This window comes from Idiomarina aquatica, from assembly GCF_003987185.1.
Taxonomy (GTDB): domain Bacteria; phylum Pseudomonadota; class Gammaproteobacteria; order Enterobacterales; family Alteromonadaceae; genus Idiomarina; species Idiomarina aquatica.
Genome location: NZ_PIPS01000001.1, coordinates 1,379,014 through 1,436,684 on the forward strand (window position 1 = coordinate 1,379,014; position 57,671 = coordinate 1,436,684).

At 50.0% G+C, this 57,671-nt stretch carries 53 protein-coding genes and 1 tRNA gene (2 of these 54 only partly in view); 28 read left to right on the plus strand and 26 right to left on the minus strand.

Features of this window, described 5'->3' with window-relative positions; all coding sequences use genetic code 11:
* From CWE23_RS06390 to CWE23_RS06400, 3 genes are all read right to left on the minus strand, one after another.
* A protein-coding gene (locus tag CWE23_RS06390) for a type IV toxin-antitoxin system AbiEi family antitoxin domain-containing protein (protein ID WP_241970551.1) crosses the window boundary here: on the minus strand, positions 1–221 show its 5' end (the start). The gene continues 574 nt to the left of window position 1, outside the view; only the first 221 of its 795 coding nucleotides appear in the window; it begins with the start codon at positions 219–221; its stop codon lies off the left edge, out of view.
* Positions 222–529: 308 nt separating this feature from the next.
* Positions 530–606, minus strand: a tRNA-Arg gene (locus CWE23_RS06395).
* 64 nt (positions 607–670) lie between these two features.
* Positions 671–2,230: a serine hydrolase gene (locus CWE23_RS06400; protein WP_126819785.1), complete on the minus strand. Its 1,560-nt coding sequence runs from the start codon at positions 2,228–2,230 to the stop codon at positions 671–673.
* Positions 2,231–2,392: 162 nt separating this feature from the next.
* Here CWE23_RS06400 and CWE23_RS06405 point away from each other — a divergent pair, with 162 nt between their 5' ends.
* The 3 genes from CWE23_RS06405 (at position 2,393) to CWE23_RS06415 (ending at position 7,167) form a co-directional block, all read left to right on the plus strand.
* Positions 2,393–4,498 carry a TonB-dependent receptor gene (locus CWE23_RS06405; RefSeq protein ID WP_126819786.1) on the plus strand — a complete coding sequence of 702 codons (2,106 nt, stop codon included), beginning with the start codon at positions 2,393–2,395 and terminating at the stop codon, positions 4,496–4,498.
* Positions 4,492–5,523: a PepSY-associated TM helix domain-containing protein gene (locus tag CWE23_RS06410; protein ID WP_241970552.1), complete on the plus strand. Its 1,032-nt coding sequence runs from the start codon at positions 4,492–4,494 to the stop codon at positions 5,521–5,523. Before CWE23_RS06405 ends, CWE23_RS06410 begins: the two co-directional genes overlap by 7 nt.
* A 108-nt stretch (positions 5,524–5,631) precedes the next feature.
* Positions 5,632–7,167 carry a leucyl aminopeptidase family protein gene (locus CWE23_RS06415; protein WP_105305334.1) on the plus strand — a complete coding sequence of 512 codons (1,536 nt, stop codon included), beginning with the start codon at positions 5,632–5,634 and terminating at the stop codon, positions 7,165–7,167.
* Between the two features lie 22 nt (positions 7,168–7,189).
* Here CWE23_RS06415 and CWE23_RS06420 read toward each other — a convergent pair whose 3' ends face one another.
* Complete coding sequence (locus CWE23_RS06420) at positions 7,190–8,536, minus strand: amidohydrolase family protein (protein ID WP_126819787.1); 1,347 nt, start codon at positions 8,534–8,536, stop codon at positions 7,190–7,192.
* A 111-nt stretch (positions 8,537–8,647) separates the two neighbouring features.
* On the opposite strand from CWE23_RS06420, the gene CWE23_RS06425 reads away from it, so the two are divergent.
* Positions 8,648–9,235 carry a hypothetical protein gene (locus tag CWE23_RS06425; protein ID WP_126819788.1) on the plus strand — a complete coding sequence of 196 codons (588 nt, stop codon included), beginning with the start codon at positions 8,648–8,650 and terminating at the stop codon, positions 9,233–9,235.
* Here CWE23_RS06425 and alr read toward each other — a convergent pair.
* Positions 9,191–10,285 carry an alanine racemase gene (gene alr, locus CWE23_RS06430; RefSeq protein ID WP_126819789.1) on the minus strand — a complete coding sequence of 365 codons (1,095 nt, stop codon included), beginning with the start codon at positions 10,283–10,285 and terminating at the stop codon, positions 9,191–9,193. The genes CWE23_RS06425 and alr overlap by 45 nt on opposite strands.
* Before the next feature lie 132 nt (positions 10,286–10,417).
* Here alr and CWE23_RS06435 point away from each other — a divergent pair, with 132 nt between their 5' ends.
* From CWE23_RS06435 to CWE23_RS06445, 3 genes are read left to right on the plus strand one after another with little or no spacing between them, the layout of a single operon-like run.
* The gene (locus CWE23_RS06435) at positions 10,418–12,451 is read left to right on the plus strand and encodes a S9 family peptidase (protein WP_105305330.1); all 2,034 of its coding nucleotides are present in this window, start codon (positions 10,418–10,420) and stop codon (positions 12,449–12,451) included.
* On the plus strand, positions 12,451–13,275 hold the full coding sequence (locus CWE23_RS06440; RefSeq protein ID WP_241970553.1) for a prephenate dehydratase: 825 nt from the start codon (positions 12,451–12,453) through the stop codon (positions 13,273–13,275). The genes CWE23_RS06435 and CWE23_RS06440 overlap by 1 nt, the downstream gene beginning before the upstream one ends.
* Positions 13,276–13,290: 15 nt before the next feature.
* The gene (locus tag CWE23_RS06445; RefSeq protein ID WP_126819790.1) at positions 13,291–13,944 is read left to right on the plus strand and encodes an alpha/beta hydrolase; all 654 of its coding nucleotides are present in this window, start codon (positions 13,291–13,293) and stop codon (positions 13,942–13,944) included.
* Here CWE23_RS06445 and CWE23_RS06450 read toward each other — a convergent pair.
* Positions 13,941–15,026 (minus strand): ATP-grasp domain-containing protein, encoded by a 1,086-nt coding sequence (locus CWE23_RS06450; protein WP_105305328.1) that lies wholly within the window; start codon positions 15,024–15,026, stop codon positions 13,941–13,943. The two genes, CWE23_RS06445 and CWE23_RS06450, sit on opposite strands and share 4 nt — an antisense overlap.
* Positions 15,023–15,514 carry a 5-(carboxyamino)imidazole ribonucleotide mutase gene (gene purE, locus CWE23_RS06455; protein WP_105305327.1) on the minus strand — a complete coding sequence of 164 codons (492 nt, stop codon included), beginning with the start codon at positions 15,512–15,514 and terminating at the stop codon, positions 15,023–15,025. Before purE ends, CWE23_RS06450 begins: the two co-directional genes overlap by 4 nt.
* Positions 15,515–15,703: 189 nt before the next feature.
* Here purE and CWE23_RS06460 point away from each other — a divergent pair, with 189 nt between their 5' ends.
* The 3 genes from CWE23_RS06460 to CWE23_RS06470 all read left to right on the plus strand — a co-directional run bounded on the left by CWE23_RS06460 (position 15,704) and on the right by CWE23_RS06470 (position 18,357).
* Positions 15,704–16,249, plus strand: a complete 546-nt coding sequence (locus tag CWE23_RS06460; protein WP_105305326.1) for a hydrolase — start codon at positions 15,704–15,706, stop codon at positions 16,247–16,249.
* A 182-nt stretch (positions 16,250–16,431) separates the two neighbouring features.
* Positions 16,432–16,638, plus strand: a complete 207-nt coding sequence (locus tag CWE23_RS06465; RefSeq protein WP_006954095.1) for a cold-shock protein — start codon at positions 16,432–16,434, stop codon at positions 16,636–16,638.
* A gap of 147 nt (positions 16,639–16,785) precedes the next feature.
* Positions 16,786–18,357, plus strand: coding sequence for a methyl-accepting chemotaxis protein (locus CWE23_RS06470; protein WP_105305325.1), 1,572 nt, complete (start codon positions 16,786–16,788; stop codon positions 18,355–18,357).
* Here the strand turns inward: CWE23_RS06470 and cysE are convergent.
* The 4 genes from cysE to CWE23_RS06490 form a co-directional block, all read right to left on the minus strand.
* Positions 18,354–19,163, minus strand: coding sequence for a serine O-acetyltransferase (cysE, locus tag CWE23_RS06475; RefSeq protein ID WP_105305324.1), 810 nt, complete (start codon positions 19,161–19,163; stop codon positions 18,354–18,356). The genes CWE23_RS06470 and cysE overlap by 4 nt on opposite strands.
* 11 nt (positions 19,164–19,174) lie before the next feature.
* Entirely contained in the window at positions 19,175–19,627 is a 453-nt protein-coding gene (locus CWE23_RS06480; protein ID WP_126819791.1) for a DUF2489 domain-containing protein, read from the minus strand.
* On the minus strand, positions 19,627–20,079 hold the full coding sequence (gene yihI, locus CWE23_RS06485) for a Der GTPase-activating protein YihI (protein ID WP_105305322.1): 453 nt from the start codon (positions 20,077–20,079) through the stop codon (positions 19,627–19,629). The genes CWE23_RS06480 and yihI overlap by 1 nt, the downstream gene beginning before the upstream one ends.
* 572 nt (positions 20,080–20,651) lie before the next feature.
* Positions 20,652–21,278, minus strand: a complete 627-nt coding sequence (locus CWE23_RS06490) for a c-type cytochrome (RefSeq protein ID WP_105305321.1) — start codon at positions 21,276–21,278, stop codon at positions 20,652–20,654.
* 217 nt (positions 21,279–21,495) lie between these two features.
* On the opposite strand from CWE23_RS06490, the gene yihA reads away from it, so the two are divergent.
* Both yihA and CWE23_RS06500 read left to right on the plus strand, forming a co-directional pair.
* Positions 21,496–22,098: a ribosome biogenesis GTP-binding protein YihA/YsxC gene (yihA, locus tag CWE23_RS06495; RefSeq protein ID WP_241970571.1), complete on the plus strand. Its 603-nt coding sequence runs from the start codon at positions 21,496–21,498 to the stop codon at positions 22,096–22,098.
* Entirely contained in the window at positions 22,082–23,014 is a 933-nt protein-coding gene (locus tag CWE23_RS06500; protein ID WP_105305319.1) for a DMT family transporter, read from the plus strand. Before yihA ends, CWE23_RS06500 begins: the two co-directional genes overlap by 17 nt.
* A 121-nt stretch (positions 23,015–23,135) precedes the next feature.
* On the opposite strand, the gene polA is transcribed toward CWE23_RS06500, so the two are convergent.
* Positions 23,136–25,907 (minus strand): DNA polymerase I, encoded by a 2,772-nt coding sequence (gene polA / locus CWE23_RS06505; RefSeq protein WP_126819792.1) that lies wholly within the window; start codon positions 25,905–25,907, stop codon positions 23,136–23,138.
* A 406-nt stretch (positions 25,908–26,313) separates the two neighbouring features.
* On the opposite strand from polA, the gene CWE23_RS06510 reads away from it, so the two are divergent.
* Positions 26,314–27,936 carry a VRR-NUC domain-containing protein gene (locus CWE23_RS06510; RefSeq protein WP_105305317.1) on the plus strand — a complete coding sequence of 541 codons (1,623 nt, stop codon included), beginning with the start codon at positions 26,314–26,316 and terminating at the stop codon, positions 27,934–27,936.
* Here the strand turns inward: CWE23_RS06510 and aroE are convergent.
* The 6 genes from aroE to dprA are packed head-to-tail and all read right to left on the minus strand — an operon-like array spanning position 27,896 to position 32,298.
* On the minus strand, positions 27,896–28,717 hold the full coding sequence (gene aroE, locus CWE23_RS06515; protein WP_105305316.1) for a shikimate dehydrogenase: 822 nt from the start codon (positions 28,715–28,717) through the stop codon (positions 27,896–27,898). The genes CWE23_RS06510 and aroE overlap by 41 nt on opposite strands.
* Positions 28,707–29,648 carry an oxygen-dependent coproporphyrinogen oxidase gene (hemF, locus tag CWE23_RS06520; protein ID WP_126819793.1) on the minus strand — a complete coding sequence of 314 codons (942 nt, stop codon included), beginning with the start codon at positions 29,646–29,648 and terminating at the stop codon, positions 28,707–28,709. Before hemF ends, aroE begins: the two co-directional genes overlap by 11 nt.
* Positions 29,645–30,199, minus strand: coding sequence for an L-threonylcarbamoyladenylate synthase type 1 TsaC (gene tsaC, locus CWE23_RS06525; RefSeq protein ID WP_105305314.1), 555 nt, complete (start codon positions 30,197–30,199; stop codon positions 29,645–29,647). The genes hemF and tsaC overlap by 4 nt, the downstream gene beginning before the upstream one ends.
* Positions 30,200–30,234: 35 nt before the next feature.
* The gene (locus tag CWE23_RS06530) at positions 30,235–30,753 is read right to left on the minus strand and encodes a DNA topoisomerase family protein (protein ID WP_105305313.1); all 519 of its coding nucleotides are present in this window, start codon (positions 30,751–30,753) and stop codon (positions 30,235–30,237) included.
* A gap of 28 nt (positions 30,754–30,781) precedes the next feature.
* Complete coding sequence (locus CWE23_RS06535; RefSeq protein ID WP_105305312.1) at positions 30,782–31,255, minus strand: DUF494 family protein; 474 nt, start codon at positions 31,253–31,255, stop codon at positions 30,782–30,784.
* A 2-nt stretch (positions 31,256–31,257) separates the two neighbouring features.
* A complete protein-coding gene (dprA, locus tag CWE23_RS06540) occupies positions 31,258–32,298 on the minus strand; it encodes a DNA-processing protein DprA (protein ID WP_241970554.1) in 1,041 nt (346 codons plus the stop codon).
* A gap of 64 nt (positions 32,299–32,362) precedes the next feature.
* Between dprA and def the strand changes: the two genes are divergently transcribed.
* The 4 genes from def to trkA are packed head-to-tail and all read left to right on the plus strand — an operon-like array spanning position 32,363 to position 36,544.
* Positions 32,363–32,884 carry a peptide deformylase gene (def, locus tag CWE23_RS06545; protein ID WP_105305311.1) on the plus strand — a complete coding sequence of 174 codons (522 nt, stop codon included), beginning with the start codon at positions 32,363–32,365 and terminating at the stop codon, positions 32,882–32,884.
* Between the two features lie 2 nt (positions 32,885–32,886).
* On the plus strand, positions 32,887–33,852 hold the full coding sequence (fmt, locus tag CWE23_RS06550) for a methionyl-tRNA formyltransferase (RefSeq protein ID WP_126819794.1): 966 nt from the start codon (positions 32,887–32,889) through the stop codon (positions 33,850–33,852).
* Positions 33,852–35,171, plus strand: a complete 1,320-nt coding sequence (rsmB, locus tag CWE23_RS06555) for a 16S rRNA (cytosine(967)-C(5))-methyltransferase RsmB (RefSeq protein ID WP_126819795.1) — start codon at positions 33,852–33,854, stop codon at positions 35,169–35,171. Before fmt ends, rsmB begins: the two co-directional genes overlap by 1 nt.
* Complete coding sequence (trkA, locus tag CWE23_RS06560) at positions 35,168–36,544, plus strand: Trk system potassium transporter TrkA (protein WP_105305308.1); 1,377 nt, start codon at positions 35,168–35,170, stop codon at positions 36,542–36,544. The genes rsmB and trkA overlap by 4 nt, the downstream gene beginning before the upstream one ends.
* Here trkA and CWE23_RS06565 read toward each other — a convergent pair.
* Together CWE23_RS06565 and CWE23_RS06570 are read right to left on the minus strand one after the other, a co-directional pair.
* On the minus strand, positions 36,541–37,149 hold the full coding sequence (locus CWE23_RS06565; RefSeq protein WP_126819796.1) for an IMPACT family protein: 609 nt from the start codon (positions 37,147–37,149) through the stop codon (positions 36,541–36,543). The genes trkA and CWE23_RS06565 overlap by 4 nt on opposite strands.
* A complete protein-coding gene (locus CWE23_RS06570; RefSeq protein WP_241970555.1) occupies positions 37,142–39,151 on the minus strand; it encodes a transglycosylase SLT domain-containing protein in 2,010 nt (669 codons plus the stop codon). The genes CWE23_RS06565 and CWE23_RS06570 overlap by 8 nt, the downstream gene beginning before the upstream one ends.
* Positions 39,152–39,238: 87 nt before the next feature.
* On the opposite strand from CWE23_RS06570, the gene fadB reads away from it, so the two are divergent.
* From fadB to tusA, 3 genes are all read left to right on the plus strand, one after another.
* Complete coding sequence (fadB, locus tag CWE23_RS06575) at positions 39,239–41,395, plus strand: fatty acid oxidation complex subunit alpha FadB (RefSeq protein WP_126819797.1); 2,157 nt, start codon at positions 39,239–39,241, stop codon at positions 41,393–41,395.
* 19 nt (positions 41,396–41,414) lie between these two features.
* On the plus strand, positions 41,415–42,578 hold the full coding sequence (gene fadA / locus CWE23_RS06580; RefSeq protein WP_126819798.1) for an acetyl-CoA C-acyltransferase FadA: 1,164 nt from the start codon (positions 41,415–41,417) through the stop codon (positions 42,576–42,578).
* A 128-nt stretch (positions 42,579–42,706) separates the two neighbouring features.
* Positions 42,707–42,949 carry a sulfurtransferase TusA gene (gene tusA / locus CWE23_RS06585; protein ID WP_105305305.1) on the plus strand — a complete coding sequence of 81 codons (243 nt, stop codon included), beginning with the start codon at positions 42,707–42,709 and terminating at the stop codon, positions 42,947–42,949.
* A 37-nt stretch (positions 42,950–42,986) separates the two neighbouring features.
* Here the strand turns inward: tusA and CWE23_RS06590 are convergent, their stop codons facing one another.
* Both CWE23_RS06590 and CWE23_RS06595 read right to left on the minus strand, forming a co-directional pair.
* On the minus strand, positions 42,987–43,463 hold the full coding sequence (locus tag CWE23_RS06590) for a GNAT family N-acetyltransferase (protein WP_105305304.1): 477 nt from the start codon (positions 43,461–43,463) through the stop codon (positions 42,987–42,989).
* A 10-nt stretch (positions 43,464–43,473) separates the two neighbouring features.
* Positions 43,474–44,079: a DNA-3-methyladenine glycosylase I gene (locus tag CWE23_RS06595; RefSeq protein WP_126819799.1), complete on the minus strand. Its 606-nt coding sequence runs from the start codon at positions 44,077–44,079 to the stop codon at positions 43,474–43,476.
* A gap of 93 nt (positions 44,080–44,172) precedes the next feature.
* On the opposite strand from CWE23_RS06595, the gene glyQ reads away from it, so the two are divergent.
* Positions 44,173–45,087 (plus strand): glycine--tRNA ligase subunit alpha, encoded by a 915-nt coding sequence (gene glyQ, locus CWE23_RS06600; RefSeq protein WP_105305302.1) that lies wholly within the window; start codon positions 44,173–44,175, stop codon positions 45,085–45,087.
* A gap of 3 nt (positions 45,088–45,090) precedes the next feature.
* Positions 45,091–47,157, plus strand: a complete 2,067-nt coding sequence (glyS, locus tag CWE23_RS06605; protein ID WP_126819800.1) for a glycine--tRNA ligase subunit beta — start codon at positions 45,091–45,093, stop codon at positions 47,155–47,157.
* A gap of 93 nt (positions 47,158–47,250) precedes the next feature.
* On the opposite strand, the gene gyrB is transcribed toward glyS, so the two are convergent.
* Genes gyrB through dnaA form a run of 4 tightly spaced genes read right to left on the minus strand, consistent with a single transcriptional unit; the run spans position 47,251 to position 53,290 of the window.
* Entirely contained in the window at positions 47,251–49,668 is a 2,418-nt protein-coding gene (gene gyrB / locus CWE23_RS06610) for a DNA topoisomerase (ATP-hydrolyzing) subunit B (RefSeq protein WP_126819801.1), read from the minus strand.
* 2 nt (positions 49,669–49,670) lie between these two features.
* Complete coding sequence (gene recF / locus CWE23_RS06615) at positions 49,671–50,774, minus strand: DNA replication/repair protein RecF (protein WP_126819802.1); 1,104 nt, start codon at positions 50,772–50,774, stop codon at positions 49,671–49,673.
* Between the two features lie 14 nt (positions 50,775–50,788).
* Entirely contained in the window at positions 50,789–51,892 is a 1,104-nt protein-coding gene (dnaN, locus tag CWE23_RS06620; RefSeq protein WP_105305298.1) for a DNA polymerase III subunit beta, read from the minus strand.
* 30 nt (positions 51,893–51,922) lie between these two features.
* Positions 51,923–53,290 carry a chromosomal replication initiator protein DnaA gene (gene dnaA, locus CWE23_RS06625; RefSeq protein WP_105305297.1) on the minus strand — a complete coding sequence of 456 codons (1,368 nt, stop codon included), beginning with the start codon at positions 53,288–53,290 and terminating at the stop codon, positions 51,923–51,925.
* A 292-nt stretch (positions 53,291–53,582) separates the two neighbouring features.
* Here dnaA and rpmH point away from each other — a divergent pair, with 292 nt between their 5' ends.
* The 6 genes from rpmH to CWE23_RS06655 form a co-directional block, all read left to right on the plus strand.
* A complete protein-coding gene (gene rpmH / locus CWE23_RS06630) occupies positions 53,583–53,717 on the plus strand; it encodes a 50S ribosomal protein L34 (protein WP_040487621.1) in 135 nt (44 codons plus the stop codon).
* Positions 53,710–54,084, plus strand: a complete 375-nt coding sequence (gene rnpA / locus CWE23_RS06635; RefSeq protein WP_105307643.1) for a ribonuclease P protein component — start codon at positions 53,710–53,712, stop codon at positions 54,082–54,084. The genes rpmH and rnpA overlap by 8 nt, the downstream gene beginning before the upstream one ends.
* Positions 54,039–54,314 (plus strand): membrane protein insertion efficiency factor YidD, encoded by a 276-nt coding sequence (gene yidD / locus CWE23_RS06640; protein WP_105307642.1) that lies wholly within the window; start codon positions 54,039–54,041, stop codon positions 54,312–54,314. The genes rnpA and yidD overlap by 46 nt, the downstream gene beginning before the upstream one ends.
* 21 nt (positions 54,315–54,335) lie before the next feature.
* The gene (gene yidC / locus CWE23_RS06645) at positions 54,336–55,997 is read left to right on the plus strand and encodes a membrane protein insertase YidC (RefSeq protein ID WP_126819803.1); all 1,662 of its coding nucleotides are present in this window, start codon (positions 54,336–54,338) and stop codon (positions 55,995–55,997) included.
* A gap of 81 nt (positions 55,998–56,078) precedes the next feature.
* Positions 56,079–57,455: a tRNA uridine-5-carboxymethylaminomethyl(34) synthesis GTPase MnmE gene (gene mnmE / locus CWE23_RS06650; protein ID WP_105307640.1), complete on the plus strand. Its 1,377-nt coding sequence runs from the start codon at positions 56,079–56,081 to the stop codon at positions 57,453–57,455.
* An 18-nt stretch (positions 57,456–57,473) separates the two neighbouring features.
* A protein-coding gene (locus CWE23_RS06655) for a dicarboxylate/amino acid:cation symporter (protein WP_126819804.1) crosses the window boundary here: on the plus strand, positions 57,474–57,671 show its 5' end (the start). The gene runs 948 nt beyond the window's last position; the window shows 198 of its 1,146 coding nt (coding positions 1–198); the start codon lies at positions 57,474–57,476; the stop codon falls past the right edge of the window.

Sequence of the window (57,671 nt, forward strand, 5' to 3'; positions counted from 1 at the left end):
GAAGCGACCACCCCCTGCCAAGTCGGACGGGCTTCATCTCGGTAATAAACACCGGGAACGGCTACGAGTAAGGCCCCTCTTCGAACGGAATTGTCGATGTAATGCAAACTTAACCCCTGCTCTTGTAGCCAGCGTTTCGTTGCGACCATACCAAGCGGGAGTTTTTGCTTCAGCGTTTTGCCTGCTTCGTGATTTAGTATGTGATGCTCTTTTAGGTTCACAATATTATCTATATACGTTAATTATTGACGTGTATTTCACATTAATCAAACTAACTTGGTTTGATAATAAAGCTAAACACGTCGATAAACAACGTATATTTGTTACTTTTCAACCTATTTGAGCTCAATGGCATCGCGCAGCCGACATAAATAGCACTCATTTAGCTGTATGATTTTTGTGCTTGTTGAGGTTAGCTAACTTTAGTTTGCCACTAAACACAACAGCTAACGGTCACGCCGAAAAAAACATCAAAGAGAAGAATTTAGAATAGATACTAAAGGAAGAAAATCGCTAAAGACAAAGGAAATGGCGCACCCGACAGGAGTCGAACCTGTGACCTCTGCCTCCGGAGGGCAGCGCTCTATCCAGCTGAGCTACGGGTGCGCATGCTTATGGAAAGCGAGGGCATTATAGGGATTTGCCCTCGCGCTGTCCAGAGTTAGCTTGCTTATTGCTTTTGCAATGTCAGGTTATGAAAGTCAAAACTGAAGTCGGTAAAATCGGCAACGGCTTCCATGGTAGCGGTTTTAATTTGATTATCGCGATTAACGTCGAAATCGATAAACGCATCGGCTTCCAGTAACGGTTCGTCCCAGCGCACAATAAAGGTATTGCCGTTGTAGTGTTCGAGTGTGCCTTTCAGCATATCGGTGTGAGTAAAATCAATGCGCAGAGCATTATCTTGCTCGCTAATCACCACGTCACCGTACCAGGCGTCGTTGTATCGGCCCGCGTAATGGCTGAGTGGCAACGCAGGTTGAGGGTCTTCCACGTCATCGACGGTGAACTCGGCTTTTTTCTGAATAAACTCATGATATTTTTTGCTCTCATTGGCTACCCAGTCTTTGTCCGGTGTCCCCAGCACTAATTCCAGCGATTCTTCGACAACAGCGGTGAGCGCGCCAAACGCCTGCTGATTGCTCATCACCGTAATGGCAAATTCTTTTTCGGGGATCACCGTGGTAAACGACAACATACCGAGGATGCCGCCGCTGTGGGATACGTGCTTAACACCGTAGTAGTCTTTAACGAACCAACCCAGCCCATAGCCGCGGAAGTAAGTGCCCTGCTCGGCAGCCTTTGCAGACACTGGCAACGGTGTTACCAGTTGCCACATATCATGCAATGAGTCTTCGCTGAACAACGTCTGACCGGTCGGTGTTTTCCCTTCGTTCAACAAGGTCAATAACCAACGGCTCATGTCATCAACACTGGCGGCCGTTGCACCCGCAGCGGCGAAATCTTCCAGAAAATCCAACGGAAAACGGTGCAGCTCACCGTTCATTTCTATGGTACCAACAGCGACGTTGTCGTTGCCGGCATCTATCCGCGAGAAGCCAATTGTGCTTTCGTCCATCTGCATTGGCTCAAACAAGGTTTGTTCAACGTACTGATGGTATGGCATACCACTGACTTCAGCGATGACCTTGCCGGCAGTTACAAACATCAGGTTATTGTAATCAAAGCGTTCTCGGAAACCGTGCTCGATGGGCACGTTCGCTAAGCCGGCGATGACCTCATCGGTGCTTTTATCGGTATTTGGCCAGATCATCAAATCGCCAGCGCCAAGCCCAAGGCCGGAGCGGTGACTAAGTAGGTCACGGATGGTCAGTTCGCGGGTTATGTAAGGGTCAGACAGTTTAAATTCTGGCAAATGTTGGATGACGTTATCATCCCAGTTCAGTTTACCCTGCTCGACCAATGTTGCCATCGCTGCGGCAGTCATCGCTTTGGTGTGCGAGGCAATGCCAAACAAGGTGGTTGGGGTGACCGGCTGCTGCGACTCAATATCGCGGATGCCAAAACCTTCCGCCAGGACAACTTCACCGTCTTTCACCGCAACAACGGCCAGACCGGGAATATTAAAAGCCTGCAGCGACTGTTCTGCGGTTTGGCGAATTTTCTGCTCGAGCGACGGCTGCGCGGTTTCCGGTGCCGGTTTTTCAGAACACCCGATCAGTGCGCTGACGGCAGCCGTTAGACAAAGAATTTTTGTTAACCCTTTCATTTTCGCTTTCCTTTTGGCGTTTTATTGTTCTATATCGAAGGTTACCATAGCGGCTGAGTTTTTTACGTCGATCAATACCATTAAAAATAGTATTAAGCATTTATTGACTCTTTAATGCGAATCGTTATCATTGTCGCACTTTTTTAAATGATAAGGATTCTCATGTTTAAGAAGACACTCTCTCTTGCAATCCTGACCGCATTATCAAGCTCGGCGATGGCGCAGCAGAATCAGACCGATAGCGTTGATATCGACGAAACCATCAAAATCACCGCAACACGTACCAGCATCCCACAAAGTGCGATTCCGGCAACGGTATCGGTTATTGATGGTGAAGACATTCGTCAGCAAATGACGGTCGCACAATCCTTATCGGACATCCTGGGCAACCTGATCCCGGCCTTTTCGCCCTCACGTCAGAAGCTAACCAGTGCCGGCGAGACCTTGCGTGGACGTGAACCGTTGTATTTGATTGACGGCGTGCCACAGTCAAACCCATTGCGGAATGGTTCTCGTGCTGCCATGACCATCGACCCGTTCATGATCGAGCGCGTTGAGGTCATTCACGGCGCCAGCGCCATTCAGGGCATGGGCGCCAGTGGCGGTATCATCAATATCGTCACGAAACAGGCCGAAGCCGGCACCTCACACGAAATGAATGCCGGTTTTATGGCACCGGATTCTGAAGTATCCGAAGGCCTCAGCTACCAGGCCGGTTACCTGCTGCGCCACGCGCAGGGGGATTGGCGCTTTGTCGGTGGTGTTCAGTACCGTGATACCGGTATGTACGTTGATGGTAACGGGATGCTTATCGGCGTCGACACCACACAGGGCGACACCATGGACTCCAAGAGTTACGACGTGTTTGCCAAATTGGGTTACCAAATCGACCAGCAGCAGTCGCTGGAGCTGATGCTGAACCGTTTTGATATGGCTGGCAACGGTGACTACGGTTCGCTGGGCGGTAACCGCCTTGAAGGCATTCCAACGGTTTCGGTAAAAGGTGAACAACCGGGTGATGCACCAGAGAACGAGGTCACCACCTCAAGCCTGACCTACAACAATACCGATTTTCTAAACGCCGAGCTGAACTGGCAATTGTTCTTACAGGACTTCTCTGCTCTATACGGCGGCGGTACCTACGGCGTGTTTCAGGATCCGGCCTATGGCGACAACCTGTTTGACCAGTCACGTAACGATTCGCGCAAGTACGGTTCCCGGGTAACGATGAACTGGAACAACATCAAACAATCGCCGTTCTCCGTCAGTGCCGGTTTGGATTACCTAAACGACACCACCTTCCAGGAGCTGGCTCAGACCGGTCGTAAATGGGTACCAGAGACAGAATTCAAGAACTGGGCACCTTATGCGCAACTTCGTTACCAGGCCAACGGCTTAACCCTTAGTGGTGGTCTGCGCTACGAGTACGGCAAACTTAACGTGGATGATTTCACCACCCTGGCCGGCTATAACTCGACCTTCGTTGAAGGCGGCGAGCCAAGCTTTAACGATCTGCTACCCAACCTGGGTGCCGTCTACGCACTGACCGATGAACTGCGCGTTTTTGCCAGCTACTCAGAAGGCTTTAGCATGCCGGACGTAGGTCGTGTGTTGCGCGGTATTTCGACACCGGGTCTTAGCATCAACAGTTTCTTAGACTTACAGCCGGTGATTGCGGATAACCAAGAGATCGGCGTTGAATATCGTGATAACGCGCTGAGCGCCTCATTGAGCTACTTCCGCTCTGATTCTGACCTGGGCGCACGCCTGCAAGCTGACGCAGATGGCATCTACAGCGTTATGCGTGAAAAAACCGAAATTGACGGTATTGAGTTCAGTGCCGAATACGCACTATCGAACGATACCGCGTTTGGCTTAAATTACGCGGATACTGACGGCGAATACGACAGCAACGATGATGGCTCTGTCGACACGCAACTGGGTGGCCGTAACATCGCGCCAAAACGCGCTAACCTATACTGGTCGCAACAATGGACCGGTATGGTAAGCTCGAAAGTACAGTGGAATAAACTGTTTGACCGCGATATTTACAGTGGTGAGCAAGCCATCAACAACTTTGACGGCTATAACACCGTTGATGCGTCTGTACTTATCGAAACGCGTGATTTGGGTAACTTCTCGGTGGGTGTCGAAAACTTACTGGATGAGTTTTACTTTACCTACTACGCACAAACCGTCGGCGGTGATACTCGTAACTTCGCTGGCCGTGGTCGAACTGTCAGCTTTAACTGGAATTACCGTTGGTAACACCCAACTTAACACAATGGCACCGCTGGCTGGGCTTAACGCTCAGCCTGTGGATGCTGTTAATGGCTATCAGCGGCTCGTTACTGTTGTACAAAAATGAGTTGCTGATGCTGCTTTATCCCCAACTTGCATTAGCTGAACCGGTTTCGGTATCCGCAGCGGGCACTATTGCCGATGGATTCTCCAGCGGCTACGCACTGATGCCAACCGCTGACCGCCCCTGGTTCGAAGTGGTTGATGCTGAAAAAACCCATTACTACTATGACGCCAATGGCACCCTCCTGTTAGAGCGCCATTACTTAGGCGATACCATGAGCTGGCTGGTCGAGTTGCACCATCACTTGGCGCTGAATGAGCTGGGTAAAGATATCTTAGGCATTCTCGGCTTACTCAGTATTGCGCTTATCACTACCGGCATTGTGCGCTGGTGGCCCAGACGCGGCAGTTTCAGTCGAGCTCTCTCGGTACGGTGGTTTAACCCCTTTAGCAAACGCGGTATGCAAACTCTTTGGCAGTTACATCGCTTTATCGGTGTGACGCTGTTTGTTCCGATTGTTATCGTGATCATTACCGGCACCGCAATTATGTACGCGGCTCCGGTGAAGTCCGTGTTGGTCAGTCTGTTCCCGCAAACGCAACAGCACTCCTTGCCGCCCCTACCGGACAAACAAGCCAGCAATTGGTCGCAGCGTTTAGCCTTGGTCGAGCAGGCATTGCCAACGGCTGAAGCGCGCCTACTGTATTTAGAAGAGCCGCAAATTCGGGCCAAACACCAAACTGAGTGGCATCCGAACGGACGCAATTACTTGCAGTTTACCCCTTCCGGCACCGTCGCTAAGGTCATTGACGAACGCAGTACCGCACTGGGTAACCGTGTGTCCAATATGATTTATCCCACCCATGTGGCTGCTATCGGCGGCAGTCTTTATCTAACCATCATCCTGCTGTCAGGGCTTGCACTCATTGTCTTGCCCATTTCTGGCGTTTGGTTTTACGTCAAACGCAGGGGACAACGTCTTAAATAACATGGACCGTATCGCTTTTTTTCAGCCTTTGGGCTTATCTACTTTGTCGGTTAGCTACAGATCGTTATAGTAACGTAAACAATCTGTCTTAAAACAAGAGGAAAATCTATGTCGATTCAACGAGCCATTTCGACACTGGCGATATCAACTGCGTTGGCGCTGCCTGCAATGGCCAGCGACTATCTGTCGACCCAGACACGGTTTACCGATGACAATGCAACAGCATCGACTCGGGTCGTGTTTGTTGCTGAAGATCAAACGATTGAGGTCGAGGGTTGGTCTAGTGAGCAAAACCAGGCGGTTGCCCGGGCTGCTGAAATTGAAGACTTTACCGGAGCCGCCTCACAACTGGTGACCTTGGTGGCTCCCGCCGGAACTCAAGCGAACCACCTGATGCTGGCGGGCGTCGGCAACCCGGCCGAACTGTCACGTTTTAAAGCTGAGAAACTGGGAGCGGCGATTGCGGCAGCTCTAAAACCGGAGCTCAGCGACGTTGTTTTTGACACACGCTTGATCACAAACCCCGGCGTTGCCGCAGAAATCAGCGCCCAGGTGGCACACGGTATCGACCTGCGTAATTACCGTTTTGACCGTTACCAGTCAGAGCCGAAAGCTCGCCCACAAACGACCTACCACTGGGTGACTCAGTCACCTAAAGTTGCCGAAAAACATTATCAGAACTTCCGTGCTATCGCCGAAGGTGTGTTTGTCGCGCGTGACATTACCGCTCTGCCGGGCAGCGATGGCTACCCTGAAGCGATTGTAAAATTAGCGCAGCAGGCGATGCAGGACCTGGACATTGACATCACGGTGATCACGCCGGAGCAGGTCAAAGAAATGGGCATGGGCTTACTGGAAAGTGTCAGTGCCGGCAGCCAACACGGTTCATACTTACTCGCAGCACACTACAAAGGCAGTGATGACGCTCCCATCGCGTTGGTCGGTAAGGGCAACACCTTTGACACTGGCGGCTATAACCTGAAAACCAGTTCGTCATCGATTCTGCGTATGCAAACCGATAAAGCCGGCGCGGGAGCGGTTATCGGTACTGTCATGGCACTGGCCAAGCAACAAGCTCCGGTGAATGTGGTCGCCATTGCCCCGTTGTCACACAACCTGATCTCAGGGTCTGCGACACTGCCCGGTGATGTGGTTAAGGCCGGTGACGGCACCTTGGTTGAAATTGCCAATACCGATGCCGAAGGCCGCCTGATCCTGGGCGACGGTAACTGGTACGCCAACGCAACCTTTAAGCCGCGAGCTATCGCCAATATCGCAACCCTTACCGGTTCTAAAGTCGGCGCTTTGGGTACCGGTTATGCGGCGATGTTTGCCTCCGCCGATGACTTGCGTCAAGCCATCATCGAAGCCGGTAACATTACCGATGAGAAAGTCTGGGAACTACCATTAGAAGGCTATCCCGGCATCATCGACAGTCCGCTGGCGGATATTCGTAACATTGGCTCTCCGGGCACTCAGGCCGGTGCCGCTTTCCTCAAGCACTTTGCCGGTGATACACCGTGGATTCACATTGACATGGCGGCCGACGCTATGGTCAGCAGTCCAACCGGCATTCATCCGGCTGGACCAACAGGTTTTGGTGTTCGCTTGCTGACGGAATGGGTTCATCAGCTAAATAAGTAAGCACTAACTGTGTTAGCGCGGCCTACTGATAGGCCGCGCGTATTTCCTGCAGTTTTTTATCAATATCATTACGTGACAGCCATTCTCCTCTAACCATCACCCCAAGTACTTGCCTTAAGGCTTCCGCGTCTTCCAGAGGATTTTCGGAGAGCACCATAAAGTCAGCCCTATGGCCGCCCTCAATACGACCAAAACGATCCTGTTCGGCAAAATAATCACCCGCGGCGACCGTGGCGTAATAATAAATGGCCTCCAATGGAATGCCGGCTTGCTGCATTATGCGAATTTCATGATGGATAGAAAATCCCGGCACACTGAACAGCTGCGGCGCATCGGTGCCAAAGATCAATTTCGCGTCAGCGTCATGCAGAGCCTTCAATAAGGCTTGCCGATTTTGTTGCTGTACATCGGCTTGGTCCTGATTAAAGTAACCCATGCTTGGCTGCTGATAGTAACCCAGCCAGCCCTCACGCACGGACGGCGGCACCAAATCGAGTTCTGGATAGTGCGCCAGCTGTTGTGGATCTTCAGCACCAATCAGCGTCGACCACAAGGCTTGCGTTGGCACCACCCCAACATCGTATTGCAAGGTTAGGTCAACCAGCTGAGCCAGCTCCTGCTCAGTAATGGGTCGGTCCAGAGCATCGACAAACTCTAAATAACCATCCATGTGATCAATGGTGCGCTGTCCTTCCTCCAACGCTACTTTCAGGCCAACATCCTTCGGTACATGCCCGGCAAAATCCATATCACTGTCGCGTGCGGTTCTAGCCAAAGCCCGGTACTCAGCTAACGTCAGCCCCGGGTGGATTTTTAATAAATCCCAACCCTGCTCGCGCTGTTCAATCACCCGTTGCGTTGCTTGCTCGACGGATTCGATGCTGTTGCCATTAAAGCTCGGCCCGGCAAGATACAGCGTCGGGCCCTGCCGGCGACCCTCGGCGATATCGGTCTTTAACTGCAGTTGGTGCGGATAGCCCAGCATGCCACGCACCGTGGTTACACCGTTGGCAACGTACAAGTACAACATATCGTCAGCATAACGTCTGGGCAGATCGCCAAAGTCGGTAGCCGGAGGCACATGGCCGTGCATTTCGGTAAAGCCTGCCAGCACATAACCGTCAGCGGCATCAATCAGCCGCGTGCTCTCCGGGAGATTCCGTGCTGCTGCCATGGGTACTACCGCCTGAATACGATCGTCCTCAATATAGACCGCGCGTTCACTGAGCAGTTGCGCCGCTTTGCCGTTAAAGGTGACCACGTTGGCATTGATAACCGCAATGTCCGGACTACTGACGTGTTCTGACTGCACCTGCTGGCAACCCGCCAGCAGAGCCATAGTGGTAAAAAGTCCTACGATTCGCTTCATTCGATTTCCTCGCCTTATTGTGCGCTATGACCGACAACTGAATACGCTGAGTGTTAACGACTGAAATCCGTTTGGCAACTAAACTGAACGCTTTATTTTAAGGAGCCAGTGATGAAAACCATTGTATTGATGATCACCCTGTTATTGTTCAGCTTCCCTACAGTGGCTGATGACGATTGGAGTCTTACCGATCAAGACATTGATAATCTGCTGTCTGCGTTGTATGAGGTGACGGCACTGACAAGTGGCATTGAAAGCCCCGACGTCAACCCGCCAAATTACGATTTCACCAACCCACAGGCAGCCATCGACTACATGGTAGCGATGTTTGAGCCCAAAACATACCAACGTAACATAGCCCAGGAACTTACGTTTTACGCGAATAAAATCGGGCAGGAAACGCTACTGAACGCTATCCGCCCTTATACTTACACAAAATTGGAATCGTTTGCGCGCGACTCGGCCTTACTTTTTAGCGTCAGCATGAGACTTTCTCTGGAGACGGCCCACAAACAAGCCGGGCAGCCCAACCACCCTATTCTCGGGCGTATCAGAGCAGTACAATCAGAGGTGCCCGACACAACGATAGAGGCCATACGTCGTAACTTCGATGCGATTGTCGAATTTGACGAGGCAACGGATTCTGGTCTGGAATTAAACACTCAGCCTTGGAACGCGTACACTGGTGCCCGTGAGTAAGTGCCATGAAATGGTATTGGCACAATCGGCAACCTCTCTGACATCGACCTGCTGCCCCCAAAGCTCGACATCATCACCGATGGTGGCTGACGGAATGTGAGTAATGTCGATGGTGATCATGTCCATCGAAACACGACCGACCAACGGCGCGATTTCACCACGTAGCGCCGTTGGTGTGCCATTAACACATTGGCGTGGATAACCGTCCGCATAACCAATGGCTACCGTCGCAATACGCGTGTCCTGCTGAGCGATCCAGGCACTACCGTAGCCCACCGAATCACCCTTTTTAAGGTCATGAATGGCGATAACCGGCGCCTTCAGCGACATCGCCGGCAGCAGTGCCGGTTGTATATCAGTTAACGTTGACGGGTTGACGCCATACATCAATAGCCCGGCTCTTACCCACTCATCGGCTCCGATTTGGCCACGCAATTGCGGGTTGAGAGTCGCCGCAGAGTTATGCAGGGAAACCTCAAAGCCTGGATGCTGCTGCTTTATTTTTTCAAACTGCTGACGTTGATAATGATTCAGCGGCATGCCGGTATCGGCATTGGCGAGATGTGACATCAATACCACCTTAGCCACATTACCAGTTGCCTTTAATCGTGTAATAAACCGACCGGTATCGCTTAGTTCAATACCTAATCGGTGCATTCCGGTATCGATTTTTAGCCAAACCTCTAACGGTCGCGGCAACCGCGCGCGTTCAAGCCGTTCGAGCTGGTGCAACGAATGAACCACGGTACTGAAATTGTGTTGTGCACAGAGGGCGAGTTCGTTGTCAGTTTGGCAGCCTTCCAGGATCAGCACCGTTTTATCCGACTGCGGATACGCGTCTCGTAATGCCAGTGCCTCATCGGTAAAACCGACGCCAAAAGCATCCACCCTAGTGTCGATCGCTTCACAGACTAACCCCACACCGTGGCCGTAGCCATCGGCTTTGACGATGCCCAACAGTCGTCCGGCATCAATGTGCTGACGAATCCAGTCAAGGTTGTGTTGAAGCGCTTTGGTGCTGATTTCTGCGCGCGTAGCTCTGTAGTTCATGGTTGTCCGTCTTCGACTTATTCTTATGAGCGAGTTTACCGCAATTTTCTGCGAGTTTAACGGAAGTCTTTGCACTTCGTCAGCGGCTTCAGTAACGTTAACAAAACTTTTACCGTTCATGAGGGTATTACTATGTGGCTGAAAGCATCTGCTATCGCACTCAGCCTGGGCGTCGTTGCTCCGCAACTGTCCGCCGAGGTGTTTAAATCCGAAGATATTTTCCAGTTGGAATACGCCAATCAAGTTTCAGTGTCACCGGATGGTCGCTACGTTGCCTATATCCGCAACAGTTTTGACGATATGAAAGACTCAACCCGTCGTTCTTTATGGCTGGTTGAAACGGAAACCGGCAAGGCATTACCCATCTTTGATGATGGTCATAGCTACGGTGCCCTAAGCTGGTCAAATGACAGTAGCCGACTGGCTTTTACCTCCAACCGCAACGAGCAAAATCAAATCCATGTGTACTGGATAAATGAACAAAAGGTTGCCAAGGTCACCAACGTGCATGAATCGCCGTCCAGTCTGGCATGGTCTAACGACGATCAACAGATCGCCTTTATGATGTCCGTGAAAGCCGGGCCGACGGAGTTTGAGAAATCGGTAAAAATGCCTGCAAAACCTCAAGGGGCGAAATGGGCAGACAGTACCATTGTGGTAGAAGAGACCTACTATCAGCGCGATGGCGCCGGCATTCTTGAGCCATCTCACAATCAGGTGTTTGTCGTACCTGCTTTGGGAGGCACGGCGCGGCAATTAACCGAAGGTGAATTCAGTCACCGCGGACCGCTAACCTGGTCTGAGAATGACGAGCACATTGTTTTTTCCGGCAACCGCCACGAGGACTGGGCTTATCAAGTGAACGAAAGCGACCTGTTCGCGGTATCGGTAAGCGATAAAACGCTGACTCAAATCACCGATCTACCCGGTCAGGAAGGTTCTGCTCAATTTTCCCCGGATGGTGAACACCTGCTGTATCTGCACAGCGGGAATGAACCCGTGCCGTACCATAAAAACCAGCTGTGGGTTATGAACTGGGACGATCGTTCAGCGCGCGAACTGCAAGCTGATCTTGACCGTTCGTTTAGCAACCCACAGTGGAACGGTGAAGAGCAGATTGCCGTGCAATTTGCTGATCGCGGCAAAAATGTCATTGCCACGATCACTCTCGACGACACTCTGACACGCCGTGCGGACGACGTCGGTGGCACCTATGTCAGCCGCCCCTACACCATGGGTTCTTTTAGCGCAGCGCTGGATGGATCTGTTGCCTATACCCGCGGCACACCATACCGCCCGGCCGATGTGGGTTTCCAACAACAAGGGGCGTCTTCGGTTTCTTTAACGCAACTGAATGAAGACCTACTGGCTCATCGTCAGCTTGGTGAGGTCCATGAAATTGAGTTTGAATCCCGTTACGATGGCCAAACGATCCAGGGTTGGTACATTACTCCGCCAAACTTTGACGAAAATAAAGAGTACCCTTTACTGCTGGAAATTCATGGTGGCCCTCACCTGTCCTACGGACCGCATTTCGCGGCGGAACATCAGCGCTATGCCGCTGAGGGCTACGTGGTACTTTATGTCAATCACCGCGGTAGCACGTCCTACGGTAAAGAGTTTGCGATGTTGTTAGATGGCAACTACTCCTCACCTTATGATTTTGCCGACCACATGAGTGGCATTGACGCGCTTATCGACAAAGGCTTTATTGATGATAACAACCTCTTTATTGCCGGAGGTTCAGCGGGTGGTATCGCAACGGCCTACGCCGTAGGTATGACCGACCGCTTTAATGCTGCAGCCGCGACTAACCCGGTCATTAACTGGGTGAGTAAAGTTCTGACCGCGGATAGTTCAATGGGTCAGATCCACAACCAGTTCCCGGGGATGCCGTGGGAGCAACTGGAACATTACTGGGAACGCTCACCGCTGTCTCTGGTCGGTAATGTCACTACCCCGGTAATGTTGTTCACCGGTGAAAACGACCGCCGTACCCCCATTTCCGAAACCGAGCAATTCTATCAGGCGCTGCAACTGCGCAAAGTCGATACCGCTATGGTTCGGGTTCCGGGCGCGTCACACGGGGTAACGTATCGTCCATCGAATATGATTGCGAAAATTGAGCACGCACTGGCGTGGTTCGAGAGGTACAAAAAGGACTGATGAACACACAGGCTATAAAAATTGCCACACTGGGGCCTGCCGGCACGTTCTCTGAACTGGCCGCGCAGCGCCTGGCAAGGGATAAGGGCATTACTGCCGATATTGAACTGGTCGATAACCTGAATACAGTGCTAAACGTCGTTAACTCAACGACGCTGGGCTTAGTGCCCATCGAGAATCTAAGTGAAGGCTTCGTTTCTCCTGTGGTCGACAGTCTCGTCGCCAAACCATTACGGATCATTGCAGAAACCAAGCTTCCGGTCGAGTTTCAGGTGGTCGCCAACCGTGAAGAGCCCGAACACCTTTGGGCTCAGTTCGTCGCGGCAGGCCAGTGCCGCCAGGCTTTGCAGCAACTGGATCTGCCAATTATCCACACCAGCAGTAACAGCGAAGCACTGATTAAGCTACAAAATGCGCTGTCTCCAGCGGCAGCGTTGATTCCGGCACATGTGCCGTGTCCGGATGACTTGCATGTGATACAACCGCGAGCAGCCGATATCGCTCATAATGAAACCCGTTTTGTGCTATTGTCCGCATCCCAGACAACACCGCGGTTTGACGACAAGTTACCATGGAAAAGCAGTGTCTTGCTGGTCGACGATGATGATCACCCGGGGCTATTGGTCGACAGCCTCTCGGTCTTTGCCCGCCGTGGAATCAACCTGACATCCATCGTTTCGCGACCAACCGGTGGTAAATTTGGGCAATACCATTTTTTCATTGATTTTGACGGCCACATCGACCAGCCACACATCAAAGAGGCTGTCGAACAGCTGGGCAAATTGAATCAAGTGCGCTGGCTTGGCAGCTATCGGGCCGCATAAGAGGAAGGAGTAATCATGGCTTTAGAAGTCATTAAACACGAGCCACAACACGCTGCAGACGCCGTTATTATTTGGCTTCACGGCTTAGGAGCCTCCGGCAACGATTTTGTGCCGATGACCGAGCACCTGCAGTTTCCAAACGCTAACATTCGTTTTTTGTTCCCGCATGCGCCGCAGTTACCGGTTACCATCAACCAGGGAATGGTGATGCCGGCTTGGTATGACATCACCGACATCAGCATTGATCGGAAAATCGATAGTGAACAGCTTCGTGCTTCAGCGGCACAAGTGCAGCAACTGATTGATGAGCAAATCGAACAAGGCATTGATAGCCGACGTATTATCATTGCCGGGTTTTCGCAAGGTGGCGCGGTTGGCTACGAAGTGGCATTAACTTATCCACAGCGACTGGGTGGTTTAATGGCTCACTCGACCTATTTTGCTACCGCGTCAGACATCAAAGCCAGTGACGCTAACCGGGACTTGCCTCTGCTTATCCAGCACGGAACACAAGATCCTGTGGTACCCGAGTCGTTGGGTAAAAAAGCCGCGCAAGATTTAACCTCGCGCGGCTATCCGGTAACCTACCAAACCTACCCTATGCCTCACTCTTTATGCCTGGAGCAAGTTCAGGATATGAAGAAGTGGCTGGCAGAGCGCTTCGCTTAAGCCAGTTTTTGCAGCTCGTCGCACCATTGTGTGGCGAGCTTTTGGCCACGCTCAAAGGTATCAATCATAAAGTTCACATGACCAACCTTGCGGCCCGGACGTGGCGCTTTTCCGTACCAGTGGCAATCAGCGGCAGACGCTTCCCACAGCACCTGCGGCAAACCATCAACGCCTATGGCATTAATCATCAGTGTCGGTGCGACCAAAAATTCAGGTAACGGCAACCCGGTAATGCAACGGATATGTAAATTAAACTGATCGCAGTTGGCACCGCTCATCGTCCAGTGGCCAGAGTTATGAACACGGGGCGCAACCTCGTTAACCAACAATTGTTGTTGTTCACCTTCGCCCACAACAAAAAACTCAATCGCCAGCACACCGACGTAGTCTATGTGGTCGGTCAACTTTTGGTGATACTGCTGTGCCATCGCTTCCAGCTGCTCGGAAAACTGCTGTGCACCGGCCATACTGTAAGCCAGGATACCGTCACGATGCACGTTCAGTGTTAATGGGTAGCCCCGTTGTTCGCCATGATGATCTCGCGCGGCAACGACCGACACTTCGTCAGTAAATGGAATCATATCTTCAACGATGCCTGGGTGCTGACCCGCATCTTCGGCGATCGCTGCGATATCCTGCCCCGGCTTCCAGCGCCACTGGCCTTTCCCGTCATAACCGCCACGCGCCGATTTAATGACAACGGCCTGCTCACATTGGCCCAGAATGGCTTGCAGTTCAGCAACGTTTTGGTAAGCCTTCCAGGGTGCCGTTGGGATCGACAACTCGTCACATAACGCCTTTTGCGTGCGACGGTCGGTTAACTGATGGAAGCGTTCCGGCTTTAATAAAAACTTATCCTGAGTCCGCTCAACAAGATCTTCACCTAAGTGTTCGTGCTCCCAGGTGACAACATCAGCCCAGTCCTTGGCTTCTTCCAATGACAGAGCAACACTTTGATCGCTGGCTAATGCCATTACTTTGTGTTCTCGATCACTGTACAGCAAGCATTGGTGGCCCTGTTGAATGACGGCTTTACCAAGCATCTGGCCCAGCTGACCATTACCAAGAATCAGTATGTTCATTTCGGTAACTCCAGATCCGCATTGGCCATCACTTTGTCGCGCTGTTTAGCGCGGAACGTCTGCACGGCCTCACGTACCTTACTATCGAAGGAACCAATAATTTGCGCCGCCAACAAACCGGCGTTTGCCGCACCGGCATCGCCAATCGCCAGTGTACCAACGGCAACGCCTTTCGGCATCTGCACAATCGACAGCAGGCTATCCAGCCCTTTTAACTGCTTACTGGAAACAGGGACACCTAAAACCGGCAGCGCCGTATGAGCCGCCAGCATTCCTGGTAAGTGAGCTGCGCCACCAGCACCCGCGATAACCACCTTAACGTCACCAGCTTCCGCTTGTTCCATGTGGAACTTCAGTAAGTCGGGTGTGCGGTGCGCAGAGGCGACTTTTGCCTCCCAGTCGACACCCAGTTCGTCGAGCATGAGCGCAGCTTTTTGCATGGTTGGCCAGTCAGACTGCGAGCCCATTAGAATAAGAACAGAAGCCATGGAGCACCTTTTAGATTGAACAGTTTGCGTCGGTCTGAAAAGCACGGAATTGTAGCCACACCAGGCCTAAACTGCAAATCAATTGCAGAATTTTTGACCGTCGGCAGAGCTTCTCATACTATCAGCGAATAGACGCTGACAAAAATTTCGGTATGGTAGAAGCTGAATGACATTACTAATGAGGTCGATATGCTACTTTCAGCCAAAGACTCGGTGTTACTCATCGTTGACGCCCAGGAAAAATTGCTGCCTGCTATTCATCAGCGCGATAACGTCACATCAAGGATGCGCTGGTTAGCAGAAATTGCACTGCAATTGGACATCCCCATTTTAATTACTGAGCAATATCCTAAGGGGCTGGGTTATACGGTTTCGTCGTTACAGGAAATCATCGAATCAGCGCGCGTGATTGAGAAAACCCACTTCAGTGCCCTTCAAGAAGACAGTTTTAGAGATGTGCTGCGAGAGTACAATAAGAAACAAGTCGTTATCATGGGCATGGAAACTCATGTTTGTGTGTTACAGACCGCGCTGGACATGAAGGCCGAGGGCTATCAGGTTTATCTTCCTTCCGACTGTGTGGGTTCCCGCCGACCCAATGATAAGGACACAGCAATTGCACGGATGCGGGATAATCGGGTTGATATCATCACGTCTGAAATGGCAGCTTTCGAGTGGCTGCATAAATCAGGAACCGATACCTTTCGCCACATTAGCAGAAACTGGTTGAAATAATTTGGCTTTTCATTGACAGACTCTGTTTAAGGTATATACTCGGAAGTGCTGAGAAAATTCGGCTATTGATTTGAGATTTGTGTACGAAGTCCTCCTTTTGCTGTACCTCGTTTTGTAAGTCCAAGTAATACCTAAGTTTCTGAGCAATTGTTTTTTTACATGCACTACGAGGAAATATCAGCATGTCTACTACTACTGGTAAAGTAAAATTCTTTAACGAAGCAAAAGGCTTCGGTTTCATCGAGCAAGAAAATGGCGCAGACGTATTCGTACATTTCAGCGCTATTCAAGCTGACGGTTTCAAAACTTTGGCTGAAGGCCAACAAGTTTCTTTCACCGTAGCACAAGGTCCTAAAGGTCCTCAGGCTGAAAACGTCGTTCCTATGTAAGAACGCCGAAATATAGAATTCCAAAAACGCCGTGCTGGTATAGCACGGCGTTTTTTTATGCCTAATGACTTAAACAATCACGCCATTTAGCCGATAATAATCTATATCAATTTTTGTTCAGATTTTTCAATCAATAAGCGCGAAATTATGAGAGACACTGGTCCAGTTACACAGAAAGAAAAGCCGATCCCCGCTCACTATCGACTGGTATCGTCGACAGACCTCAAAGGGGTGATTACCCACTGTAACCAGGACTTTATCGATATCAGCGGCTATTCTGAAGACGAGCTGATTGGTGAACCTCATAACATTCTTCGCCACCCCGACGTTCCGGCGCCCGTTTTTGAAAACATGTGGAAAACCATTAAACGGGGCAAGCCCTGGATGGGGTTGGTGAAAAACCGCGCCAAAAACGGTGATCATTATTGGGTCAGTGCTTACGTTACGCCGATCATGGAAAACGGTAAACCCAAAGGTTTTGAATCCGTTCGGGTACCTACGACCGATGAACGTAAACGTCGCGCGATGGCCATCTATGAACGCATCAATAACGGGCAGCCGCCGCTGCCACTGATAAAGCGCCTGGCGATGAGCGCTCGTGATTTATCACCGGTACTGGTTCCCGGCCTGATCAGCACCGGTGTCGTTGCCGGGCTCGCCGGAAGCATACCGGCGGCGGTAGTATTGGCCGGCACTCTGGTCTCCTCAGGGCTTTATAACCGCTATGTCAGCGCCATGATGCAGCGCTTGCTGGACAGTCGTCCGGAGGCGTTTGATTCTGAGTTAGTCGGTATGACGTACTTTCCTCGTCACGGTCGAGAAGCGCAGCTGGCCATGGTGCTACACAGTGAAGCGGCTCGAAACTATACCGCCTTAACGCGCATAAAAGATGCCGTCGGCGGCATCCTTAAGGTGGCCGAGGATACCCAACAACAAGCGCGCAGCAGCCACGCTCAGGTTGAACGGCAGACCGAAGCAACCGATCAAACCGCAACCGCCATGACCGAAATGGCAACGGCTATCCAGGAAGTGGCTCGTACGGTAGAACAAAACGCCAGCCAGGCGGATGTAGCGCGCCAAAATGTTGAACGCAGTGTTACGCTCGCTCGCGAAGCCAGTAAGGTCATCGAAGGCTTGCACGAAGCGGTCGAACAAATAGCTCAGACTGTGCAGGCATTAGACGAGTCCACCGGCGCCATTGGTGAAGCCGCAGACCTGATTTCTTCCATTGCCGACCAAACCAACTTACTGGCCTTAAACGCGGCGATTGAGGCGGCCAGAGCGGGCGAACATGGACGAGGGTTTTCGGTGGTCGCGGATGAGGTGCGCAATTTGGCATCACGAACGACACAATCGACCGACAGTATCCATCAGGTCATTGCTAAACTTCGGGAACGTGCGAAAGACGCGGTTGAGGTATCCCGAGAAGGCGAACAGACCGCGGCCGACGGTGTTGAAAAAGTCCGTAAGGCAGATGAAGCACTCGCTGAAATCGCTCAAGCGATCGAGCAGATTGCCGCGATGTCAACGCAGATGGCCTCTGCTGTCGAAGAGCAAAGTGGTGTTGCCGAGCACATCAGTGAGCAAATTACGGAAATATCTGACATTGCCAAGCAAACGCAACAAACATCAGAACATACGGAGTCCTCAAGCATACAGCTTGAGGATACCGTTAAGCAGCTTTATGAATTGATCGAGCGCTTTAACCTGAAGAATTAACGGTCATCGCGTTGTTGGTGTTCGCGTCGCTCAGCGGCGCGAACCGTTTCTTCCAAAAATTCGACATCTTCCACATCAACTTTCGGAATATTACCGCAAACATCCCCACCGAGCTTATTCACCGCTTGGCAAAGGTCTGCAACTTTTTGGTCAAGTACATCAACATGGTCCAGCATACGCCCAATCGCGGTTGCTACCGGGTCAGGGTTATCCGCTGCGATGGCATAGGCATCAAAGCCATAGGCTTTGGCCATTTTTTCGCGGCGCTCTGATGTTTCACGGTCAACGCCGGATTTTGCCACTCGAGCCGGAATACCAACCATGGTCGCTTTAGCCGGCACGTCTCTCACAACCACCGCATTCGAACCAATGCGAGCTTGCTCTCCGACCACTAACGGTCCAAGCACTTTCGCTCCGGCACCAATCACCACACCGTTTTTAAGGGTGGGATGACGCTTACCTTTATTCCAACTGGTGCCACCTAGGGTTACACCATGGTATAACGTGACGTCATCGCCTATCTCCGCTGTTTCACCAATCACCACACCCATTCCATGATCAATAAAGAAACGGCGCCCGATACGGGCACCAGGGTGAATCTCAACGCCGGTTAGCCAGCGAGCAATATTGGATAGAAAGCGTGCTAGCCAGTAAAGTCGCCAGCACCACAATTTATGACTGATGCGATGAAACCAGATGGCATGCAGACCGGGATAATGAAACAGAACTTCCATTGTATTGCGCGCGGCCGGATCGCGATCAAAAACGCTTTTAATGTCTTCCCTGATGCCACTAAAAAATGCCATGGTTCACTCCATTACTGGACGAAACGCTGTAACAAGCGATCAACGTCTGCCAGGATACGCTCTTTCATGCTCGCCTCGTACCCTTCTCGCTCTTTGTCCATTTCACGAATTTTCTTTTTCGGAAACTTTTTGCGATTTTCATGCGTCGGCATATGCTTAATTTTATCGTACATCTCATGCATTGCCGGATAATCTTGTGAGTAATCATACTCAACCGAGTCGGGTCGATGATCAAGCAATACAACAATACGCAAACATCCCTCGGACAAGGGGCATTGATCCTGCTGCATTGCTTTAGCAATGGTAATCACACTCTCATCAATGCGGTCGATACGCTTCTGCACCGCATCCTGTCGCATTTGATTCTGTTGTTTTAACTGCCGTAACAGCTTATTGGCGTATACCGCCAGGGCAGCAATGATGGCAACCCCCAGTAAAATGACTATTATCACAGTTGTAGACATTAATACTCCTCGTCGTCCCAGTCGTCATCGTCTTCCAGATCAATACCCAGTTCGGTCGCTAATTGTTCATAGCGTTCTGATTTTTCATCCAGGTATTGCTGTTCGGCATCGCTTAACTCCTCACCTTGCTCAAAACGAGTTACTAATGCTTGCAAGGTTTCGTCTTGCTCAAGGCGCTTCAATTCCTCCGCCGGCGTCAGTTGACTGACGGTAGCAGCTGACGCAACAGATACCAGAGGGATCTTGCGACGACTGCCTTTGCGGGGATCTGGCTGTTGCGATCCGGACTGACTGGCACTTTGTTTGGTAGCGGTCGACGAATGGCGCTGGCCGGGTTTAAGGCCCTTGCCTTTCTTTTTACCACGGCTACTGTCAACGCTGACGCTGGTGTCTTTTGGCTTTTTCGCCGGAGCTAAGGGCCCTGGCTTTCTGGATTTCTTACGGCGAGTCATACTCACTCCTCATTTAGCTTGATACATCTATTGTAACGTAATGAGGGGGATTTCGTCAGTGAGTATGATAGAAAGAAAAAAGGCGATGCTTTCACATCGCCTGTCTTTCTCATATTAGGCAGCGCACTGCGACTATGAGAATGGTTGTCACTGCTTCCGAGTTATTATTGCGGTCTTCCTTAACCTGATTTTGTTATAATTTTTATAGTGTAGGAGTCCATTGCTCGTGACAATTTACTCCCTGGATTATCGATATAACTGTTGTTCTCAACGTTCGATAATCTAACTCGACCTCTTGTTATTTTTTTGTATCGAGCTTAGCCGCCTTCAAGACGATCTTGTTATTTTAGTGTCTGATGAGTCAGCTCCAAATTTGGTGCTGTATCTCCGCAGACGTTGTAAAGACTACTCGAATGAAATTTTTAATCAATGATTTTATTGATATAAAAAATAACTTTCTTATTACTTTTTGTTGTTAAGGCGTAAAAAAAGCCGTTTTTTATATCTTTTGTTATACCCTGAAGAGCTAAAAAAGGCGGTTAAAAAACCGCCTCTTTAAACGAACTGAAGAATTAATACAATCCGTGAAGATACTTAGATAACAATTCGATCTCTTCATCGGTCATTTTCTCAGCAACGCCGCGCATCATCCCGTTTGGATCGTTTGCACGTTCACCGCTGCGGAACATTTTCAGTTGTGATTCAAGGTATGCCGGGAACTGACCAGAAATGTCCGGGAATGCCGCCAGCCCCATGCCGTTACCACGAGGTCCGTGACAACCCGCACATGAAGGGACTTTCGATTCTGGGTTACCGCGACGATACAAGTCAGCGCCCTTAGCAATTACATCTTCCGGCGTACTGCCCTTTGGCTCATCCTGTGACGCGTAGTAAGCAGCCAGGTCTGCCATATCCTGTTGTGAAAGGCTGGCAACCTGCCCCATCATAATGGCGTTATTACGGCCTTCTTCACCACCGGTTTCAGCAGCAGTTTTAAAGTCCATCAGCTGCTTGAACAAATATTTTTCATGTTGGCCAGCCAAATGCGGATACATATCCGTTGGTGATTCACCTTGAGGGCCGTGGCAAGCTGCACACACCTGTGATTTATTCTTACCTGCTTCTGGGTCGCCCTGCTGCGCAAAAGCTACGCTTGTTGACCCAAGAAATAATCCCAAAATGATAGCGAATTTTTTCATGTTTGCTTCTCTTGTATCTCTGGAGGCGGAGATCGCCGACATACATCGCGTTCGACAGACTGCTATTTTACACAAAACTCGTGTGGTTTAAATGATTAAAACGCATTCAGTGGCTATTTGATCATTGGCTGATGAGGTCAGATCCTTCATAATAGCGCTATAAATGACCTATTCCTTAAATCGAGAGCAATCAAATACTGTGCCGGAATCTAAAGCGATCAACTATCAGACAGCCAAGTTCATTACCAGTGCGCCAAATATCCGCAAGTTACCTGACGACACCGGTATCGAAATCGCGTTCGCAGGTCGCTCTAACGCGGGTAAATCGAGCGCACTGAACACACTGACTCGGCAAAAGTCTCTGGCTCGTACCAGTAAGACACCCGGACGGACGCAGCTTATTAACGTCTTTGAACTGGACACCGGCGAGCGGTTAATTGACTTACCGGGCTACGGCTTCGCCAAAGTGCCGATGGCCGTCAAGGAACAGTGGCAGCTTGCGCTTTCCGAATATTTGCAGAAACGTAAGTCGTTAAAGGGATTAGTCGTCCTCATGGACATCCGCCATCCGTTTAAAGAAACCGATCAGGAATTAATCTACTGGGCGGTAAGCTGCGAAATTCCAGTGTTGGCGTTATTGACCAAAGCGGACAAGCTGAAACAAGGTGCGCGCAAGAACATGGTGTTACAGGCACGCCAGGCAGCCATCGCCTTCAACGGTGATGTTCAGGTCGAAGCCTTTTCGTCGCTGAAAAAAATAGGCGTCGATAAAGTCGAAGCAAAACTGAATCAGTGGTTTGGTTATGACACAGACGCATGATGTTCCGCCGTTGCGTGCATGGTTGTTACTCGGGTTATTAGCACTGATTTGGGGAAGTTCTTTTTTACTCATTAAAAAGGGTTTGATCGCATTTGGCGCCATGGAAGTCGGCGCCCTTAGAATTTCTGCCGCCGGGCTTGTGCTGTTGCCGCTGGTCGCCAAGCGACTGCATCGTATCACCGCTAAGCACTGGGCCAAGCTAGCCAGTGTCGGGTTGGTCGGTAGCCTGATCCCTGCCTTTATGTTTGCCATCGCACAAACCCAAATCAGCAGCGGCATTACCGGAGTGCTCAACGCATTAACACCGATCGCTACCTTGGTTATTGGCGTCACTCTGTTTCAGCAGTCAGCACAACGGACTCAGGTCATCGGGGTTTTAATTGGGCTATCCGGCACTCTGTTACTGATGACCGCTGGTGCCAACGGCAGTTGGACATTCAATACTTATGCGTTGCTGATCTTAGCTGCGACCATTTGTTACGGAATGAATCTGAACCTGATTAAACACAAAATTTCTGATTTAAGTCCACTGACCATTACTGGCGTGAGCTTACTGATGGCCTCTGTGCCAGCAACCTTTTACCTATTTTTTGCAACGGACTTCGTCGCTCAAGTGCAACAGCCTGATGCCATGTTGTCGTTGGTTTCAGTGCTGGTACTCGGAATTGTTGGTACCGCGGGTGCGCTGGTCATCTTTAATTATGTCGTGCAACTGACCAATACCGTTTTCACCAGCTCGGTCACTTACCTTATTCCGATTGTCGCTATATTGCTGGGGATACTGGACGGCGAATCTTTCTGGTTGCAACACGCCGTCGGCATGCTGGCAATATTGGTCGGCGTGTGGTTTGCGAACCGTCGCGGCCGGTCCGGCTTAGCAGGCATTCCGCAGAAAGAAAAAAGCCCGGCTCAATGAGCCGGGCCAAAAACTACAATCCAGGGAGAACAAATTTTGAGGGCTGGATGTTCATTCCAATAACTTGCCCTCACTTACTCCGACTGGGTTAATTAAAAAAAGTTCATAGTGTTAAAAAATTTTAGTGTGCTTCGTCCCAATTCATGCCGACACCCGCTTCGGCAATAAGCGGCACATCAAGGCTGGCGGCCTGTTCCATGACATGACTTAATGCACTGACATAGTCATCAATTTTATGTTCAGCAATTTCAAACACCAGTTCATCGTGCACCTGCATGAGCATACGTACGTCTTTCTGACATTGCTTTTCGGCGATCCACTGATCAACTGCAATCATTGCTCGTTTAATAATGTCAGCGGCTGTACCCTGCATTGGTGCATTGATTGCCGCTCGTTCAGCGGCTTTACGACGGGCCCCATTGGACGCCTTAATGTCAGGCAGTGGTAGGCGTCGACCGTACAAGGTTTTTACAAATCCCTGTTCTTTCGCCAACTTACGCGTATCTTCCATATACCGAAGCACACCCGGGAATCGTTCAAAGTACTTGTCCATATAGTGCTGAGCTTCATGGCGCGGAATGTCCAACTGGCGAGCTAAGCCAAAAGCCGACATACCATAGATCAAGCCAAAGTTAACCGCTTTCGCTCGACGCCGCTGCTCGTCAGATACTTCATCGAGGCTGCAAGAAAACACTTCTGCCGCTGTCGCCCGGTGAATATCTTTACCTTCTGCAAACGCCGTCAAAAGCGCCTTATCCTGAGATAAATGCGCCATGATCCGCAGTTCGATTTGGCTGTAGTCAATGGCCACAATTTTGTAGCCGGGTTCAGGCACAAACGCCTGACGAACCCGACGACCTTCCTCGGTACGGATCGGAATATTCTGTAAATTCGGTTCTGTTGACGACAATCGTCCGGTTGCCGCAACCGCCTGTTGATACGATGTATGCACTCGGCCGGTGCGGGCATTAATCATTTTCGGCAGCTTATCGGTATAAGTTGATTTCAATTTCGATAAGCTACGGTGGCGCAAAATCACGTCCGGCAACGGGTAGTCGTGCGCCAGTTCGTGCAATACATCTTCGGCCGTCGACGGTGCGCCCTTCGGGGTCTTTTTGATGACCGGGAGCTGCAATTTATCAAACAGAATGGCCTGCAGTTGTTTGGTTGAGCCTAAGTTAAACTCTTCGCCAGCAATTTCGAACGCCTTGCGCTCATACTCCACCAGCAGTTTTTCGATATCATGGCTTTGTTGCGCCAGCATATCGGCATCAATACGTACGCCATACTCTTCCATGTCGGTTAGTACCGAAATCAATGGTATTTCGATGTCCGTCAACACGTGCATCAACTCATCACTGGTTGATTCCAGCTTGCTCCACAGCACTTCATGCAACCGCAAGGTGATATCCGCATCCTCTGCCGCATAGGGAGCTGCCTGTTCTAATGCAATTTGATTAAACGTCAGTTGCTTAGCACCTTTACCCGCGATGTCTTCAAATTTAATCGGTTTGTGATTTAAGTACTGTAAACTCAGTGTGTCCATGTCATGCCGCGAACCAACACTATTAAACACGTATGACGCGAGCATGGTGTCGTTTTTGATGCCCGCTAAGCGGATATCGTAACGACGTAGAATATGAGCATCGTACTTTAGGTTTTGTCCGACTTTCTGTGGTTTGTCAGCCTCAAGTAACGGTTTTAATTGTTGCAGTAACCAGTCACGACTGACTTGCTCCGGCGCCTCCATGTAGTCATGTGCAACCGGAATATACACGCCTTCACCTTCAGCACCCGATAACGACACGCCGACCAACTCCGCATCCATGTAGTTGAGGCTGGTGGTCTCTGTATCAAAGGCAAAATAATCGAGGGTGTTAAGCTTTTGTAAGTACTCACTGACCTCATCTTCACTCAGTAAGGTTTGATAGCCGTCGCGGGAAACACCCGTGTCTGGCGCATCGTCGCTATTATGCGTTAAACCTAACGCCTGGTCGGTGGCAGCGCCCTGTTCCAATAACTCGCTTAACCAACGACGGAATTCACAACGTCCGTACAGCTCGGCCAATTTATCATTATCAGCCGCAGAAATGCTGAGTTGCTGAGGGTTGAAATCCAGTTCCACATCGCATTTGATGGTGGCCAGCTCTCGGGACATCAGCAGTTGATCACGGTACTCCTGCAATTTTTTCGGCATTGACTTGGCACCACGGAAACTCAGTTTTGTTACCGCATCGACATCGTCATAAATGGCATCTATCGACGGAATTCCCTGTAACAGCGCCTGCGCGGTTTTCTCACCCACTTTCGGTAAACCCGGAATGTTATCGGAACTGTCACCCATCAACGCTAGGTAGTCGATGATTTGGTCGGGCGCGACACCGAACTTTTCCTTCACACCCTCCTCGTCCAACAAGGTATCGGTCATGGTGTTGATCAGCATCACGTGCTCATTAACCAACTGCGCCATGTCTTTATCGCTGGTGCTGATTAAGGTAAAGCGCCCTTCTTCGCCCGCCTGAGTTGCCAAGGTCCCAATGACATCGTCCGCTTCTACACCGTCCACACACAGCAACGGCAAACCCATCGCTTTGACAATTTCATGCAACGGCTCAATCTGGGAGCGCAGCTCATCCGGCATCGGCGGACGGTGTGCTTTATATTCAGCGTAAATATCGCTGCGAAAGGTTTTGCCTTTAGCATCAAAAACGACCGCCATGTTCTCTGGCTTATAGCGCTTAAGCAAACTGCGTAACATATTAACGACGCCATAAATCGCGCCGGTGGGCTCGCCTTTGGAGTTCGTCAGGTGAGGTGGCGCGTGGAACGCTCGAAATAAATACGAAGAGCCATCGACGAGAATAAATGGGTTTTCTGGTACATTTTTGGTCATTCAGCAAACCTTTTTGGCAGATTCTGAGGTTTCGGAGAAGAATGCCACAGCTTAGCATACAACGCTAGCAAGCACTGGTGAGTAACGTGTGGATAACTCTGTTGACAAATAGTTTCCCCACAGTAAATTTTAAATAATTTACCGTGTTTGAAATTTCTGTAATTGTTTGTTTTGGAAGGGTTTTATTACTGCAGGCATCCCAGTTTGCCCATCTTATTATTGTCTTGCTTCTCATGTGGAAACAATTTTTCCGCTTCGCTCATGGCGTACTTCGATGAACGAAAGCGGTCGATAAGATTACCATAAAATCATCTTCGATCTACTGCTTATATGGTATTTTCTTAGACGATTTCGCTCGTTTTTTTCGTACCTCTTATAAGCACATTATTTTTTGGCAGGTATTTCAATGGATTGGGACGTCGCTGATGCTGATCAGCCCGATTATTATTGGCAGAATTTTGAAGTTGTTCGTCGGTGGGTGTTGCACTATCACTCGGCACTACTCAGCCGCGAGCTTCATGAAGCCCTCGACCACTATCAGCAACTGAGTGCGAATGCGCAAAAGTTATGGTTACGTCTGTATATGCGCAAAGGGGAGCTGTTCCGCACCAACAAACTCCATTACCACGAAATTGATATTGAAGGGGCGCTTGATGAGCTCGCTAAAAACGGCTGGATATGCCTCCACAAAAACCCCTCAGCTAACGCTTTAAAGCTGTTTACTAAAGCCGAATTAACCGCGGCGTTCCCGGGTGAAACCTTGGCTCGGTTAAGTAAAGCCGAAATCGTACAGCAACTTGAACACACAGCCGCGGTGTTACCCGAAGCGGTCATTGAATTACAGAAGAATAGCCTCTTCCAACAACTGTCGCTGCTGTTTTTCGGCAACCGTCATCAGCAGCTGTCAGAATTTGTCGTCACCGCTCTCGGCCATGTTCGTTACGAGCCTTATCGTTATCAACCACGCGCGGTATTTCCGGATCGCCGGCACTTCGAAATCTTTTGCAAAATCGAGCAATGGCAGCAACATTACAAGGAGCTACCGACCCTTTCCGAGCGTATCGACTGGGCATTGACACTGCCCTTGAACGACTGCCTCAGCGAGCTTCCCGAACGTTATCATGGTCGTTTCAGCCGCTTCCTGAATCGGGTTGCAAGAGACTGTGAGCGACAGCAGCAGTTTGAACAGGCTCTGACGCTTTATCAACGCTCGTCACGCCCTCCCAGCCGCGAGCGACAAGCCCGTATTCTCTATCGCCTGAATAAAAAGACGCGTTGCCAACAGGTGCTAACGACCATGCGCCAGCACCCCTGGGACGAACCGGAGTTGGCCGTTGCCACACAATTACTGGCGCGCTGGTTTAAACAACCGACCAACACCGATAACATCACGATAACTGAGGAACTCGTGCACCTGAAATTCACCGCCAGACAGGTCGAACAAGCCGTATTAAGTCACTATCAACAATTGGGTTGGCAAGGCTTGCACGCGGAGAACCTGATTGTTCAGTCGCTGTTCGGACTGATCTTCTGGGATATTATTTTTTCAGAGGTAGACGGCGCGTTCATTCATCCCTTCCAACGGGCCCCCAGAGATCTAACGTCGCCTGCATTCTTCAAACATCGTCAGCAGCTTATCTCTGACCGGCTGAAATTACTGCTTTCAGATACTGCTGCGGTACAGCAACTTATTCGCGACACCATCGAGCAAAAGCAGGGTATCGCTAATCCGTTCGTGCCCTGGCGTTGGCATTATCTAAGCGATGTTGAAGCCTGGTTTAACCGATTACCGGCTAAGGTTTGGCACGACATCTTTCAGCGCCTGGCGTTTGACGTCAAAAATAACCGCAGCGGCTTTCCGGATTTGTGGCTCTATAACGATAAAGGGCAAGTTCAGTTGGTCGAAGTGAAAGGCCCGGGCGACAGCATCCGCCCCAATCAAAATGGTTGGTTAAACTTCCTCGCTCACCGTCAGGTTGATGTGCGTCTTATGAAGGTTCAACCAACTGTTGACGCAGTACCCGAATAACCGGCTCAATACGTGGTAACTCCGAGCCCCACCACAGCCGGTAGCTTTCAGCGGCCTGTCCGACAAGCATACCCAGACCATCGCTGCAGCGCGCATCGCTCACTTGCTGAACGTGCTTAAGAAAGCCGGTTAATTCTGCACCGTAAACCATGTCATAGATAAATTCAGCATGTCGGTACATCCGTTCAGGAACGTCCGGCAATTGGCCAAATAATGAGGCGCTGGTCGCATTGATCACGACATCAACGGCAGCCAGTGACGACCAGCTCTCAACGCAATGAACTCCGGTGCTCAGCTCACTCAGCGCGCGGGCATTCGCTGTGGTACGGTTATAAATCCAGATGCCCTCCGGCTTGGCATCGAGAAGATTTTTTAATACCCCCCGGGCAGCGCCGCCGGCGCCAATCAGCAATACCTTACAACCGGACAAGTCGACGCCCTGCCGCTTCAAATCATACAGCAAGCCCTTACCATCGGTGTTTGCCCCCAATAACCCGCCATCACGTTGTGGGATCAGGGTGTTAACCGCCCGTGCGAATGATGCTTCTGCAGTGGTCCGGGTGACTAACTGATAGGCCTGAACTTTAAACGGGACGGTCACATTTGCACCCGCCAGCCCCTGGCGAAACAAGCCGGCAACAACACGAGAAAACCGATCCACGGTGGCCAATTGTCGCCGGTAGCACAGATTATGCTCGAACTGTTGCGCAAACAGCTCGTGGATTTGTGGTGACCGGCTGTGCGCAATCGGATTACCGAGCACGCAAAATTCACGCGTCATCAGCACTGCCTTCGATGCGTTTTGAGGCCCAGTCCTGTGGTAGCAAAAAGTACTCCGTCAAACGCGCTTCCGCGGATCCGGGTTCCGGCTGCCAATCATATTCCCAGCGGGCCATCGGCGGCATCGACATCAGGATAGACTCCGTCCGCCCCCCTGTCTGTAAACCAAACAGCGTGCCGCGATCCCAGACTAGATTAAATTCAACATAACGACCTCGACGATAGAGCTGGAACGCCCTTTGGTGCTCGGTAAACGGGGTGTCTTTGCGTTTTTTCACGATCGGTTCATAGCCGTCAACGAACGCATCACCCACCGCTTGAATCACCGCAAAGGCATCCTCGAAAGGACGGTCATTCAGGTCATCAAAAAAGATGCCGCCAACACCACGTGCTTCGTTGCGGTGCTTCAGATAGAAATAATCATCACACCAGGTTTTATAGGACGGATACAACGACTCATCAAGTTTATCCAGCGTCGCTTTCGCATGCTGGTGCCAACCGATGACATCTTCCTCTACCGCATAAAACGGTGTTAGATCAAAGCCACCGCCAAACCACCACACCGGTTCTTCCCCCGCCTTTTCGGCGATGAAAAAGCGAACGTTCATGTGTACCGTCGGTACGTGTGGGTTTTTTGGGTGAAACACTAAGGAAACACCACAGGCATTGAAGTCTCGACCTTCGAGCTCCGGTCGGTGCGCAGTTGCACTTTTAGGTAGCTGCGCACCATGAACATGCGAAAAGCCAACGCCGGCCTGTTCAAACACGGCACCGTTTTTCATTACCCGCGAACGGCCACCGCCGCCCTGCTCTCGTTGCCAGGCATCTTGTTGGAAACGTGCTTCGCCGTCGAGCTGCTCGATTCGCTTGCAGATACTGTCCTGCAAACTCATCAAATACGCCAGTACCGGCTGCAAATACTGTTCATTCATGATGTACGAAATACTTTTTTAGTGAGTGGATCGATAATGGTACTGGGGGACAAGGCACCGCCCGTTGGTTCATCCATTATCCAGCTGAGTTGATCGCCGAAGTAATCACGAACTTCCTGTGCCGTTCTCGCCGGCTCCTCGCCTGCCGGGTTGGCACTGGTCGAAACCAGTGGGGTACCCAACTTGCGGCATAGTTCACGCACCGGTTCAAACGCCGTTACTCGCACGGCAATGCTGTCACGACCGCCCGTTAATAAGTGCGATACCGACGGACGCGCAGGCAGGATTAATGTCACCGGCCCCGGCCAATGAGAGAACACGGCAAACCGCTTATCCTGCGGGATTGCCTGGTCATCCACAAACGGTAGCAATTGACTGTAATCGGCGGCAATCAAAATGAGGCCTTTCTCAACCGGCCGTTGCTTTAAATCGAGAATTTTTGCTATCGCCTCATCATTGGTGGGATCACAACCCAGCCCAAAAACGGCTTCTGTCGGATAAGCAATTACGCCATCCAAAAGTGCTTCGCGCACATCTTTCGGATCAAACATCGTCACAGATTCTCACTTTACTTAGTTGGGATAAATTATACCGCTTGTGACCGATAATCACAGGCCTTTTGCGCACACACGTAGCGCACCACACCAGCCTGTTTCTTTCGCAATAGGATGGGAAAATCGCATTTTGGACACGCTTGTGCAACCGGGGGTAAATTGACTGAAAAATCACATTGAGGGAACTGGTCACAGGCGTAAAAAGGCGATCCTTTACGCGAGGTTTTTTGAATTAAGCGACCATCACGATCTGCCTTGGCGCATAGAGGACATGCTACCTGTTCAGGGCTTGCCTGCGTATCAGGTTCGGCGACAAAATCACAGGTGGGGAAATTACTGCAGCCAACGAACAGCCCAAATCGGCCGCTCTTAATCTGTAATTCATTACCACACTCAGGACACGCAACGCCCAAGCCCTCAGGTTCGATCTCTGATTGCTCACGTAAGCCTTGCGTAAATTGACAGGCAGGATACGCAGAACAGGCCAGAAAGCTATTATGGCCCTTGTGTTTGACCACTAGCTCGCTACCACATTCAGGACATTGCTGCATGGTTCCCCGCTCATCGCACGTCTGTTAATCAGTGTAACGGGCCTTCGGGCTCCTCAAACAATAAACCTTCCATCTGATCATAAGCCGCTTCATGCCCTGGTAAATTAAACAAGACCATCAGCACGACCCACTTAAGGTCATCAAGGTTAAAGTTGGCCGTTTCCAGCTCCATCACACGATCAATCACCATTTCTCGTGTTGCGAAGTCTAACACGCCGAGGTTTTCGAGATAAATCAAAAAGCCACGGCATTGACAGTCGAGCCTGGTTGTCTCCTGCTCTGTAAAGATGCGCGTTGACTGTGACGGTTGTGAGGACAAGTACGACTTGCCATCCGTGTCCTGCAAGTCAGCCAAGCGCTCTAGCCAGGCGAGAGCTTTTTGGATTTCCTGCCGATGAAACCCTGCGCGGGCCAGCTCATCGGTAAGTTCATCATGGTCTACCACGACCTCTTGTTCGGAGTGTATATAGTTCTCGAACAAATACATGAGGATATCAAACATAATTAGCGCCTCCCCACTTTGATATAACCGCCCGGTACAGCTGCTACAGCACCCTGTAACTCAAGTAATAATAATTGTTCCGTTACCTTTGCCGCAGAGAGACCACTTCGTTCGACTAACTGATCAACGGAAGTGGGCTCTGATCCCACATTAGCGAACAAATTTGTGTTTGCCAAGCTTTCTTGTTGCCAATGTTCATCGTCTGCTGCACTCATTTCGGGCAAGGCGATTTGGCCAAACCAGCTGATGATATCCTGCGACGTTGAAATGAGCTCTGCACCCTGCCGAATCAACCAGTGACAACCTTCGTATTCGCGTGCGTACAATGACCCCGGTACGGCACCAACATGGCGACCTTCATTAATTGCTGCCAAGGCGGTCGACATGGAACCGCTGCGTTTTGCCGCTTCTATCACCACAACACCTTTGCTTAATCCACTAATAATACGGTTACGGCGGGGAAAATGATCCATTCGCGCTGAAACACCGGGTGGAAACTCCGAAACGATAAGCCCCTGATGACTGATGAGACGGTGCAATTGACGATTACGCGGTGGGTAAATTTTATCAATGCCGGTACCCAGAACGGCAATGGTTTTGCCCATCTCGACAGCCGTTGAATGTGCCTGTGCGTCGATGCCCATGGCCAAACCGCTGACAACGACAAGGTCAGCTTGGGTACAGTCGCGAGCAAACCAGTCAGCGGTTTGCAAGCCGCTATGGGAAGCCTTCCTGCTACCCACCAATGCCACACACTGTTGTTGCAGAAGTTCTTGCCGCCCATGCCAAAACAGCAACCAAGGCGGATCTTGTATCTGCTTCAGTAACGGCGGATAAACTTCATCATAAAAACCAATAACCCCCTGATTCGGTTGCTGCTGCCAGGTTAACGCTGCCGTCACCCATCGAGAATCAACCGGTTTTAACGATTGCGACCATCGCTCAAGCACGTCGGTGGTACTTTTTAGCTCGCGTGCATCCCTTTTTACGTCTTGTTTTGCGCGATTTAGCCCCAATAAAATACACAAATCCTGTTGATTCATAGACTGTCCTTAATACCCCAAAATACGTTAAACTAAGGGTAGTCAAAGCAATGGAGTTAAAATTATGTCTCAGTTAACGGTTCTAAAATATCCGGACGAGCGTTTGCGCAAGGTTGCAGAACCGATAGCAACGGTGGATGACGCGCTACGCGCGACCATCGACGACATGTTCGAGACCATGTACGAGTCTCAAGGCGTCGGTTTAGCGGCGACTCAGGTCGATGTTCATAAGCGATTATTCGTCGCTGACTGCAGTGAAGATCAGAACGAACCCCTGGTGTTCATTAACCCGGAGATTACAAAAGCTGAAGGTCACTTCACCAATGATGAAGGTTGCTTATCATTTCCCGGGGTTTACGCCAAAGTTGAACGAGCTGAAAAAGTCACAGTTCAGGCGCTGGATCGCAACGGCGAGAGTTTTAGCCTTGAAGCAGACGGATTGCTGGCGATTTGCATCCAGCATGAAATCGATCACTTGAATGGCAAACTTTTTGTGGATTATTTGTCGCCGCTTAAGCAAAGCCGAATCCGCAAAAAGCTTGAAAAAGAACAGCGCGTTCAACAAAAACTGGCGGCGGATGCCTAAGCATGAGCCAACCGCTAAAGATTGTGTTCGCCGGCACACCCGAGTTTGCTGCACGACATTTACAAGCGTTGCTGGCATCGAAGCACCAGGTGGTCGCCGTTTACACTCAGCCGGATCGCCCTGCCGGTCGTGGTAAGAAATTACAGCCGTCCGCGGTGAAACAACTCGCGCAACAGCATGAATTGCCAGTGTTGCAGCCTGAGTCATTGAAAGCTGAAGAGGCACAGCGCGAGTTGGCACAGTTGGACGCTGACGTGATGGTTGTGGTCGCTTACGGATTACTATTGCCACAACGCATTCTTGATACACCGCGCTATGGCTGCATTAATGTGCACGGTTCGTTGCTTCCTCGTTGGCGCGGTGCCGCCCCGATTCAACGTGCCATTTGGGCCGGCGATGAAAAATCCGGTGTGGCAGTAATGCAGATGGAAGCCGGCCTCGATACTGGTCCAGTATTACACGAAGTCAGCTGCGACATAGCCGCTGACGAAACCTCTGCCTCCTTGTATCAAAAGCTGGAGGCACTGGGTCCTGATGCGTTAATTACCGTGCTCGATGAGCTTGAACATTATCGTAATCAAGCGACCCCTCAGAACAACGATCAGGCGACCTATGCCAAGAAACTCAGTAAAGACGAAGGGCGTATTGACTGGAACCTGTCAGCACAACAACTTGAACGCAACGTACGAGCGTTTTTCCCATGGCCGACGGCCTGGTTCGACATCGATGGCTTCAAAGGAAATCAGTCGATGGTCAAAGTGCTGAAAGCGCTGTCATTACCTTCAACAACTCAGAACACGGCAGCAGGAACCATTGTCAGCGCGACCGCTGAAGGTATTGATGTAGCCTGTGGAGACGGCGTTTTGCGCATACTCGAAGCGCAAGTCCCGGGGAAGAAACCGCAACCAGTGGCAACACTCGTGAACGGGTATGCCGACATTTTTAGTAACGGGAAGCAACTCTCTTAATGACCAAACCTCAAACCAAGCTTTCCGGCGCAGCAAGCCGAGCCGCAGCGACCCGCGCATTACACCGGGTGCTAAATGACGGCGAAAGCCTGACCAACGCTTTACCCGCAGAAACGGAACAGCTTGATGGCAATGACAAACGATTAGCGCAAGCGATTTGCTACGGGGTGTTGCGTTTTTTACCCACGCTTAATCGTTTAGTTGCCGCCAAATTAAATAAGCCGCTCAAAGGCAAACTGTCGATCCTCAACACTCTTTTGTTAGTGGGCGCTTACCAACTATATCAACTCCGTACCAAAGACCATGCAGCGGTCAGTGCCACGGTAGAAGCGGCAAAACAATTAAAACGGAAGAACCATACCGGCCTGATCAACGGAATTTTGCGCCAATTGTTACGCGAGGCGCCAGCGCGGGATGAACAAGATCAACGGACACTCCCTGATGACCCGTTATTCAACCACCCACGTTGGTTTGTTGACGCCTTACAGACAGACTACCCAGAGCGCTGGCAGTCGATTTTAACGGCTAATAATCAACACCCGCCGATGTGGTTGCGTGTGAATGAATCGCGCACGTCGGCCGCCGCTTACCAGAAACAGCTATTAGAGCAGGAAATTATCGCCCACACTGACCACGAAGTCAGCAGCGCCCTGCGTCTGGACAAAGCCTGTTCGGTCGAACGTTTGCCCGGCTTCAGTAAGGGCGACGTGTCGGTTCAAGATCGTTCAGCACAAATGGCCGGTTTTTTTCTAAACGCAGACGCAAGTCATCGTGTGCTTGATTGCTGCGCAGCGCCGGGCGGCAAGACGCTGCACTTACTGGAACGACATCAGTTCACAACGCCTTTAGTGGCGCTGGACGTCGATGCACAACGACTTGAACGTGTACGTGAGAACCTCGCGCGACAACAACAACCCGCTAACATTATTTGCGCCGACGTCGCTGATTTAGACGCCTGGTGGGATGGTAAACCATTTGATCGCATCTTACTGGATGCGCCCTGCTCCGCAACCGGAGTGATTCGTCGTCACCCGGATATTAAGTGGTTGCGACGCAGAACCGATATCGAAGCATTGGTATCGTTACAGGCAACGATTATGGACACCATCTGGCAAACCTTAGCCGACGGTGGCGAATTGCTCTACGCAACTTGCTCGGTGCTGAAACAGGAAAATCAGACCCAGGTTGAACACTTCCTCAGCCGCCATCAAGATGCTAATCTACTTCCGATATCCGAGCAGTCAGCGACGCTGCAACTGTTTCCGGAAACCTCCGGCGGCGATGGTTTCTTTTACGCAAGGTTAAGAAAACAATCATGAAAATCATTATCTTAGGTGTTGGTCAGGTTGGCGGAACGTTAGCGGAGAATCTTGTTGGCGAACGCAATGATATTACCGTCGTTGATACCGATACCGACCTGCTTGAGGCACTGCAAGATAAGTATGATTTACAAGTTGTTGTCGGCAATGGTGCGCACCCGGATACGTTGCGTCGAGCCGGCGCGGAAGACGCGGATTTAGTGATTGCAGTAACCAACAGCGACGAAACCAATATGATCGCCTGTCAGGTTGCCTATTCCATTTTTAATACGCCGACAAAAATCGCCCGAATTCGCTCTGAGGAATACATTCGTTACCGCGATCAGCTGTTTCACAAGAACGATGCCCCGGTTGACTTTATTATCTCGCCGGAACAATTAGTCACGAATTACATTAAAAAGTTGATTGATTATCCCGGAGCATTACAGGTTATGGAGTTTGCCGGTGGCCGCGCCAGCTTAGTCGCCGTTAAAGCCTATTATGGCGGTAAATTGGTGGGACACGCGATCTCCACGCTGCGCGAGCACATTCCTAATATCGATACCCGTGTTGCGGCGATTTATCGTCAAGGACATCCCATACGTCCTACCGGCACCACCATTATCGAAGCCGATGACGAGGTTTTCTTTATTGCCGATACCCGCCATATCAGCACGGTAATGGAAGAATTGCAGAAATTAGAAACCAAGTACCGCCGCATCATGATCGTCGGCGGCGGAAATATTGGCGCTGGTTTAGCCAAACAGCTTGAAAGCGACCATCGCGTTAAGCTGATTGAGCGAGATGACGCGCGTGCCGAAGAGCTGTCGCAACGTCTTGAGCATACGCTGATTTTTCGCGGTGACGCCTCGGATCAAAAATTACTTGAGGAAGAGCACGTTGAGGACATCGACGTTTTCATTGCAGTAACAAACGACGACGAAGCCAATATCATGTCAGCGATGCTGGCAAAACGCATGGGTGCACGGAAAACGATGGTACTCATTCAGCGCAGTGCATACGTCGATTTAGTGCAAGGCGGCGAGATCGATATTGCCATTTCGCCACAAAGAGCAACCATTTCAGCGCTGTTAACGCACGTTCGCCGCGGTGACATTGTCAATGTTTATTCATTGCGTAAGGGCGCAGCTGAGGCGATTGAAGCCATCGCACATGGTGACGAAAAGACATCGAAAGTGGTCGGTAAAGCCATAAAAGAGGTGAAGTTGCCACCGGGAACCACCATCGGCGCCATTGTAAGAGGCAATGAGGTGCTGATGGCTCACAGCGAGACCATTATTCAGGCGGATGACCATGTCATCATGTTCTTACTGGATAAAAAATACATCGATGAAGTCGAGCGCTTGTTCCAGCCCAGCGCGATGTTCTTTTAACACTTCCGCAGTTTCAACTGCCCCTGCGAAACCGCGTCCAAACGCTCTTGCAAGGGCGCCAACTCGTCCGGTATCAATTCAATACGTTGATGCACTTGCTCGGTAAACTGACTGTCGCTGACACGCACATCAAATTGTTGCCACAAAGGTTCTATGGCTCCCTGCAGATGATAAGGGTAGTCGAGTTCAAAACTTTCCCGATACACCACCAGCTCGGTCGGCAGCTTCTCGAGTGCGGCGGCAACCGCCTGACCGTAGGCCCGTTGCAACCCTCCGGTACCTAACTTGACACCGCCAAAGTAACGCACCACCACCGCAGCAACATCACCCAGCGGAGCGTTCTGCAACACTGTCAACATGGGTCTGCCTGCGGTACCTGAGGGTTCGCCGTCATCGTTACAGCTAAACGTTCCCTGCTGTGGCGAGCCTAAAATACTCGCCGTGCAATAATGGCTGGCTTTGGGCCACTGTTGCATTGCACGATCGCTCAATCGTTGCAGGTCCTCGGGTTGCTTCATGACATCAACGACGGCGATAAAACGACTGTTTTTAACCACCGTTTCCGCCACTGCAGTCGTTGCCGGACGTCGATAGTTGCTAGTCATAACTTGGCTGAATCTTCATCGCTTCTAAGGTTTCGAATAAGTTGCCCTGATTTTCATGCAGTAAATAGTAAATCTGTTGATAAGTCATCACTGCCTTCACGTAATCACGCGTTTCATAATATGGGATTTGCTCAATCCATTCATCGGCTGGTGTCGGGCTTTGCGGTAACCAGTCGAGAACCTTGTAATAACCGGCATTGTAGGATGCCGTCGCCAGCACATGGTTCTGATCAAAGCGATTCTGTAATCGGCTGAGATAGTAAGTCCCCAGATCAACGTTGACTTCGGGTCGATGCAGTTGTCGATAGCTGATGTTATCGTTACGTAACCGCCGCGCGGTACTTGGCAGAATTTGCATCAACCCGCGTGCACCCGCGCTCGAATAGGCATCCGCACGAAACGCACTTTCACGGCGAGTAATAGCCATCGCCCAGGTCGGATCGATACCCACTTTATTCGAGGAATCCGTTAACAATTGACCATAAGCCATCGGGAAACGAATATTTATGGCATCAAAGTGGCCAATCTGCGCCAATGTCCATATCGCCTGATCATGCCACTCCCATTCACTCGCCAGCAACGCGGCCGCTTTGTGCGCCTCGCCATCGAGTTCAGTGAGCAAATGGTTCCATTCCCGGCGCGCGTCGACAAAACGCCCCAACTGAATAAATTCATAGGCTCGCTGTGCGCTCGGATGGTTTCGGACTTGTTCTAGCTCCATCAAGCTGACATCAATAGGCTCTCGTTCCAAACTGACCGGCTTACCCAATCGGGCAGAAGCCAGGAAACCATAATAGTTTCGCTCCTTGGCCAGCTCACTGTAGATTTCATTAGCACCCAGCTCATCACCGCTCAATTGACTGGCACGAGCCAACCAGTAACGCCACTGAGCTCCTCCGGCAATGGCTGCAGGAAGGCTTTGAATCGCTCGCTTTAAGTTACTAAAGTCGCGATCTCTTAAGTACGTCGCAAGTCGCCATTGCAGCGTGCGTTCATCAAGGGCGGACGGCGGCACCCGCTGATGCCAGACGCGTGCTTCTGGATGATCTTTCAGGCTCAGTGCCACCGCAAACTCAGCGGCTATTTGTTGGCGCTGTTCACGGTTAAACGGCAGTTTTTGGCTGAGCTTATCAAAAGCTTTTAAGGCAAGGTTTTCATTCGCCCAAATCAATTTTTGCAAGCCAAACGCGGCGATTTCGGCTTCTCTTTTTTGATCGACCCCGCGCCAGCGGCGGTCAGAATAGATAGCCGCCGGTGAATAGCGAACTTTATGATAGAGGTCCCCTAGATATCGGAGGTTTTCCGGTAGCAGCCCGGTTAGGTAAGGAATTAACGTTGGGTTACCGCCGTTGGCAGCTAAACTGATCCGTTGCCAAACCTTATCCGTGGTTCTTGCACCCAGATCAGCCCATTCATTCAATATCGAATTACAGGCCGTTGGTACCGAAAAGCCGTGCTTCCATATCGCATCGACTTTTTTGATGAACGGCGCGTCAGCCAGCCCCTGATTACGCTCAGCGGCAATCAACTGGCAACGGTGCGTTAGTGTGCCGGGGTGGCGGAAGTCGCGAATAAAGCGCTGCTCTTCACCCTGACTGGCCAAATACGTTAACCACGGGCGGCGTAATTGCCAGTCCAGCGGCGTCCCCTCGTACTGTTCTAAAAACGACAACACACGCTGTTCATTAGCCAGATAACCAACCTGCTGCAAACGTTCAAGCTCCAGGTAAGGTTTTAACGGGTAACCATCAAGCTGTGTCAGTAGTCTTCGATACTCCGCCAGACGTCCACGTTTGGCTGCATATTCCGCTTTTCTGAATAGTTCCCGCTGCTCTGCGCGCTTTGCCTCTGAAGCGGCGGCCGACGATGGCACCGAGCAGACAAGCGCCATCGACACTAGCGCCGTAGCCGCGAGTGCTTTACTGTAACGAATGATAAACGACTGCTTTTTCATTAATTCAAACGCATGTTTAAATAACCGTTGAAAAATTGGCGCATTCACGCCAAACTCTTTCTACCTTAACCTAAAGCTATATTAGAATCAGTTTCTTTATAGCACTAAATTTATGGATGTCGTGGGAGACCCAACATGATTTACCAAGGTGAAAGCATTCGGGTCGACTTTATTGAACCCGGTTTTGCCGAATTACAATTCGACGCGAAAGGCTCGGTCAATAAATTCGACCAAGCAACACTGGAAGAATTCAGTGAAGCTCTGACAAAACTAAAAAATACGGACGACCTACGCGGTGTTATCGTCACCAGCAGCAAATCCACCTTCATTGTTGGTGCTGACATAACCGAGTTTTTAACGTTATTCTCGGATCAAGAACAAACTCGTAGCTGGGTTGCAAAAGCTTCCCGTGTATTTGACCAATTAGAAGACTTGCCGGTACCAACAGTGGGTGCCGTTAAAGGATTTGCGCTAGGTGGTGGCTGTGAAGCCTTGCTAGCGTGTGACTACCGTGTCGCTGATACCACCGCAACGATCGGTTTACCGGAAGTTAAACTGGGCCTTATCCCTGGCTTTGGCGGCACCATGCGTTTGCCGCGCATTATCGGCCCGGACAACGCGTTAGAGTGGATTACAACCGGCAAAAACAACAGCGCCGAGGATGCCTTGAAGGTTGGCGCGATTGACGCCGTTGTCGCTCCGGAAAAACTGACCGAAGCGGCACTTAACCTAGCCAAAGCGGCGGCAGCCGGCGAACAGGACTGGCAGGCTAAACGTCAACCTAAGCTTGAACCTCTAAAAGCTAACGACACTGAGCTGACCATGACCCTGGTTACCGCAAAAGGTCTGGTCGCGGCGAAAGCAGGCAAGCATTACCCTGCCCCTCATAAGGCCATTGAAGCCATCGAAAACGGTGCTCGCGAACATCGCGAAGGCGCACTTAAAGCGGAGAACAATGCGTTCTTCGAATTAACCCAAACCGATGCATGCCGTGCACAGGTTGGTATCTTCCTGGCGGATCAGGCGGTCAAAGGCAAGTCTAAAAAGTACGCCAAATCAGCGACCAAAGAGATCAAATCGGCGGGCGTACTGGGTGCCGGCATCATGGGCGGCGGTATTGCCTATCAGTCAGCGCTAAAAGGCGTTCCGGCAGTGATGAAAGACATCAAGCAGGACGCGTTGGATCTTGGCATGAAAGAAGCCGGTAAGATCCTGAAAAAAGGTGTTGAACGCGGCAAGGTCAACCACGAAAAAATGATCAAGGTATTGTCGTCGATCACGCCAACCTTGCTGAACGACGCCGTCAAAGACGTTGATATTGTCGTCGAAGCCGTTGTTGAGAACCCGAAAGTTAAAGGGTCGGTATTGGCGGAGATCGAGGGTGTTATCGGCAACGATGCCATTCTTACCTCAAATACCTCAACCATCTCAATTACCGAACTGGCGAAAAACCTAAAACGTCCAGAACAATTCTGCGGCATGCACTTTTTCAACCCAGTGCACAAAATGCCCTTAGTAGAGATCATTCGTGGCGAAAAGACGTCTGATGAGACGGTCGCCGCGGTCGTTGCTTACGCACTAAAACTGGGTAAAACGCCGATCGTTGTTAATGACTGCCCAGGTTTCTTAGTCAATCGCGTGTTGTTCCCATACCTTGCAGGCTTCGCCGGCATGGTTGACGAAGGGGTCGATTTTGTGGGTATCGACAAAGTCATGGAAAAACAATTCGGTTGGCCAATGGGCCCCGCCTACCTCAGTGACGTCGTCGGTATCGATACCGCCGATCATTGTACGGTGGTGATGGAAGAAGGCTTCCCAAGCCGAATGAAGCGAGACACCTCGAGCGCCATTGCCAAACTGGCTGCCGCTGAACGTTACGGTCAGAAAAATGGTAAAGGTTTTTACGTTTACGGTACCGATAAGAAAGGCAAGCCAACGAAAGACGCCGATCCGGCAACTTATGAACTGCTTGGCTGTGAACAAGGCAAAAAACTTGAAGCCGATGACGTTATTGCGCGTTGCATGATCCCTATGGTGAACGAAGTCGTGCGCTGTCTGGAAGAAGGTATTGTCGGCTCTGCTGCTGAAGCAGACATCGCGCTACTTTATGGTTTAGGCTTCCCTCCTTTCCGCGGAGGACCTTTCCGCTACCTGGAAACCATGGGTATCGATAACTTTATTAAGCTGGCAGACCAATACGCTCACTTAGGCGAAATTTACCAAGTGACTGACGGTATGCGAGAAATGGCCAAAGCCGGCAAATCTTATTTCGACACGACCCGTGCGAAGTAAGGCGAGAGGAGGTTAAATTATGAAAGACGTAGTCATCGTAGATTGCATTCGTACGCCAATGGGGCGTTCTAAAAATGGTGTATTTCGCCACACCCGTGCCGAAGACCTCTCAGCCGCGCTGATGAAAGGGCTGCTTGAACGCAACCCACAAGTCGATGTCAACGAACTGGAGGACATCTACTGGGGATGTGTGCAGCAGACGCTTGAACAAGGCTTTAACATTGCCCGAAACTCAGCACTTATTGCCGGCATTCCGCATTCTGTCGCCGGTGTCACCGTAAACCGTCTGTGTGGTTCATCTATGCAGGCTCTGCACGATGCAGCCCGGGCAATTATGCACGGCGACGGCGACATTTTCATGGCGGGCGGGGTTGAACACATGGGTCATGTTCCAATGACTCACGGCATCGATTTTCATCCGGGAATGAATAAATCCGTTGCAAAGGCAGCCGGCAGCATGGGCATGACCGCCGAATTACTGTCGCGCAAATTCGGCATTACCCGTGAACAGCAGGACGCTTTTGGCGCTCGTTCGCATCAAAAAGCGCACCAAGCCACGGTTGAAGGCCGTTTTGCTAAGGAAATTCTGCCCATGAACGGCCATAACGCCGATGGTGAACTGGTTCGAGTGACCACCGATGAAGTTATTCGCCCGGAAACCACAGCCGAAGGTCTGGCACAGTTACGGCCGGTATTTGATCCAGCTAACGGTACCGTCACTGCGGGTACCTCGTCGGCGCTTTCTGACGGCGCGGCCGCTATGTTGGTGATGTCCGCCGAGAAAGCCAAGGCGCTGGGCTTAACACCACGTGTACGTATTCGTTCTATGGCCGTTGCTGGCTGCGATCCGTCAATTATGGGATACGGCCCTGTGCCGGCAACCGAGAAGGCGTTGAAACGCGCAGGTGTCAGCATTGACGACATCGATGTGGTTGAGCTCAACGAAGCTTTTGCAGCGCAGTCTCTGCCTGTTCTTAAAGGCCTGAAACTGTTCGACAAAATGGATGAAAAGGTTAACCTTAACGGCGGTGCTATCGCTCTGGGTCACCCATTGGGCTGCTCTGGCGCGCGTATTTCCACCACCTTAATTAACCTGATGGAAGAGAAAGACGCCAAACTTGGCCTGGCGACCATGTGTATCGGTCTTGGTCAAGGTATTGCTACTGTCTTCGAACGCGTGTAAGTTGCGTTTTTAACGCAGTTAGCCACGCACAGTGAGGCTGTTTGTCGCTCGTTGACCTTCAGGTTGAAACGGGTAGCAAACAGCCTTTCGTTTTCGTCGCACAAAAAGAGTCGATTTAACCTAACGTAATGCAACACATGAACGCAGATAAAGAACTCGATACGCTGGGACTACGCTGCCCTGAACCGGTGATGATGGTGCGCGCCACGATCCGTAAAATGGCCGTTGGCGAGGTATTACTCGTAATAGCCGATGATCCAGCAACAACGCGGGATATTCCTGGCTTTTGTGAGTTTATGGAGCATCAACTGGTGGCCCAGGAAACGACCGAGACGCCCTACCGTTATTGGGTTAGAAAAAGCCACGGATAGGTCGCGCCAATGGCGCGACGCCGTTTAATGACTGAGATTACAAATACATTTCCCAGAATTCCGCTTTACCGACATCACCTAATTCATAGGGTTTGAAACCAAATTTCTTATAGGCGTTTTTAGCGCGTTCGTTCTTATCCAGCACTTCCAGCGTCAACTTTACGCAGCCACGAAACTGAGCCAGAGTTTTTACTTCCTCAAGCAGTTTTTGCGCTACGCCCTCGCCGCGGTATTCAGGAATAACCGCGATATCGTGAATGTTCATCAACGGTTTTGCGGCGAACGTCGAAAAGCCCTCAACACAATTGGCGACACCAACCGGTTGATCACCATCAAAGGCGATTAACGAAAACACGTGATCGCGCTTGTCCATCTCTTTGATGAGATTTTCTTTAACCTCATCACTGATGCCTTCGCCTCCGCCCATCGGATCTTTGGCATAAGCATCCAACATAGAAATTACCGCTTGAGCATGGGCAGGATTTGAATAATCCGCCAATGTTATTTCAATCATTGTTTATCCACTAACTGGTTAATGAAAATTGCGTCATCTCTTCACACACTGGCTGATAACAATGGCAGTCAACCAGATGGTCATTCATCATACCGACTGCTTGCATGAAAGCATAACAAATTGTCGGACCAACAAACTTGAATCCCTGTTGTTTCAACGCCTTTGCCATTGCACGTGACGCCGCAGACTCGGTTGGAACCTCTCGTAAGGTACGAAACGCATTAATTTGAGGCTGATGATCAACAAACTGCCACAACCAATGCGCGAAGTTAAGTCCTTTTTGCTGCATTGCGAGGTAAGCTTGCGCATTGACAAAAATTGCATCGATTTTTGCGCGACTGCGAATAATGGCTTTGTTACTGTAAAGCGCATTCCGTTCATCATCGCTCATCGCAACAATGGCCTCTGGCTCAAAGCCCTTGAAAGCCTGTTCGTAGCCTTGTTGCTTGCGTAAAATCGTCAACCAGCTTAAACCCGCCTGCTGACCATCAAGACATAATTTAGCGAACAATTCGACAGGATCACTGACAGGCCGCCCCCACTGTTGATCATGGTAGCGCCGATAATCGTCTGCCTGCTCACACCATGGACAACGATTTTGCGTAGCTTTTGTCATTGGGTCCCCTATAACCTAGGCGCATCAAAGGGTATAATCTAGGCATATTTTTTAGTCAGTGGTCAACTACCCGCACAGTATAAGAGAACATTTATGTCTAAATACGATGTAAAAACCTTTCAAGGATTAATCCTTGCGTTGCAGGACTACTGGGCGCAGCAAGGCTGTGCTGTAGTCCAGCCTCTGGATATGGAGGTCGGCGCCGGAACCTTTCACCCGATGACATTTTTGCGCTCGTTAGGGCCTGAACCTGCGAGTTTTGCTTATGTGCAACCTTGCCGCCGCCCTACTGACGGTCGCTACGGTGAAAACCCCAACCGCCTGCAACACTACTATCAGTTTCAGGTCATCATGAAGCCGTCACCGAAAAACATTCAGGAGCTTTATTTAGGCTCACTTGAATTACTCGGTTTTGACACACTGACCCACGACATTCGCTTCGTTGAAGATAACTGGGAATCCCCAACCCTGGGCGCCTGGGGACTGGGCTGGGAAGTTTGGCTCAACGGTATGGAAGTGACGCAATTCACTTACTTCCAGCAAGTTGGCGGCATTGAATGTAAGCCAGTTTCTGGTGAAATCACCTATGGTCTTGAGCGTCTGGCAATGTATATCCAGGGCGTCGACAGCATTTACGATTTAGTATGGACGGACGGGCCTCGCGGTAAGATTTACTACCGTGATGTATTCCATCAAAACGAAGTGGAACAATCCACTTACAACTTTGAATACGCCGATGTCGAGGTGTTATTTCAGCGTTTTGAAGACTGCGAAAAGGAATGTCAGCTACTGATTGATAAAGCGCTGGCACTGCCCGCTTACGAGCAAGTGATGCGAGCCTCTCACGCCTTTAACCTGCTGGATGCCCGCCATGCGATATCCGTTACCGAACGTCAGCGCTATATTCTCCGCGTACGGACGATGGCGAAAGCTTGTGCTGAGGTTTATTACCAGTCGCGCGAAGCGCTTGGCTTCCCTCTTTGCCAGTCTCAATCAGAAGGAGCTTAAACAGTGAGAAAAGATAATTTGTTGATCGAACTTGGCACTGAAGAGCTTCCTCCTAAAGCACTTAAGTCGCTGAGCGAGAGTTTTGCTGAGGGTATCAAGCAAGGATTAGAAAGTAGCGGTCTTAAATTTACCGCGATTCAACCTCTGGCAACGCCCCGCAGACTGGCAGTTAAGGTCAGCCAACTTGATGCCGAGCAAGCCGACAAAGTGGTTGAAAAACGTGGGCCTTCCGTTGATGTCGCTTTTGATGATGATGGTAAACCGACCAAAGCCGCAGAAGGCTGGGCTCGCTCTAATGGCATTACGGTTGAACAAGCACAGCGCCTGAAGACCGATAAAGGTGAATGGTTACTGCATAAGGCAGATGTAAAAGGTGAACCCTTAAGTAAATTGCTACCGGGGATCGTCGAGTCGGCGTTAAAGCAATTACCGATTCCTAAGCCAATGCGTTGGGGAGACAGTGACGCACAGTTTATCCGTCCGGTACATACATTGACGCTGGTTTACGGCGATCAGTCAATTGATGCGGAATTACTCGGGGTTCGTAGCGCACGTCATATTCTTGGGCACCGCTTCCACGCACCGCAGGGCTTTGAACTAGCCCACGCCGATGACTACGAGGAGCAGCTTAACGCACACTACGTAAACGTTGACCAACAACAGCGCATGGACACCATTCGTCGTGAGGTTAACCGGATTGCGGCAGAGCTTGGTGGCAAGGTTGTCGAAGACGAGGCTCTGATTGAGGAAGTCTCAGCATTGGTTGAATGGCCTGTTGCATTGCAGGCAAGCTTTGACGAAGCGTTTTTGGACGTCCCTAAAGAACCGTTGATTGTTACCATGAAAGACGACCAACGCTACTTCCCGGTCGAAGACGACCAGGGACGCCTGTTGCCGCGCTTTATTTTTATTACCAACATTGAAAGTAAAGATCCGCAGCAAATCGTGCAGGGTAACGAAAAAGTGGTTCGCCCACGACTTGCTGACGCGCAGTTTTTCTTTGAAACCGATAAGAAACAAAGCCTTGAGTCACGCCTACCCAAGCTGGCTTCGGTGTTATTCCAAAAACAACTGGGTAGCATCCAAGACAAAGCCGACCGCATCAGCGCATTGGCAGGACAGATTGCCGGACAATTGAATGCCTCCGTTGATGACGCCAAGCGCGCCGGGCTGTTATGCAAAGCCGACCTGGTCAGTGAAATGGTACTCGAGTTTCCAGAAACGCAAGGGGTAATGGGTAAACACTATGCCCTGAACGACGGCGAAAGCGAAGCCGTTGCAGAAGCCATCGAGCAACACTACTGGCCACGTTTTTCTGGTGATAACTTACCGGTGTCTGATGTTGCCTGCGCCGTTGCGCTTGCCGACAAGCTGGATACGTTGGTCGGTATTTTTGGTATTGGCCAGACCCCCAAGGGCGACCGTGACCCCTTTGCGTTGCGCCGCGCCGCACTTGGCCTTATCCGAATCATGGTGGAAAAAGGACTGAATCTCGACTTACAAGATGTCATTTCCACCGCCGCAGACGGTTTTTCCGACCGCTTGAGCAACAAGACGGTGGTGAGCGATGTGTTTGAATTTCTAATGGGGCGTTTCCGTCCTTGGTATCAAGATCAAGGCATCGATGTCGATGTTATTCAGGCCGTCATTGCACGCGCTCCGTCGCGCCCTGCTGACTTTGATGCACGCATCAAGGCCATCGCATCATTTAAGCAATTAGACGCCGCAGAGAGCCTTGCAGCGGCTAATAAGCGTGTTGGTAACATTCTTGCCAAGTCTGAGATAGAACTTACGGGTGTTATCAACCACGACTTGCTCAGCGAAGCACAGGAACAAACCTTAGCCGCCAAGATTGCTCAAACCGAAAAGAGTTGCGAACCGGATCTCGCTACCGGTAATTATGAAGGTGCGCTTAATCGTATGGCCGACTTAAGAGACGACATTGATGCTTTCTTTGATAACGTCATGGTTAACGCCGACGACGAGAAGGTGAAAACGAATCGCTTAAACCTGTTGATGCAATTACGGAATCTGTTTTTGCGGGTTGCGGATATTTCGTTACTTCAGTAACCGCTCGATAAAAGCCTATGAGCAAACAAAAAGCCTCGCATTAGCGAGGCTTTTTTATGTTCGTTCATCAAATTTTCAGTTCAGCGCAACGCGTTAAACGTCCAGGTTAGCAACTTTCAGTGCGTTAGACTCGATGAATTGACGGCGTGGCTCTACCTCGTCGCCCATCAGTGTCGTGAAGAGCTGGTCCGCTCCAATCGCATCTTCGATGGTTACCTGCAACATACGGCGAGTCTCAGGGTCCATGGTGGTTTCCCACAGTTGCTCAGGATTCATCTCTCCTAGACCTTTGTAACGCTGTACATAAAGGCCACGTTTCGATTCACCAATCAACCACTCTACCGCGTCAACAAAATGCGAAATCGGTTGCTTCTTATCGCCACGAACAACGTAACCACCCTCTTCAACCAGTGAATCAATTTCGTCACCAACCGTTACGATCTGCTCATAGTCTTTCGACATCAGAAACTCGTAACTCAGTGGGTATTCTGTATCAACACCATGCTGACGAATATTGGTTGATGGTAGCCACATTTGGCGCTCAATATCTTCTTTTAAGCCAATGGTATAAGTTGCTGAATCAACTTCACGCGCCGTTAGATCCTCGTTAAGGGCTTTGACCCACTCATCCATATAGGCTTTGTCTTTCAAACGTTGGTCGGTTAACCGTGGCGCGTAAAAGAGGCGTTGTAAAAACTTCTCAGGAATACGGCGACTTAATCGTTTGATGGTGTCCTGAGCCAATTGGTAACCATTAACCAAGTGTTCCAAACGCTCACCGGTAATGCCTGGAGCGTCTGCATTAACGTGCAACGACGCATTATCCAAAGCGAGGCTGGTCAAATAACGAATCAGCGCAGGGTCATCCTTGATATAGGTTTCTTGTTTACCCTTCTTCACTTTATACAGTGGCGGCTGGGCAATATAGATGTAACCGCGCTCGATAATTTCAGGCATCTGACGATAGAAGAAGGTCAATAGCAGCGTACGAATGTGCGAGCCATCAACGTCAGCATCGGTCATAATGATGATGCGGTGATACCGGGTTTTATCCGGGTTATATTCGTCTCGTCCGATACCACAACCCATAGCGGTGATCAGCGTACCGACCTCTTGTGAAGAAAGCATCTTATCAAAACGCGCTTTTTCCACGTTTAGAATCTTACCTTTCAGCGGCAGAATCGCCTGGTTTTTTCGGTTACGCCCCTGCTTAGCAGAGCCGCCTGCCGAGTCACCCTCCACAATATAAAGTTCGGATAACGCGGGATCTTTTTCCTGACAGTCGGCCAGTTTTCCCGGTAAGCCGGCAATGTCCAGCGCTCCTTTACGGCGCGTCATTTCGCGAGCTTTTCGGGCTGCTTCACGCGCACGGGCTGCATCGATAATTTTATTAACGATGGTTTTGGCGTCTTGCGGGTTTTCTAACAAGTAGTCAGACAGCCGCTCATTCATGGTTTGCTCTACAGCGGTTTTAACTTCTGAAGACACCAATTTCTCTTTCGTCTGTGATGAGAATTTAGGGTCCGGAACTTTGACCGAAATTACCGCTGTCAGACCTTCACGTGCATCGTCACCCGTTGCCGAGGTTTTGGCTTTTTTCGTGTAGCCTTCCTTTTCCATGTAGTTGTTCAGGGTTCGGGTCAGTGCCGCACGAAATCCGGCCAGGTGTGTACCACCATCGCGCTGTGGAATGTTATTCGTATAGCAATAAATATTCTCTTGGAAAGAGTCATTCCATTGCATACTAACTTCGACGGATATCCCGTCTTCTCGCTCTGAACTAAAGTGGAAAGCCGTTGGGTGAATCGGCGTTTTTGCTTTATTCAAGTAAGTTACAAAAGCGGCGATGCCACCTTCGTATTTAAAATGATCTTCACGATCGTCACGTTCATCGCGCAGACGAATGGCAACGCCAGAGTTCAAAAATGATAATTCACGAAGCCGTTTGGCAAGGATGTCGTAATGGAACAACGTATCGGTAAATACATCCGGGCTTGGCCAAAAACGTAACTCGGTACCGGTTTGGTTGGTATCACCTACTTTTTGAATATCGCTTTGAGGCTCACCCAAATGATAGGTTTGTTCGTATATGTGTCCTTGACGACGGATAGTTAACGTCAGCTTATCCGATAACGCGTTAACCACCGAAACACCAACACCGTGGAGACCGCCAGATACTTTGTATGAGTTATCATCAAACTTTCCGCCCGCGTGTAATACGGTCATAATAACCTGCGCAGCGGAAACGCCCTCTTCTTCGTGAATATCAACTGGAATACCACGGCCGTCATCTTTTACAGAAACCGACCCATCGGAATGGATGGTTACCAATATTTCTGAGCAGTGTCCTGCCAAAGCTTCATCGATGGAGTTATCTACTACTTCAAACACCATATGATGAAGACCTGTGCCATCATCTGTATCACCAATATACATGCCTGGGCGCTTACGCACGGCATCGAGTCCTTTTAGGACTTTAATACTGGATGAACCGTAGTTATTTTCTTCCATAGTTAGTTCTCAATATGACGTTTTAGAATTCCGTGTTCCACGTGGAACATTGCGGGTTCTTTTTTAAAATTATCGGACAGTGAGTCAATACTCACTGAACTTATAAATACTTGGTTGTCACTGTCTTCGAGCAACTCGCAAAACTTTCGCTGATTATCTCTATCGAGCTCGGACGTCAAATCATCCACAATTATAATGCAAGCTAATCCCGTTGCTTCGTTTAACAAGCGAGCTTGAGCGAGTTTCATACTCGCTACAAGGACTTTTATCTGACCTCGAGATAGACGTTCTTTGGCAGCAACGCCATCCGCGATAATTTGCAAATCAGCTTTATGCGGCCCAACACTGGTGTGTCCATATTTGACATCGTTACTGATGGATCCACTTAATGCGTCTGACAGCGTTTTATTGCTATCCCAACCGACTTTTAACGAAACATCTAGTGTAACATCTGGCAGGAATGTTTGTGCTATTGGCTTCAAATATTTACCTAACCGCTCAACGTAGCCTTGGCGTTGTTCCGTAATCTCTTGCCCATACAAACAAAGTTGCTGCACCCAATACTTATCTTCTGCCTGGCTGTAGTTCAGCCTTTTTGTTTTAAGTAACTTATTGCGATGTCGCAACACTTTATTATAGTTTGACCAGAGTCCGAAAAAAGAATGTTCCACGTGGAACACTCCCCAATCAACTAACTGCCGGCGGGTACTCGGCCCACCCGCAATCACTTCAACCGATTCTGGGGTAAACAACTGGACCGGTACGTTTTTGGCTAAATCGGCAAGTCGAGCCTCTTTGCTGCCATTGATTCTAAGCTGGTGTTCGCCATTAACGTTACGGGACATACCAAACCGTTGTTGGGAATCAACGTCGCTGGCATCATGACCTTCGCAAAAAAGGGTAAACTCATCAGCGCCGGATTTTATCAGGGGACGGAAGCCGCCAGGCCGAAAACTACGCCCGAACCCGAATAAGTAGATACCTTCCAAAAAGCTGGTTTTGCCAGACCCGTTCTCGCCGAAAACAACATTGATTCCCGGGCCAGGCTTCACTTCCAGATGCGAAAAATTCCTAAAATTATTCGCTATAAACCGAGTTATTCGCATAAACGCATCAGCGCCTACAACCTCATTGGCATGACCACATAACAACAAGAATCGTCGTGCTGTGGCTCAATCAACGCGCTGCTATTAGAGTCTGCCAAGGTGAAACTGATTTCAGTGTCATCGACATTATTAAGTACATCCAGCAGATAGCTGACGTTAAAGCCAATCTCGAGATCCTCACCTTGATAGTTGACCTCAATCACTTCTTCAGCCTGCTCTTGTTCTGGGTTTGTAGCGGTAATGCACAGTTCACCACTGGATAAATTTAAACGAACGCCCCGGAATTTCTCGTTCGATAAAATCGAAGCACGGCCGAAGGCCTGACGGAGTAAATCCCGGTCGGCGATAACGACTTTATCGCCACCGCTTGGTAATACGCGACGATAGTCGGGGAAACGACCATCAACGAGTTTACTGGTGAATACGATAGATTCAGACTCAATGCGAATATGGTTATTGCCAATTGCAACGGCGACTTCAATCTCCTCGTCGCCAAGTAACCGAAGCAATTCTACAACCCCTTTACGAGGCACTATCACCTGTTTTTGCGCAAGGCCCGGCTGATTAATGGTGCAGCTGCTCATGGCCAGACGGTGGCCGTCTGTTGCCACCGAACGAAGCATTCCGTTATCCGTCTCGAACAACATGCCGTTTAAATAGTAGCGCACGTCCTGGTTGGCCATGGAGAAATGCGTTTTTTCCATTAAGCGCTTTAAAATAACCTGATCGGTTACAAAATTAATATCGCTGGTCCAATCGTCGATATTGGGGAAATCATCAGCCGGTAACGTGCTCAGCTTGAACTTACTGCGGCCGGAACGTACAAAGGCCTTATCCTCTTCTGCGGAAAATTCGATTTGCGCCTCATCAGGTAAGCTGCGAACAATATCCAACAGTTTCTTAGCAGGCACGGTTACCGCGCCGTCACCACCGGAGGCCTCAACCATTACCGACGAAACCAATTCAACTTCCAAATCAGTTCCTGTCAATCGCAATTGCCCGCCCTGAACCTGCAACAGCAAATTAGAAAGAATGGGCAACGTGTGACGACGCTCAACCGCTCCACTGACGACTTGAAGCGGTTTAAGAAAAGCATCCCGGCTAACTGTAAATTTCATGATTCTTTCCCCTGATTTGGCCTGCTCGCATTAAGACGACAATGTGCGAATAAGGTTTCTGTAATCTTCTTTAATGTCGTGTTGTTCTTCTTTTAACTTTTGTATTTGCCGGCACGCGTGCAACACCGTTGTATGATCGCGACCGCCAAATGCATCACCAATTTCCGGTAGACTATGGTTCGTCAATTCTTTCGCTAACGCCATAGCCAACTGCCTTGGACGAGCCACTGAGCGACTGCGGCGTTTTGACAAAATATCGGCAAGTTTGATGTTATAGTATTCGGCAACGGTTTTTTGAATATTATCAATAGTAACGAGCTTTTCCTGCGCTGCAATAAGATCGCGCAAGGCTTCTCGGACAAAATCTATCGTGATCGCCCGTCCCGTCAAGGATACATTCGCTACGACCCGGTTCAACGCCCCTTCAAGTTCGCGAACATTTGAGCGCAAACGCTTAGCAATAAAAAAGGCGACTTCATGTGGCATGTGTAAACCACGTTCTTCTGCCTTTCGAATCAAAATTGCTACACGGGTTTCAAGCTCTGGTGGCTCAATAGCAATGGTCAAACCCCAGCCGAAACGAGACTTAAGACGATCTTCAACACCATCGATTTCCTTTGGGTACAAATCACTGGTCATAATGATTTGCTGATTGCCTTCGAGCAACGCGTTAAAGGTGTGGAAGAACTCTTCTTGAGAACCCTTTTTATTCGCGAAGAAGTGAATATCGTCAATCAACAATGCATCTACCGAGCGGTAATAGCGTTTAAACTCATTAGTCGAGCTGTTACGGATCGAATTAACCATATCCTGGACAAAGCGCTCAGCACGAATATAAAAAACTTTTGCGCCCTGCTTGTGAGCCATGATGCCATTACCAACGGCGTGCAACAGGTGAGTTTTACCCAGACCTGTGCCACCGTAGACAAACAATGGGTTATAGACGCCACCAGGGTTCTCGGCGACTTGAATTGCCGCTGCTCGTGCTAACTGGTTGGATTTACCCTCGACAAAGTTATCAAAGGTGTACTCCGGGTGAATGTTACTTTCGAACTCCTCGATGTCCTGCGGTGACGATCGGCCAAACGTCGGCCCTGACCGTTTGGTCGGTGTTCGAGTTCGTGCGTTACTGCTTTGCTGATTTGAGGACGTGCTAACATTACCGACCTTAATGATCACCTTCGGCGCTTTATTATCGGTGACTTCATTAAGGATCGAATTAATGGACTTTAGATACTTATCGCGAACCCAATCGACCGAGTAAATGTTCGGCGCGTAAAGCGTTAATGTGTCGCCTGACTGCTCCGCCTGAATTGGCCGAATCCAGGTGTTGAACTGCTGCAGAGGTAAGTCAGATTGCAAGCGTTCAGAGCACTGCTGCCAAAGCGAATTATTCACACTAACATCTCCATTCTAATTATAATTATGCATTTTGGTAATTGTACTCCAGAGATCAGGTGAACGCTACCTTTCACGGTAATTTTGTCGGTTCATTTCGACGTTTAGATTGCCACATTAATGTGAGTAACTTATCATATTATCCACATTGATTGGATTTATGGCATCCATAATGTGGATGAAATAAATCACTTTTTAATCAGTTAATCATCGGATAGATGTTGACTGACATGAAAAAGATCGGTATGATCCGCGCTCTAAAATTTTAGCACTGACCGATGGAATAACTGTTATGAAAAGAACGTTTCAACCAAGCGTATTAAAACGCAAACGCACTCACGGTTTCCGTGCGCGCATGGCAACTAAAAACGGCCGTAAAGTGATCGCACGCCGTCGTGCACGTGGTCGCAAAGTACTGAGTGCATAACACTCACGCCTATGGAAGGGAGTTGCGCCTGCTAACTCCCTCTCAGTTTCAGACCGTTTTCTCTAATCCCCCGGTAAAAGCTGTCACCGCGCAGTTAACCATGCTCGCAACACCCAACGATCTAGACCACGCTCGAATTGGCGTAACGATCAGCAAGAAACGTGCTAAAACAGCCGTTCAACGCAATCGCATCAAACGCCGAGTGCGCGAAACCTTCCGTTTGCGCCAACACAAAATTCCAAACTTCGATATTGTGGTTATAGCCAAACAAGGTATCGTTGACCTTGATAATACCGAACTCAACAATACATTGAACTATTTATGGCGAAAATTGGCAAAGCGCTGCGAGCAATACCAGTCGCGTTAATTAAGATCTATCAATGGACCCTATCGCCATTGATGGGGCCGCGCTGTCGTTTTTATCCATCATGTTCGCATTATGCCTGTGAGGCGATAGAGAAACACGGTACAATCAGGGGCGTAGGCTTAGCCGCAAAACGCATTGCACGGTGTCATCCAGGCAGCGAGGGCGGGTTTGATCCTGTCCCTGACGCGAAAGCCTCGCACAACGACGCTTTACATTCACACGAACAGTAGCAACTTAGAGACGAAATCACTATGAATTCGCCACGATCGATACTTTTTATTGCTTTTTTAGTGGTGTCCTTTTTCCTGTTTCAGACCTGGATGGTCGATACAGCACCGGGAACTCAGGCGCCAAGCAAATCAACCACCTCGTCTACGACAGATAGTGGCAACTCCACAGTTCCCGATCCACAAGGCGCGGTTGCTTCAGATGCTTCGGTTCCTGAAGGTGATACACCTGCCACTCAGGCTCGAACCGGCCAACTGGTCGAAGTAAAAACTGATGTACTCGACCTGGTTATCGACACCAAAGGCGGTGATATCGTGTCCGCCAAGTTACTACAGTTTGCCGAATCACTGGATTCGGAAGAACGTTTCCAGTTATTGCAACGCCAACCAGGCAATATTTACATTGCACAATCTGGCTTGATCGGCCCTAACGGCATCGATTCCAGTGGTGGTCGTGCCCAGTTCTCAGTTGCTAAAACCGAGTACAACATGGACGGCGGACGTCTTGAAGTACCGCTTGTCTTTACCAAAGATGACGGTTCAACGATTAAGAAAATATTTACCTTTGAACAGGGCAAGTATCACGTTGATGTTCGTTATGAAATCGAAAATGCCAGTCAGCAAGCCCAACAAATGCAGTTTTATGGCCAATTGCAACAGACCATGGCGGCAGGTGAAGGCGGCAGTATGATCATGCCAACTTATTTTGGTGCGGCCTACTCACACGACGACGATAAGTTCGAAAAATACGATTTTGAAGACATGCGCGACCAACGTTTGAACGTAAGTACTCAAACCGGCTGGGTCAGTATGCTTGAGCATTACTTTGTGTCTGCGTGGATTCCGACGCAGCAACAAGAAAACCGTTTATTCTCGCGCGTAGCCGATAATTCGCAGGCGATCATTGGTGTTATTTATCCGATGATTCAGGTAAACGCCGGCGAGACCAAAACCATTAACTCAACACTGTATTTAGGTCCTAAAGATCAGGACGCTATGGCAGCGTTGGCGGAAAACCTCGACCTTACCGTCGACTACGGTTTTCTGTGGTGGCTGGCACAACCTATCTTTAAGCTCCTACAATTCTTGCAAAGCATGGTTGTTAACTGGGGTCTGGCCATCATCCTGACCACGGTTATCGTGAAAGCCGTCCTGTTCCCGTTAACCAAAGCGCAATACGTATCAATGGCGAAAATGCGCATGCTACAGCCGAAAATGACGGCTCTGCGTGAGCGTTATGGTTCTGACCGCCAGAAGATGTCGCAGGCAATGATGAAGCTCTACAAAGAGGAAAAAGTGAATCCTCTGGGTGGCTGCTTACCAATGCTGTTGCAATTACCTATCTTCCTCGCCTTGTACTGGGTGTTGCTGGAAAGCGTTGAATTACGCCATTCCGAATTTGTCTTCTGGATCCAGGATCTGTCGACCAAAGACCCTTATTACATCCTGCCTATCCTGATGGGCGCGAGCATGTTCTTGATGCAGAAGTTACAGCCAACACCGACGGCTGACCCAATGCAGCAGAAACTTTTCCAATACATGCCGGTTATCTTTACCGTATTCTTCCTCTGGTTCCCGTCCGGCTTGGTTCTATACTGGCTGGTCAGTAACTTGATCACCATCGCGCAGATGTTGATTATTTACAAAGGATTAGAGAAAAAGGGCATAAACGTCCGCGGGAAATAATGCGTTGAAAGCCCGACGGAATGTCGGGCTTTTTTCTATCGGCTACACTAGCTTCTGACTTCGACAATATAATGTACCACCATGCAAACTGAAACCGACTTTAACGATACCATTGTTGCGCAAGCCACACCCCCAGGACGCGGCGGTGTCGGTATCGTGCGTGTCAGTGGTAAAGCCAGCAAACTGGTTGCGGAGAAACTGCTCGGGCATTGCCCTAAACCTCGCCGAGCGGAATATTTACCGTTCCGAAATACCAAAGGTGAATTGCTGGATGAGGGCATCGCGCTTTACTTCCCCGGCCCCAACTCATTTACCGGGGAAGATGTGCTGGAACTACAAGGGCACGGTGGCCCCGTTCTCATTGACATGATCATCAAAGCAATATTGGAATTACCCGGTATACGCCCTGCTCGTCCCGGCGAGTTCAGCGAACGAGCGTTTCTCAACGACAAGCTCGACCTGACACAGGCAGAAGCCATTGCCGATCTTATTGATACCAATTCGGAACAAGCCGCAAAAGCCGCCTTACAGAGCCTCAAAGGCGAGTTTTCTCATAAGATTGACCAACTTGTCGATGCGGTAATTCATCTGCGCATGTACGTTGAAGCGGCCATTGATTTTCCGGACGAGGAAATTGATTTCTTATCGGACGGGAAAGTCGCCGGTGACCTTAGCGACATCATTGATCAATTGTTCCATATAGAACATCAGGCTCGCCAGGGCACTCTGATGCGGGAAGGTATGCGTATTGTTATAGCCGGACGACCCAATGCCGGCAAATCAAGTCTGTTGAATGCGCTGGCCGGCCGCGAATCAGCCATCGTCACCGAAATTGCCGGTACCACGCGGGACGTCCTGCGCGAACACATTCAAATAGACGGAATGCCCCTACATATTATTGATACCGCCGGCTTGCGGGAATCACCGGATCAAGTCGAGCAAATCGGTATTGAACGGGCCTGGGAAGAAATTCGTCAAGCCGACCGCGTGCTGTTTATGGTGGATTCTCAACAAACCAGCGCCATACATCCTGACGATATTTGGCCAGAGTTTTTCGCGCAGCTTCCGGAAGATATGCCATTTACCGTGATTCGCAATAAGGTCGATCTGACCCGCGAGTCCATCGGTATCGACGAACATAATGGTATTCCGGTGTTGCACCTCTCGGCAAAAACCGGACACGGTATCGAGCTATTGCGTGATCACTTAAAACACTGTGTTGGCTACACCACCAGCGCAGAAGGCAGCTTTATGGCGCGACGCCGTCACCTTGACGCACTGGCAAAAGCCAAAGCACATCTGTTACAGGGTCAGGAGCAATTGGAACTGAACCTGGCCGGTGAGTTGCTTGCAGAAGAATTGCGACTGGCGCAACAACATCTGAATGAAATCACCGGAGAGTTCACCTCTGACGATTTGCTCGGCCAAATTTTTGGCTCATTCTGTATCGGTAAATAACCCCTTTAGGAATACAACATGAAGCTGATCATCAAACTTATCGCCGGCATTCTCGCCGGTATCGTTATCGGTTTATACGCCCCTGACTGGGTTAGCCGGCTGCTGTTAACCTTTAAAGATTTGTTCGGGCAGTTACTGTTTTTCACCATCCCATTATTGATTCTCTTTTTTATCACCAGTGGCATTGCCAGCCTGCCGAATAATTCTGGAAAACTG

What these genes read in the sequence shown, in the direction of transcription:
- CWE23_RS06470 (WP_105305325.1), top strand. Translation starts at nt 16,786, where the DNA reads ATGAGAGACACTGGTCCAGTTACACAGAAAGAAAAGCCGATCCCCGCT.
- CWE23_RS06435 (WP_105305330.1), top strand. Translation starts at nt 10,418, where the DNA reads ATGTGGCTGAAAGCATCTGCTATCGCACTCAGCCTGGGCGTCGTTGCT.
- polA (WP_126819792.1), bottom strand. Translation starts at nt 25,907, where the DNA reads ATGACCAAAAATGTACCAGAAAACCCATTTATTCTCGTCGATGGCTCT.
- dprA (WP_241970554.1), bottom strand. Translation starts at nt 32,298, where the DNA reads ATGAATCAACAGGATTTGTGTATTTTATTGGGGCTAAATCGCGCAAAA.
- CWE23_RS06415 (WP_105305334.1), top strand. Translation starts at nt 5,632, where the DNA reads ATGTCGATTCAACGAGCCATTTCGACACTGGCGATATCAACTGCGTTG.
- trkA (WP_105305308.1), top strand. Translation starts at nt 35,168, where the DNA reads ATGAAAATCATTATCTTAGGTGTTGGTCAGGTTGGCGGAACGTTAGCG.
- rsmB (WP_126819795.1), top strand. Translation starts at nt 33,852, where the DNA reads ATGACCAAACCTCAAACCAAGCTTTCCGGCGCAGCAAGCCGAGCCGCA.
- CWE23_RS06535 (WP_105305312.1), bottom strand. Translation starts at nt 31,255, where the DNA reads ATGTTTGATATCCTCATGTATTTGTTCGAGAACTATATACACTCCGAA.
- CWE23_RS06460 (WP_105305326.1), top strand. Translation starts at nt 15,704, where the DNA reads ATGCTACTTTCAGCCAAAGACTCGGTGTTACTCATCGTTGACGCCCAG.
- CWE23_RS06590 (WP_105305304.1), bottom strand. Translation starts at nt 43,463, where the DNA reads ATGATTGAAATAACATTGGCGGATTATTCAAATCCTGCCCATGCTCAA.
- yihI (WP_105305322.1), bottom strand. Translation starts at nt 20,079, where the DNA reads ATGACTCGCCGTAAGAAATCCAGAAAGCCAGGGCCCTTAGCTCCGGCG.
- glyQ (WP_105305302.1), top strand. Translation starts at nt 44,173, where the DNA reads ATGTCTAAATACGATGTAAAAACCTTTCAAGGATTAATCCTTGCGTTG.
- CWE23_RS06565 (WP_126819796.1), bottom strand. Translation starts at nt 37,149, where the DNA reads ATGACTAGCAACTATCGACGTCCGGCAACGACTGCAGTGGCGGAAACG.
- cysE (WP_105305324.1), bottom strand. Translation starts at nt 19,163, where the DNA reads ATGGCATTTTTTAGTGGCATCAGGGAAGACATTAAAAGCGTTTTTGAT.
- CWE23_RS06500 (WP_105305319.1), top strand. Translation starts at nt 22,082, where the DNA reads ATGACACAGACGCATGATGTTCCGCCGTTGCGTGCATGGTTGTTACTC.
- fadB (WP_126819797.1), top strand. Translation starts at nt 39,239, where the DNA reads ATGATTTACCAAGGTGAAAGCATTCGGGTCGACTTTATTGAACCCGGT.
- fadA (WP_126819798.1), top strand. Translation starts at nt 41,415, where the DNA reads ATGAAAGACGTAGTCATCGTAGATTGCATTCGTACGCCAATGGGGCGT.
- tsaC (WP_105305314.1), bottom strand. Translation starts at nt 30,199, where the DNA reads ATGTTTGATCCGAAAGATGTGCGCGAAGCACTTTTGGATGGCGTAATT.
- CWE23_RS06450 (WP_105305328.1), bottom strand. Translation starts at nt 15,026, where the DNA reads ATGAACATACTGATTCTTGGTAATGGTCAGCTGGGCCAGATGCTTGGT.
- gyrB (WP_126819801.1), bottom strand. Translation starts at nt 49,668, where the DNA reads ATGGAAGAAAATAACTACGGTTCATCCAGTATTAAAGTCCTAAAAGGA.
- CWE23_RS06490 (WP_105305321.1), bottom strand. Translation starts at nt 21,278, where the DNA reads ATGAAAAAATTCGCTATCATTTTGGGATTATTTCTTGGGTCAACAAGC.
- rpmH (WP_040487621.1), top strand. Translation starts at nt 53,583, where the DNA reads ATGAAAAGAACGTTTCAACCAAGCGTATTAAAACGCAAACGCACTCAC.
- CWE23_RS06480 (WP_126819791.1), bottom strand. Translation starts at nt 19,627, where the DNA reads ATGTCTACAACTGTGATAATAGTCATTTTACTGGGGGTTGCCATCATT.
- CWE23_RS06420 (WP_126819787.1), bottom strand. Translation starts at nt 8,536, where the DNA reads ATGAAGCGAATCGTAGGACTTTTTACCACTATGGCTCTGCTGGCGGGT.
- yidD (WP_105307642.1), top strand. Translation starts at nt 54,039, where the DNA reads ATGGCGAAAATTGGCAAAGCGCTGCGAGCAATACCAGTCGCGTTAATT.
- CWE23_RS06425 (WP_126819788.1), top strand. Translation starts at nt 8,648, where the DNA reads ATGAAAACCATTGTATTGATGATCACCCTGTTATTGTTCAGCTTCCCT.
- alr (WP_126819789.1), bottom strand. Translation starts at nt 10,285, where the DNA reads ATGAACTACAGAGCTACGCGCGCAGAAATCAGCACCAAAGCGCTTCAA.
- dnaN (WP_105305298.1), bottom strand. Translation starts at nt 51,892, where the DNA reads ATGAAATTTACAGTTAGCCGGGATGCTTTTCTTAAACCGCTTCAAGTC.
- yidC (WP_126819803.1), top strand. Translation starts at nt 54,336, where the DNA reads ATGAATTCGCCACGATCGATACTTTTTATTGCTTTTTTAGTGGTGTCC.
- recF (WP_126819802.1), bottom strand. Translation starts at nt 50,774, where the DNA reads ATGCGAATAACTCGGTTTATAGCGAATAATTTTAGGAATTTTTCGCAT.
- purE (WP_105305327.1), bottom strand. Translation starts at nt 15,514, where the DNA reads ATGGCTTCTGTTCTTATTCTAATGGGCTCGCAGTCTGACTGGCCAACC.
- fmt (WP_126819794.1), top strand. Translation starts at nt 32,887, where the DNA reads ATGAGCCAACCGCTAAAGATTGTGTTCGCCGGCACACCCGAGTTTGCT.
- def (WP_105305311.1), top strand. Translation starts at nt 32,363, where the DNA reads ATGTCTCAGTTAACGGTTCTAAAATATCCGGACGAGCGTTTGCGCAAG.
- CWE23_RS06405 (WP_126819786.1), top strand. Translation starts at nt 2,393, where the DNA reads ATGTTTAAGAAGACACTCTCTCTTGCAATCCTGACCGCATTATCAAGC.
- CWE23_RS06595 (WP_126819799.1), bottom strand. Translation starts at nt 44,079, where the DNA reads ATGACAAAAGCTACGCAAAATCGTTGTCCATGGTGTGAGCAGGCAGAC.
- tusA (WP_105305305.1), top strand. Translation starts at nt 42,707, where the DNA reads ATGCAACACATGAACGCAGATAAAGAACTCGATACGCTGGGACTACGC.
- CWE23_RS06530 (WP_105305313.1), bottom strand. Translation starts at nt 30,753, where the DNA reads ATGCAGCAATGTCCTGAATGTGGTAGCGAGCTAGTGGTCAAACACAAG.
- CWE23_RS06445 (WP_126819790.1), top strand. Translation starts at nt 13,291, where the DNA reads ATGGCTTTAGAAGTCATTAAACACGAGCCACAACACGCTGCAGACGCC.
- aroE (WP_105305316.1), bottom strand. Translation starts at nt 28,717, where the DNA reads ATGACGCGTGAATTTTGCGTGCTCGGTAATCCGATTGCGCACAGCCGG.
- mnmE (WP_105307640.1), top strand. Translation starts at nt 56,079, where the DNA reads ATGCAAACTGAAACCGACTTTAACGATACCATTGTTGCGCAAGCCACA.
- CWE23_RS06400 (WP_126819785.1), bottom strand. Translation starts at nt 2,230, where the DNA reads ATGAAAGGGTTAACAAAAATTCTTTGTCTAACGGCTGCCGTCAGCGCA.
- CWE23_RS06440 (WP_241970553.1), top strand. Translation starts at nt 12,451, where the DNA reads ATGAACACACAGGCTATAAAAATTGCCACACTGGGGCCTGCCGGCACG.
- CWE23_RS06465 (WP_006954095.1), top strand. Translation starts at nt 16,432, where the DNA reads ATGTCTACTACTACTGGTAAAGTAAAATTCTTTAACGAAGCAAAAGGC.
- hemF (WP_126819793.1), bottom strand. Translation starts at nt 29,648, where the DNA reads ATGAATGAACAGTATTTGCAGCCGGTACTGGCGTATTTGATGAGTTTG.
- CWE23_RS06510 (WP_105305317.1), top strand. Translation starts at nt 26,314, where the DNA reads ATGGATTGGGACGTCGCTGATGCTGATCAGCCCGATTATTATTGGCAG.